Below are 55,462 nucleotides of genomic sequence, written 5' to 3'. Positions count from 1 at the left end.
AACACGCGTGCGCCAGAGCGTTTTCCAACATATGTTTCCAGCAAAACCTGTGCATTCTCGCGTTGCATGAACACTTCGTAAAAGCGTGCGATTACCGAAGAGCATTCGAATACAAGGCCCAGATTCTCGGTGGTGAACCCGTTGGGATGGTCACAGGTCAGGGTCAGAACGTTGGTCCGACCGTCAGAGAAGGGCAACGGCATCGCGACATAGTCGGTGGCACCCTTTGCCCGCAACTCCTCCATGATTGGGAAGCTGTAATGCGGGTTATCGTCGTTCAGTCTTTGCCGTACGCCGCCCAACCCGTTCGAGACATGGCGCAACGGGCTGTTGATGAAAGCCGGGTGATCATAGATTTCGTAGGTCGGGGCGCGGGTCAGAATCTCGTCCTGATCCTTTTCCCAGATATAGTGTTTGCCCGCGATCAGGGGGTGCAAGGACCATGCCAGAATGCTCAGCCGCTGGATGGCGATGCCGTGCTCCAGCATCTTCTCGGCCAATGCCTGGGTAAAGCTTTCGGGCGTGGTCGCGGCGGAAGCACCGCGCATCAGCCAGTCGATCAGTGGTCCGCTGATATTGCCGTCGTCAGGCTCGCGCAGGCGATTGTTGCCCAGGTCAATCCGGGTGTAGGCGCCGGACACAAACCCGATACAGCCCCGGATGTCCGCGCTTTCCGGCAGGGCTTGTTCATAAGCCCAGACGGAATTGGTCAGGGGCCCCGAGGCCAGTTGGATGTCGTGGTAAGTGGCGGTGCCTTTGAACGGGCAGAATGTTTGCAGGTCTGTTTCTTCGCTCAGATCCACACATACATCTGCGCGGGGAACGTAAATCGTTGGCGGCAAACGCGTTTCATACATCACCTTTGCGTTTGTGCTTTCAGCCAGAAGAATGTCGTTCCGGTAAATGGCAATCCTGCCTTCCAGCGGCTCAACTGAGATTCCATATCCATTCATCTGTGGCGCGGCGTGGACGTTCATAAGCGACCTCCTCTGCCTGGGGTTTGTTTAGAATGGGGCTTTCCACCTGACATTCCAAGAGGCTGCAACGGGAATTTACCGGGCGCGAGCGACGCGCCAAAACGTCAGACCATTTGAATGACGTCCTTCTCGATCGACAGCATATACCCCTTCTTGGCAATATTCTTGACCAGCAGTTCGCTGACCATCTGGTTGCCAAGCGCGTCGCGCAACCGCTTGATCCGTGTTGCGCCCGCGGCTTCGTCACAATCGGCGGCATCGCGACCGGAAATCATGGCCTCGATCTGGGCGCCGGACAATACCTCGTCATCCAACCGGGATTCCGCCAGAATCGACAAGGTTTCCATCGCGGCGGGCGTCAGTTTGAAATCCATGTTGTTAAGGTAGACAGTGTTTTCTTCGCGACTGATCAGCAGCGACGTTACCTGAATGCCGGTACGTTCGATCTGTGCCATGCGCCGGTTCAACAAGACCAGCATCACCAGAAAGACCAGTGCCGAGATCATCATCGCACTGGCAAAAACCAGCAGCACATAGATCACCATCCGGTAACTGGACAGGGTGTCAGCAAAGGCGGTGCCAGACTGGGCCAGAATTTCAAGCAGGCGAATCTCAGTCTGTGACGTCAGATCGGCCTCGACAAACAGCCGCTCGACACGTGCGTTGAACGCATTTGCGTCCGGCAAGGTCCAGAACAGGAAAACGGCAGCGGTGATCAGAATGACGACAATGGCCGCGATGCCCAGCACAACCAGACGGACACCCGACCGGCGTGCATCAGAAACGGAGATAGAATTGTCCGGCATTGCCTTTCCTCTGATCCAACCCTTCCGGCCCGAAAACGGACTGCACTTCAAGCAAGGTCCAACCCGACGCGTTCAGGCGCTGGGCGATTTCTGCCCGGGCCTGCCCCTTGTCGCAACTTGTGACCTGCATGACGCCGTAATGCAAACGCAGCGGGTTGTCCTTCTTGGCTTTGTAGTCCGCATAACAATCTGCCGCTGTCGCAGCAGAACCAAGCGATAACAGGGCCGCAAAGGTCAGAGAAGAGAGGATCTGTTTCATAGGCCGCATCCTGCGCATGAGTTGCCGCGATATTCAATAACCCAAGGGGTTTGCTGCCCCTGATATCCGATAACACCGGGCCGTTATTGCTTGTCTGGGGCAGGTGCCCCCACTTTCAGGGCAATCAGCACGCGGTCCGTCATACGGTCGCAAGAACATCCGAAAGGACAGGCATCATGCATAAGAAATTCATCGCTTTGATCATTGCGACCGCGGTTGCGATTACCGGTGTGTCGGCTTCTCAGGCGAAGGCGGCCGACGCAAAGGACATTCTTGGGGGGCTGGCGGCCATCGCTATTATTGGTGCCGGCGTTCATTACTATAACAAGGAAAAGAAAAAGGATCAGGCGACTCGTCAACAGACCTATACCCATACACCACATGTGACGCAGCCGGTGCGTCCGTTGCCGCCGCATGTGGCGCGTTACGACCTGCCCCAGCGCTGCCTGCGCACCTATGATGGGTATTCGCAGGACCATCCGCTGCTTGGGCCGAAATGCCTCGAGAAACATTACAAACATGCCAATAGCCTGCCGCAAGAGTGCAAGGTCGGTTTCTGGAATGGCAAAAAGGTCAGGCGGGCCTATGAACCTGCATGCCTGCGCCAAAAGGGATACCGCGTCGTTTATCAGTAGTTCGGGTTGAGCAGGAACGGTGCCAAAGAAGTGCCGTGAGAGAGAGGGTGGTGTGGGCCGCCCTCTCATTTCTTCTTGCGGTGCTGCGCGAAACGCGGTTTGCCAAGGGCATGACAATGCCAAACTTCGAACTTGAGCAGGCGCTGCTGGACATGGGCCACATCCGTATCGCCGGTGTGGATGAGGTCGGGCGCGGCCCATTGGCCGGGCCGGTTGTGGCTGCCGCCGTGATTCTGAACCCGAAGCACTTTCCCGAAGGGTTGAATGACTCAAAAAAGCTGACCGCAAAACGCCGGGCCGTGCTGGACGCCGAGATTCGGGACGTTGCTGAGTTCGCGGTGGCCGAAGCCTCTGTCGCCGAAATTGATGAGGTCAATATCCTGAGGGCGTCGCACTTGGCGATGATGCGCGCGGTGGAGGCGTTGACCCCGGCACCTGATTTCCTGTTGATCGACGGCAACCTGATTCCGCAGGGTCTGAGATTTCCGTCACAGGCCGTTGTGAAGGGCGATGCACGATCGGTGTCGATCGCGGCTGCTTCGATCTTGGCGAAAAACTGGCGCGATCAGGTGATGGTGGATTTAGCGCAACAGCACCCGGGTTATGGGTGGGAAACCAACGCAGGCTATCCGTCAAAACAACACAAGGAAGCGCTGCGAAATCTTGGCGTGACCCCACACCATAGGCGTTCATTCAAACCGGTGCACAACATCTTGTATCAAGAGTAAATCGTAAGCTGCTGATTCAAAAAAGAATTTGACGGCGAATCGACTTTGACTCATCCTTGTCTCAACCAAATGAGCGCAAAAGCGCCGTGGACACTTGAGGCAGTGATATGACAACAACCACCAAAAAGGGCGCAAGAGCGCTCCCTTTAAACACGATTCTATCCGGGGACTGCATCGATGTGATGAACAGTCTGCCCGAGGCGTCAGTGGATCTGATTTTTGCGGACCCGCCGTATAACCTGCAATTGAAAGGTCAGTTGCATCGTCCGGATAATTCGCAGGTCGATGCGGTGGATGATCACTGGGATCAGTTCGCAAGCTTCGGGGCGTATGACCAGTTTACGCGCGAATGGCTGAAGGCGGCGCATCGTCTGCTGAAACCCAATGGCGCGATCTGGGTGATCGGGTCTTATCACAACATTTTCCGCGTGGGGTCAGCGCTGCAGGATGCCGGATACTGGATCCTGAACGACGTTGTTTGGCGTAAGTCGAACCCGATGCCGAATTTCCGCGGCAAACGGTTCACCAATGCGCATGAGACGATGATCTGGGCGTCCAAGCGCGAAGGCGCGAAATACACCTTCAACTATGAGGCGCTGAAAGCCCTGAACGAGGGTGTGCAAATGCGCAGCGACTGGGTGCTGCCGATCTGCACCGGGCATGAGCGGCTCAAGGATGAAAACGGCGACAAGGCGCATCCGACGCAAAAACCGGAATCGCTGTTGCACCGCGTGCTGGTCGGCTCGACCAACCCTGGCGATGTGGTGCTGGATCCGTTCTTTGGCACCGGCACCACCGGGGCCGTCGCCAAGATGCTGGGGCGCGAGTTCATTGGTATCGAGCGAGAGGAAAGCTATCGCAAGGTGGCTGAAAAACGCATCGCCAAGGTCCGCAAGTTTGATCGCGAAGCTCTGGAAGTCAGTGCCAGCAAACGTGCCGAGCCACGCGTGCCATTCGGCCAGCTGGTCGAACGCGGGATGTTGCGCCCGGGTGAAGAGCTTTATTCCATGAACCAGCGCCACAAGGCAAAGGTGCGTGCGGATGGAACGCTGGTGGGTGACAATGTCAAAGGGTCAATCCATCAGGTCGGCGCGCATCTGGAAAACGCCCCGTCCTGCAACGGCTGGACATACTGGTGCTTCAAGCGGGACGGCAAGACCGTACCGATTGACATCTTGCGGCAACAGATCCGCGCAGAGATGCACAACTGAATTCACGAACACCGCCGGTGCCTGTGGCCTGACACATGGCACTATGCCTTGCCCCGCCGATCAACCGGCGGGGTCTTTTGTTTTGCCTTCAACAGTGATTGCATAAGGCTGCCAAGCCTCCGCAAGAAAGACCACGGCCATGACCGAGACGACCGCACAGCCCCGCCGAAGCCTGTTTTTCACCCAGCCCGATGCGTTTGATCTGGACAACAAATATACCGAGGCTGCGTTGGAACGGCACAAGCGCGAGGGTCTGGAACTGGCTGTGCGTGCGCGATGGGTGGCGATGGCGCTGACTGCGGTGCTGCTCATTTTTCTGAACCCGCAATGGGAGGTGCTTTGGTATCACTTCATTCTGCTGCTGATCTGCGCCAACGGATGGTTGATCCGCAGAGCAGGTCGTGTCGGGCAATCGCGGGGCGAGTTGTTTTTGATTTTCGTCGACCTGCTGATCATGACGCTCGGGATGATCGTACCCAATCCCTTCAGCGATGATGTCAGGCCATTGGCCATGCAATACCGGTTCGACAACTTTCAGTACTTCTTCATCATTCTGGCGGCAGGCACATTGGCCTATTCCTGGCGGACCGTGATCGCCATTGGAACCTGGACGGCGATGATGTGGACGATCGGGTGGATCGTTGCCTGGTGGGTCGCAACGCCTATTCCGGGGCTCAGCGAAAAAGTTACAGCCGCCTTGCAAGGCTACCCGGATGTTGCCGAGCTTCTGGATCCGAACAGTTTCATGGCGCCTCAGCGCATCCAGCAGGTGATCGTGTTTATGATGGTGGCCGTGACTTTGGGCCTTTCGATGCAGCGGCTGAACCGGCTATTGATGAGCAATGCAGGGCTGGAACGGGAACGGGCCAACCTGTCACGCTATTTTTCGCCCAACGTGGTAGAGGAGCTGAGCCAGAATGACGAGCCGCTGAAACAGGTCCGAAAAGAGAATGTGGCCGTTCTGTTCATCGACATCGTCGGGTTTACAAAATACGCCGCCGGGCGCGACGCCTATGACGTAATCGAAGTGCTGCGGGGCTTTCACGCCCGCATGGAAACCGAAGTTTTTCGCCACCACGGAACCCTGGACAAGTATCTGGGGGATGGTCTGATGGCGACCTTTGGCACCCCGGTGCCCACGCCGTTGGATGCAAGCAATGCGCTGGGATGTGCACGCGCGATGGTCAGCGTGATCGACCGATGGAATCTGGACCGTCGCCGGGCGGGAGAGCCTGAAATCCGCGTCGGGATCGGGGTGCACTATGGCTCGGTCGTGCTGGGCGACATTGGCGCGAACCGGCTTGAATTTGCTGTCATCGGGAATGCGGTCAATGTCGCGGCCAAGCTCGAGGCGCTGACGCGTGATTTGCAGGCGCGTATCGTGGTCAGCGATGCCGTGCGCGCGCGGATTGCAGAGGAGAACCAGTCTGCGTCTGTCGCCATGAATGGCTTTACAGAGCTTACCGATCAATCCGTGCGCGGTGTAGATACACCGATGGATATCTGGGTGATGAAAGGCTGAAGACGGTATGTCCTACCGTAACAGCACCCAAAGCGCCGAACCTGATGGGCCGGGCGGCGCATTGGTTACGCATCAGGTACCGGGTTCAGGGCCTTGTTATAGGCGTGCCAATCGGTGATCTCGGGGTAGTACTGGCGCCGCCATTCCCGGACCCGTGGGTTCATGACCCGCCGCCACAGCGGTGGGATCATCGCAGCCACAGTCATGACGGGATAGCCATAGGGCAGTTGCGGTGCCGTTTCGGGCGTGTGGTGTTGAAGCAGCGGGAACCGGCGGTTTGGTTTGTAGTGGTGATCCGAATGGCGTTGCAGATTGATCAACAACCAGTTTGAAGCTTTCTGCGAGGCATTCCAGGAATGTCTGGGTAGGACGTGCTCATACCGCCCGTCCCCCAGATGTTTCCGGGTCAGGCCGTAATGTTCCACGTAGTTGACCAGTTCCAGCTGCCAGATCGCGACCCCGGCCTGCAACAGAAACAGGGCCAGACCGGACCATCCTCCGATCAGCGCCGCCAGTGCCAGCATCCCCCCTTGCAACGCCCAGTACCGCCAGAACGGGTTGGAGCGGTCGGTCCAGGGGCGGTCCTTGCGGGCCAGTTTTCCGCGTTCGGCGTTGAAGGCCGAGACCAGACTTTGCCGCAACACCCTAGGGTAAAAGCGGTGAAACCCTTCGTTGTATCGCGCCGTCACCGGATCGCGTGGCGTTCCCACATGACGGTGATGGACCAGCAGATGCTCGGACCGGAAATGAGAATACAGCACCATGGCAAGAAGGATATCGCCAAGCCAGCGTTCCCAACGGCTTTTCTGATGCATCAGCTCGTGGCTGTAGTTGATACCGACCGTACCCGAGATAACACCCATACCAAAGAACAGGCCGATTTTCTCAGGCGTCGAAAGCTGACTGCCGTGGCTCGCGTACCAGATCAGGCCAAACAGGGTAAGGAACTGAAGGGGTGCCCAAAGCTTGGTCAGCAGGATGTACCGTTGTAGAGCATCGTCCGGCGTCTCGGGGTCCGCATTTTCCACGTTGAGCCCGGTGATCCGGTCCAGCACGGCAAAGACCCACCAGGTCGAGATCGGGATCAGCAGAACCCACCATCCGCCCGCGAAAGCAGTGAACCAGATCAGTGGGATCAACAGCAGGGACACCCAGAAGGGTGATGCCGATTGCCAGCGTGCCAACGAGACTGTTGCGCTCATCTCTGGTGCTCCTACTAGATGGGGACAGCCTAGCCGCGAGGCCAGGGAATGCACAGCGGTCTTATTGTCCTTTCCACAGATCATAGGCTTTGCGCATCACCGTGGGCAGGTCGCTGGGTTTGAAGCTGTGCTTTCCCACTGCGATCAGATGATCGGGAACATACTGACCGGTGGTTTCTGCGGTCCAGATTCTTAAAATCAGATGAAAATGCGTAAAAGTGTGGCGCACCTCGCCCGGCACCATCTTCCAATCTGCCGCAAGCGGGGGGTGCTCGCCCGGATCGTCAGCCCACTCCGATCCGGGCCAGCCCAGCATTCCGCCCAGCAAACCTTTGTCCGGTCGGCGCTCCAGCAGCAAGGCCCCATCTGGCATGCGCGCGATGTAAACGTGACCGTGACGGGTGGGTTTGGGCTTTTTCGGTGTTTTTCGGGGAAGATCAGCCTGTGTTCCCGCAAGCCGCGCTTGGCATGGATCGCGCAGCGGGCAAATGCCACATGCCGGGGATTTCGGTGTGCAGATCGTGGCCCCCAGATCCATGACTGCCTGTGCGTAGTCACCGGGCCGAGAAGAGGGTGTCAGCGCTGAAGCTTTTTCCTTCAGCAGGGGTTTCGAGCCGGGCAGCGGCGCATCAATGTCGTAAAATCGGGCCATGACGCGTTCGACATTGCCATCCAGAACCGTTTCAGGCTGATCAAAGGCGATGGCCGAGATTGCCGCAGCTGTATAAGGGCCGATTCCGGGTAATTTCAGCAGCGCATCATAAGTTTCGGGGAACTGACCATTGTGATCCCGCGTCACAACGCGGGCGCACTTCAAGAGGTTGCGCGCACGTGCGTAATACCCAAGGCCGGCCCATTCCCCCATGACCTGCTCATCCGGTGCGGCGGCCAGCGCCTGAACCGTAGGCCAACGTGTCACGAAGCGCAAAAAGTAATCCCGCACCGCTGCTACAGTCGTCTGTTGCAACATCACTTCGGATAACCAGACCCTGTAAGGGTCAGGGCGCACCCCGGCGGCGCGCTCTGCCGGTCCTGTGCGCCATGGCATGGCGCGAGCGTTGTGGTCATACCACTCCAGAAGCGCAGCGCTGACGGTGAATTCAAAGGAATCACGCAAGTTTTATTCGTCTCCCTGTCAGGTTTCGCTGGCACCCGGTGTTCTGCCTATTACAATAGCGGCGCAGGAGTTGGAAACCAGATGCAACGCAGACGTTCGTCAACCCGCGGGTTCAAGCGCACCGCGTCTTTGCTGAATGACCAGATCAGGCGCGCCGGGGAAAGCCGGGGCTTTGCTGTGTCACGTCTGTTGACCCATTGGGCCGAGATCGTGGGTCAGGATACCGCCGCTATCGCGCGCCCAGTCAGTGTCGGCTATGGCAAAGGCGGTTTTGGCGCGACCCTGACCGTTCTGACCACAGGCCCGCAGGCCCCGATGCTGGAAATGCAGAAGGAACAGCTGCGTGGTAAAGTGAACGCGGTTTACGGTTACAATGCCATTAGCCGTGTCCGCATTACTCAGACCGCTCCGACCGGATTTGCCGAGGGGCAGGCCAGTTTCGACCATAAACCGAAGCAAGCAAAACCCGAGATTGCACCTGAAATTGCAGCCGAGGCAGACAAAGTGTCACGCAGTGTAAATGATGAAGATTTGCGCGCGGCCCTTGAACGTCTTGGGCGCAACGTTTTATCCAAACAGAAACGCTGAGAAAGGGCTGAGAATGAGCCGTATTGCAACCGTAATCTGTGCGGCCGTCGCCGTGGCCGCAGGCGGCTATTGGGTGTCGCTGTCAAATTCCAACACAAGTTTTCCGCTGGTCAGCGCCGCCGAGGCGCAAGAGGCGGACCTGGATACATCCACCATCATTGACATGGTTCAGGGCGCCGAGGGCGCGCCTGTCGAAATCATCGAATACGCATCCTACACCTGCCCGCATTGCGCGAATTTCCACAAGAGCGCGTATAAACAGCTCAAGAAGGATTTCATTGATACTGGTAAGGTCAAGTTCACCTATCGTGAGGTCTATTTTGATCGCTATGGTCTGTGGGCGTCAATGGTGGCCCGCTGCGCCGGTCCCGAGAAATTCTTTGGCATCACTGATCTGATTTACGAAGGTCAGGCAGAATGGACGCGCGCAGGAGGCCCGGCCGAGATCGTCGATGAACTGCGCAAGATCGGTCGTCTGGCAGGTATCGATGGCGACCAGCTTGAGGCCTGTTTGCAGGATGGCACCAAAGCGCGGACATTGGCCGCGTGGTATCAGGAAAACGCCGAACGCGATGGAATTCAGGCAACCCCGTCCTTCATCGTGAACGGCAAGAAAGTCGACAATCAGTCCTACGCGGATTTCAAAAAGCTGATCGAAGCAGAGCTAGGCAGCTGACCCGACCCCAGCTGACCCCGCCGGGGGCCAGCCTGGTTTACTTTGGTGAAGGGGCGGCTTTCAAAAGCATGTCCCTGACCCTGTCGGCGTCTGAAACCTGAAGCCGAACCGGCAAAGTGATCACTTTGCTTCGGAACGCGGGCGGCAGGCGAACGGCATCTTTTTCGGTGGTGACCATCTGAGCGCCCAGCAAACGCGCCTCGTTTTCCAGTCGGGTCATCAGGGCCTGTGTCAACGGTTGGTGATCGTCCAACGCCTCGGCCCGTACCAGATCCACACCCAGCCGCCGCAGGGTTTGGAAGAACTTTTCGGGATAGCCGATGCCTGCAAACGCCAACGCACGCGTTTCCGACCAATCCATACCGGTTTGCAGGGGTTCGACCGCCCCGGTGACGTGGGGAACGGTCAACCGGCGTTTCCAGTTGTCGGCAAACACCTTTTGCGCCGCCTCTTCCCCCAAGGACAGTACAAGATCGGCCCGTTGCAGGCCGGTATCGACGGGCTCTCGCAGTGGACCGGCTGGCAGGCATAATCCGTTTCCAAATCCGCGCTGGGCGTCCACAACGATAATCGAGAAATCCTTGGCGACCGAAGGGTTCTGAAAGCCGTCATCCAGAACGATCACCGTAGCCCCCGCTGCGGCCGCTGCACGCGCGCCCGCCGCCCGATCCTTGGCGACCCAGACCTCGGCAAACATCGCCAGCAACAGCGGCTCGTCCCCCACCTCGGCGGCGGTGTGCCTGCCCGGATCGACCTGCACCGGGCCTTCCAGTGACCCGCCATGTCCTCGCGTCACGACATGCGGTTTGTGCCAGGCATTACCCAATTGTTCGAGGGTCCAGATCACGGTGGGCGTTTTCCCGGTTCCACCTGCATTGAGATTGCCGATGCAGATCACGGGCACACCGGGATTTTCCCCTGATTTCGAGGCAATCCTGCGGGCCGTCGCCGCGGCATAAAGGCGGCCCAGCGGGGCCAGCAGCCGCGCCCTCAGACCCGGCTGGTCCGGAGGAGTGTTCCAGAAATCAGGTGCCCGCATGATCTGCGCTCCGCTGGTCCAGAATATCCTGCACCATTTCGATAAGGGTGTCTGCCTGCGGCGCACCTTCGGTGATTATCTGCCATCCAGCCAAAGCCATGTCAGCGGCGCGGTCTGGTGCCAGAAGCTGTACGACTGCATCGCCCAACTCGGTTGCTGACTTGACCTCATTGGCTGCCCCTGCCTGTTGAAGGTGGGCGTAAAGCTCGTGATGGCGATGCACGAATGGTCCAGAAATTATGGCGGACCCCAGCGCGATTGCGTCGGACGGGTCCTGACCACCTGCGCCGCGTTCCATTGAACTGGCCATGAACGTCACTGCCGACACGCGGTGCCACAACCCCAGATTTTCGGGGTCTGCAGTCAGAACGACCTGCGTGCTGTCTTCGATCAAGTCACCATCGTCCCAGTTGACACAGCGTAAATCCATCGTCTCCAGCCGCCGTTTTAGGGGGGCAGCCTCGTGAACGTCGGCGACGTGAAGTACCAGAACCAGCCGGTGCAACAGGCGCAATGCCTGACGATGTGCTGTCAGAACCGAAATGAACTCTTTGTCCTGCACCCAGGCAGCCAGCCAAACGGGTCGCCCTGCCAGCGTGTGGTTGGTTTCGATCAGCTCGTCTTCTGGCCAAGGTCTTGGATTTGGGCTGATGCGCAAAGGTGGCGATTCTTCGACTGTTGAAAACGGGATGCCAAGTCTCCGGATGTGTCGGGCGGTTTCAGAATTTGCAGTCAGTATCTTGCGAAAGCAGCTAAAGGTCACTCTGGTTATGTCTGGCAGCCAGCGCGCGTTCCGGGACAGTGCAACGGTAAATTGGGCGTCGAACAACACCAAGGGTACGGCCTGTTCATCGGCTCGGGTTATGATGTTGGGCATCAGATCACCACCGACCCAAATCCCGATACCTGGGCGCCAGTATTCGATAAAGTCACGCGCGGCCCCGCTTTGCTCCTGAGGCAGGTTGATCAGGGGAAAACTGCATTCCGGCCAGGCTGACAGATCCGCGTCCGGCGGGGCGGTCAATAGAAAGTGCAGCTCGGATCGGGACTGAAGCAACCGGCGGCAAAAATCACTCACCGCCCGCAGGCGGTCTGGCGTGGCGACGTGCATCCACACGACCTCGCCTTCGGGGCGTGGCAGGTCGGTTTTTACACCAACGCCGTTCCGCATTCTCCAGGACAGCACCCGATAAGCGGCAAGGCTTAATGAGCGCGGTTTGCTCATGCGCCGATTCCGGGCCCGATCGGGTCCAGCTGAGCCCACAGTTGCCCGTGGATCGCGGTGCTGGCGGCGATTACGCCATTCAGCCTGGGGTGGGCATTGTTGAAGATCAGCGGTTGACCCAAACGGTCTGAACAGACGCCGCCTGCCTCTCGGATGATCAGATCGCCAGCGGCAATATCCCATTCCCAGCTGGGGCGAAGGGTCAGCATAGCATCGAACCGCCCCTGTGCGACCAGCGCCATGCGATAGGCAAGCGAGGGTCGATATGCGCGGTGGAAGGCTGGAACATTCTGATTGCGCCAGTGCTGTGTGTCCAGATTTGGTTTGGCGGCCAGAACCTGAGATTGCAATAGCTCAGGCGTTTTCGACGTCGTAATCCTTTGCCCGTTGAGAGTGGCGCCCTGACCCTGTGCCGCAGCATAAAGCAAGTCGCGCATCGGCAGGTAGATTACAGCGGCAGTCACAATGCCATCGACTGCAACGGCCAGCGAATGCGCCCAGGTGCGCGCGCCTTCGGTAAAGCTGCGGGTGCCGTCAATCGGATCAACGATAAAGGCGTTGCTGCGGTCCAAGCGCTCGGGCGAATCCTCGGATTCCTCGCTGAGCCAGCCATAGCCCGGCCGCGCAGCGCACAGCTTTTCTTCCAGCATCGCGTTGACGGCCAGATCGGCCTCGGTCACCGGACCGGCGCCACCAGGTTTGTCCCAACGCTGTGCTTGCGTTCCGGAATAGCGTGTAGCGATCTTGCCGGCCTCAATCGCGGCCTCAATCAGAAGGGGCAGATCAGTTGCCGGCAAGTGTCATTCCTTCAATCAACAGCGACGGGACCACGCGCGACAAATATGGGCGCGCGTCATTGGCGGGAATGATCCGCCGCAACATATCACGCAGATTACCTGCGATGGTGCATTCGTTGACAGGATGCGTGATCACACCGTTTTCGACCCAAAACCCTGATGCACCACGGGAATAGTCGCCTGTATTGGGGTTGATCGTCGATCCGATCATGGAAGTGACCAGCAAACCGGTGTCCATATCGCGCAGCAGATCTTCGCGACTGCGGGCCCCTTGCGTCAGGCTCAGGTTCCAGTTGCTGGGCGAGGGTGGGCCGGACACACCGCGCGCAGCGTTGCCCGTGGAGCCCATGCCCAGCTTGCGGCCACTCGACAGATCCAGCGTCCACCCCGTCAGGACACCGTTTTCCACAATCACCCGGCGCTGCGTCGGCAAGCCTTCAGCATCAAATGGGCGCGAGCCTGAGATGCGCGGGCGGTGCGGATCTTCGATCAGCGACAGATGCGCGGGCAGAACATCCTGCCCAAGACAATCCTTGAGCCAAGACGCGCCCCGCGCAATAGCGGCCCCATTGCTGGCGGCCAGCAGATGCCCGATCAGCGAAGACGAGATACGTTCATCAAACAACACCGGGAAACTGCCGGTCGCCGGTTTGCGCGCTCCAACCTGTTGCACAGCGCGTTCCCCAGCGGTGCGCCCAATCTCAGCCGCGTCGCGCAGGTCGGATTGAAACGTCCGGCTGTCACCGTCATAGTCGCGCTCCATCCCGGTGCCTTCACCCGAGATCGCAACGCATGAGATGGATCGGCTGCTGCGCTCATACCCACCGGAAAACCCGTTTGTAGCCGCCAGATGCACCCGGTGCGTTCCGTAGCTTGCAGCAGCATCCGACACCTGCGTGACGCCTTTTACCGCCAGTGCTGCGGCCTCGGCGGCCAGCGCATCCTGCATCAGGCTTTCCGCGGACGGGGCCGGGGCAGTGTCCAGCAATTCCAGTGACTGAATATCCCAGTCACTGGCCAGTTGGCTTTTGTCCGCCAGCCCGGAATAGGGGTCCTCGGGCGCCTCTTTTGCCATGGCCACGGCGCGTTCGGCCATCGCCGCAAGGGTTTCCGGGCGGCTGTCAGAGCTGGACACAATGGCTGAGTGTTTACCCAGAAACACGCGCAAACCCAGATCGGCGCCTTCAGAGCGTTCCGCATGTTCCAGTGCGCCGCCCCGCACATCGACCGAGACCGAGGACCCTTCGAGAACGATGGCATCTGCTGCCTCTGCGCCTGCCCGGCGAGCGACATCGAGCAATTGTTGGCTGATTTCTTCTGGCGTGCGGGTCATGAGGTCTCCGGGTTGATTGCCAAGGACCTAGCCTCGCACTGCCCGCCCCGCAAGACCTATGACCGGATTGGGCTGTGTGGATCGTGATTAATCCATGCCGCTACCAAGTTTTGCACAAGGTTCCCAGGAATGGAAAGGGCCGCACTTCGCGGCCCTTTCAGATAGGTATCACTTGATACGCTGGCCATTCGCCAAAATCTGGCCGTCTTCGGTGAATTCGATGGTCGAGTTCAGGGTGTCAGGCTCATCGCCGGGGACCGCCATCAGACCCATCATCATCCGCGCGCCCAGCGCATCGTCATCCGAAATGAGGCCCATGCCGATCAGCGTATCGATCAGCTGATTGGCGCCAACAAGTTTCAGGTTCGCCACGCCGCTTGGGCTGGGCATTCCCCCAAACTCTTCTGTGTTCGAATTGTCGAAGGCGAAATCGCCATCACCTGTCAGTTTGGCACCAACCAACGAAACCAGAAGCTGGCTGATTTTCAGCGAATGCAGCTCACCCGGAGCTTCGTCCGACTCGACGTCGATTTCTGGATCGAAGATGTTCATCAGAACTTTTGCCGTGCCGGTCGTGTCCAGCGCAATTGTCGCCGGATCGCGGGGCAGCGCGCCTGCCGGGTCAAAAATGCCCCACAGGACATCAGACATGGTGAATTCGGTCATGTTGAGGCCAAATGCAAAGGGCTGTATTTCGTCCGATTGCTGGATCGGGAATTCGAAATTCAACCCTGCGCTGGCCATGGACAACTCGATCGGGAATGGCAGGTCTGCTGTTGTAACCGCCAGTTTGGTGCTGTTCTGCGCGATGTCATAGGCGATACGCTCGGCGTCGATGCTGGCGGCAAAGCGTCCACCTTCCGAGGTGCTGTTCATCGAGAACGCCTGGCCTTCGCTGGTCCCGCTCAGATCGGTGCTGCCGGATGCATAGGTAAACGTGCCATCAAAGGCGAAACCCGCTTGGTAAAACGCCTGCGGATCAGACATGTCAAAATCCAGCGGGATCACGTTTTCGCCTTCAAAGGCCAGTTGGCCCAGTTGGCCATTGATCAGCCCGCTTTCACCGTTTTCCGGATCCTGAAAGTTCAGGTCATAGGTCAGTGTATCGCTGTTGAATGTCTGGGTGATGCTTCGGTGTTCGCCGATTTGCATCCGCGACCGACCGGCCAGATCACCTGCCTCGACCGCGATGCTGAAAACCTCGTTCGGCAGCGGTTCGCCATCGACTTCAATCGAATCCAGCGCAATGCCCAGTTTGTCAGCGGTGTAGTCATAAGTCATGTCTTCGGGTGTACCCGAAACGACCATGTTCAGCTGGCTGTGCGAATAAATCACTTTGGCTGCAAACTCTTCATCGTCGGCTGTTCCCGTGACATCCATGGGAAAGCTTTCGGGCAGTCCGATGGTAACGGTTCCGTCACCATTTTCGGTCAGCGTCATTTCAGGCATGACCATCTGGAACTGCCCGTCTTCTTCCGGAAAGGTCAAAGAAAGTGTCATGTTCGAAATAGTGGTGACGTCACCGGTGATGCTTTCGTCACCTGTAACGGTGTAGCCCATTGAAGTGAAATAGCTCTGCCAGTCGGACCAGACATCATTTGCAGTAAGGTCGGCGAATGCGCCCTGGGTCGCAACGGCGTAAGCCAGAACAGCACCGCAGCTGCGGTGGAGGAAAACGGACATAAGGTAACCCTTCTTGATCAATTTGCGGCGCATGGTCGGGGTTGTGGCACCTATCGTCAAGGGGGCAAGGGCTGGACCATTTCCCCGTTTCCGCGTTACGGCTGTTGCCGGGATCGATAACAATGCGTGAGGAGAGGCGAATGCAGGGGAAAACAGTTCTGATAACCGGGGCCAGTCGTGGCATAGGGGCCGAAGCGGGGCGCGTTTTTGCCGCAGCCGGGGCCAATATCGCATTAGTGGCCCGCGGCCGAAATCAGATTGATGCCTTGGCCGCTGAACTGGGTGATCAGGCCATTGCGCTGGCCTGCGATGTCAGCGATTTCGCGCAGGTCGAGCAGGCTGTGGCCACATGTGTGGATCGGTTCGGTGGGCTGGATGTTCTGATTGGCAATGCCGGTGTGATCGATCCAATCTTTCATCTTTCCAACGCCGATCCTGAGGCCTGGAGCAAAGCCATCGACATCAACCTCAAAGGTGTTTTCTACGGGATGCGTGCGGCATTGCCTGTGATGCGGGCCGCCGGGGGTGGAAGCATTCTGACCGTCTCGTCCGGCGCGGCGTCCAACCCGGTTGAGGCGTGGAGCCATTATTGCGCGTCAAAGGCCGGGGCAAAAATGTTGACGGAATGCCTGCATCTGGAAGAAGCCCAACACGGTATTCGCGCCATGGGGCTGTCGCCGGGGACGGTTGCCACGGATATGCAGCGGTCCATCAAGGCAAGCGGCATCAATCCGGTCAGTCAACTGGACTGGGACGCGCATATTCCCGCAGACTGGCCTGCGCGTGCCCTGTTGTGGATGTGTTCCAAGGACGCGGATGAGTATTTGGGAACGGAAATCTCGCTGCGTCTGGAAGACATCCGAAAAAGGGTCGGGTTGATATGATTGACCTGACGAAAGAGGATGGCCTGTGGGTCGTTACGATCAACAATCCCGAAAAGGCAAACGCCCTGACCGGAGCGATGCTAAATGAACTGGTCGGGATTGCCGAGGCCGCAACCAGCGCGCGGGCGCTGATCCTGACGGGCGCGGGCAAAGTGTTCAGCGCCGGGGCCGATCTGGATGAGGCGCGCGCCGGTCTGGCCACCTCTGACGTCTGGGAAAGACTGTCCGGTGCCATCGCCGCATTGCCTTGTCTGACCATTGCTGCGTTGAACGGAACTTTGGCTGGCGGGGCCAATGGCATGGCTTTGGCCTGTGACCTTCGCATTGCGGTGCCAACAGCCAAGTTCTTCTATCCGGTGATGAAGCTGGGGTTCCTGCCGCAACCGTCCGATCCGAAACGGCTAGCGGCTTTGGTGGGCCCGGCCAGAACCAAGTTGATCCTGATGGCAGGTCAGAAGATCACCGCGCAAGAGGCGTATGACTTTGGTCTGGTTGACCGGATCGTCGAGCCCGATCATCTGATGCAAACCGCGCGTGACTTTGTGGCAGACAGCGTGAACGCTGACCCCGTTGTCGCCAGGGATATCGCAAGGATGTGTTCATGAGGATTTCGGCCGTTCGGTTGCGGGTCGCTGACCCGGAAGGACTGGCCCTATTCTATCGCGACGTTCTGGGTATGCGGGTTGACCGGCAGGGGTCAGGTTGCCGCGTCGGCTACAACTCGGAAGATGCGGACCTTCTGCTGTTGCCGGGTGGTGGGGGATACACCCATGACCGGGGCCAAAGATATTGGAAGATCGGAATTACCGTTCCTGATGTCGATCTTGCGGCAACGCATCTGCGCGCGCTGGGTACTGCGGTAAGCACGCCGAGCCAGTTTTTGGATATCGGGTATATGTGCCATCTGGCTGATCCCGAAGGGTTTGTCGTCGAATTGCTGCAACATGATTTCGAAGGTAACAAACCGGTGCAGGTTGCAGATCCGGATGCTCCGTTTGCGCAGGCCCGGATCGGTCAGATAACCCTTCGAACCGGTGATATTGCGGGTGAGGACGCGTTTTGGCGCGCGCAAGGTATGTCCTTGCTGTCGATGCAGGAGGTGGCCCCCCATGGCTTTGATCTGCATTTCTACGCCTTTACCGACGAAACCCCTCCAAACCCCGATTTGTGGGCCGTCGAGAATCGCGAATGGTTGTGGAAGCGACCGTATACGACATTGGAGTTCCAGCATCTTGCGGGTGCGCAGTTTGCGCCCGTACCGGATTACCAGGGAATAGAAGTCGAGGGGTTGGCCGCACCTTTGAAAGACGCCTTTGGCGATCCGGTCCTGCCTGGCTGATCACCTGTTGCGTCGCTTGCCCGGAACTTTCGACCGAAATCCGGGTGGGCGTTTACGCACCCAGATCAGGAATTTCTCAAGCCTGGGATGCGCGCGCAAGGCTGCGACCGTGTTGTAACTGCGCGCCAGTTCGGCCTCGGTCAGAGTGGCATGCACTTCTTTGTGGCAAATCTGGTGCAGAAGGACGGTGGGTCCGCCCTTGCCTCCTTTGAGTTTTGGGATCAGATGATGCAGGCTGCCACCCCCGCTGGGGATTGGGCGGTCGCAGAGCGGGCAGATCGGATCGTTGTTCGCCATGATGGTTTGAAACTTGCGCCGATGGATGGCGAAGGCAAGAGGGTGCGAATGGCGCAGGCAGTGGTGATCGGAGCAGGCCCCGCAGGGTTGATGGCGGCCGAGCAACTGGCCGAGGCCGGGCATTCCGTACTGGTTGCCGAAGCCAAGCCCTCGGTTGCGCGCAAATTTCTGATGGCAGGTAAATCGGGGCTGAACCTGACAAAGGACGAACCGCCTGAGACACTGATGCGGTCGTATGCCAATGCGGCGGACTGGTTGTGCCCGATGATCACCGCCTTTGATGCGCAAGCCGTGCAGCACTGGGCGCGTGGATTGGGCCAGACATTATTCACGGGCTCCACCGGGCGGGTTTTTCCCGAGACCATGAAGGCGTCGCCCTTGTTGCGCGCATGGCTTGCGCGACTGGACGCAGCAGGGGTTGAGATCAAAACCCGTTGGCGATGGAAAGGTTGGGAAGCTGATGCGCTGGTATTTGAGACCCCGGACGGGCCGCAAAACCTGATTGCTTCTGTAACCGTTCTGGCGCTGGGCGGGGCAAGCTGGGCCCGCCTTGGGTCGGATGGTCAGTGGGCGCAAATCTTGTCCAGCAGGGGCGTGGAACTGGCACGGTTCGAACCTGCGAATTCAGCCCTGTCGGTGGACTGGAGCCCTCATATGCAGCCACATTTCGGGGCGGCGCTGAAATCGGTTCGGTGGATGGCCGGTGACCAGGATAGCCGCGGCGAGGCCGCAATCTCGGCAACCGGGCTGGAGGGAGGCGGGCTTTACACCCTCACCCCTGCTTTGCGCAATGGGCAGCCACTTTATGTCGATCTGGCACCTGATCTGGACCTGCAATCCTTGCGGGCGAGATGGTCGTCCAGAAAGTCGAAAACCACGTTTTCGCAATGGATGAGAAAATCGTTGAACCTGTCACCGCAGAAGATTGCCGTGTTTCACGAGATGGCAAAACGCAGTCAGTTGCCGCTGCCCGGCGAAGTGGAGGTTCTCAAGAAACTGCCAATCCTGCACGCGGGGCTGCGACCGATGGATGAGGCCATTTCGACGGCAGGCGGCGTGAAACGATCCGCGTTGGATGACGGGTTGATGCTGAAAACCATTCCGGGTGTATTCTGCGCAGGTGAGATGCTGGATTGGGAAGCGCCAACCGGGGGCTATCTTTTGACGGCCTGTCTTGCCACGGGTCGCTGGGCCGGTCGGGCCGCTGCCGATAGGCTGGATCAGGTCAGATAACTCAGCGCGACCGCGCAAGCATCGCCAGACGAATCATAGCACGCTCAACCAGAGCCATTGAGGGGGCTGTCTGTCCGGCGGATCGCAGGGAGAGGTCGGTATCCGTCAGAACGGTCAGCGCAGTTTGCAGCTTGGGCGCCCCCCAGCCCTGTGCCTGACGCAGAATACGGTCACGGCGTTTCCCGTATACTGGCGGACGCAACTTACCGATACCCTGCGCAGCACCACCGGGATCCGAGGCGCAGGCATAAAGTGTGCGGAAATGCCGGGTTGCCCCAATACACAGGGTTACCCCGTTGGTGCCTTGTGCCTGCAACCGCCGGATCAGCGGCCCGATCTCACCGGAGCGGCCTTCTGCAACCACGTTCAGCACGTCGTCAAGCGCCGCCTCGGTCGAACGCGGGGCGCAGGCTTCGATGTCTTCCATGGTCAACTCAGAGTTGTCACCGCGCTTGTAAAGCGACAGTTTCTCAATGGTTTGGGTGAAGTCACCAGGGCTGAGACTGTTGGCCAGTTCGTTGATGGCAGACATGACATCGCGGGGGATGTTATTCAGATGTGCTTCGGCCAGAACCCGTTCGACCTCTGCGCGCGATGGCGGGTCGTCATAAATACCTATCGCATAGGCCGCGGGATGCCCTTCGAACGCTTTGCGGATTTTCGAATTTGGTTTCAGCTGACCAGCCGTCACGATGATCTGAGCGTCGCCGGGGACCCAATCTTCAAGCGCGGCCAGAATCGCAGGCGCGGCGGTTTCGGTGGCGTCTTCCACAAACACCGCGCGCGGGCCGGGGAAAAACCCAACCGCCTTGACCGCGTCCAGCAGCGACGCCGGATCGCCGCGCAAGTCACCACCCGGCAGGCGGGTCAGGCGCATTTCCTCTTCCGCGCCGGGACCAAGCAGTGCGGCCAGAACCTGTTGCCGCTTAAGCGCCACCCGCATGGCATCCGCACCATAGATCAGCAGCCCGGTCTTGTCCGCATCCGGCTTGGCGAAATACCCGTCAGCCTCGCGCGGGCTCAACTTCATTTGGACAAGCCCGGTGTTGAATACAGGCGGTTCACGATATGCCCGGACAGGATCACCATCAGGCGTTCTTTCGCATCGCGTTCGTCAGCCAGCGTCGACACGGTGGAACCCGAAGCAGAATAGCCCACAAAATCGGTTACGGTGCCGGACGCAGTGACTTGCCCGGTTTGGTTGGATTTCAAAGCGTATTGCGCCCGTCCATCAATCGTGTACCGCGTTGTCTCGTTCGTCGTGGTTATGGCCGCGCCGCGGATTTCGGTCGAGACCTGAACATCCAGAGTGTAATCGCTGACAGAGCCCGCGCTGCGGCCCAGTTGCTGTTCAAGGTTCTGAACCAGAAGATAGCTTTCGACGGTATTTGGCGCAGACACCGCCACCCGGCCGAACAAGGCAGAACCCGACCCGCCCGGAGCATAAACCGGTTGAAAGCCGCAGGCAGCCAGTACCAGCGGCATCACAAGCAATGTTCTGCGATCAAACAACGACATTCACAATCCGGCCCGGAACAACGATAACTTTCTTCGGCGCGTTGCCATCCAGCGCCTTTTGGACAGCTTCGGTGCTAAGCGCGATATTTTCAACCTCGGCTTTGTCCATATTTTTCGGAACGCTGATTTCCGCGCGACGCTTCCCGTTGATCTGGATCGGCAGGGTGACGGTGTCATCAACCAGCATCGCCTCATCCGCGACGGGCCACGGGGCGACAGCCACTAGGCCCTCACCGCCCTGATGCGCCCAGATATCTTCCGCCAGATGTGGCGTCATCGGTGACATCAACTGGGCCAGTGTTTTGATCGCTTGTTTCTGAGCCGCCGCACCGGCCTTGGATTTTGCCAGCGTATTAGTGAAAGCGTAAAGCTTGGCGATGGCGGCGTTGAAGCCAAAGCTTTCAACACCCAATGTCACGTCACGGATGGTTTTATGCATCTCGCGCAACAGGTCCTCATCGCCTTCGCCCGCTGCATTGGCCTCCATGGCACCGATCCTGTCACACAGGTTCCAAACGCGATTCAGATGCTTATAGGCGGCTTCGGCCCCTGCCGCCGTCCATTCCACGTCTCTCTCGGGTGGCGAATCGGACAGCACGAACCAGCGGGCCGTGTCGGCCCCAAAGGCTGAAATGATGCTGACTGGATCGACCACGTTTTTCTTGGATTTCGACATCTTGGCCGAAGGGATGATTTCGACCTCAGTACCATCGGCCAGTTTGCCGTCGGTCACATCCTCGGGCAGGTGATAGACCGGCCGACCGTTGGCGTCGCGCGTCTGGTAAATCTCATGCGTCACCATGCCTTGCGTGAACAGCGCATCGAACGGCTCGATAGCCTTTTTTGGCAGGTGGCCGGTAAGGTTCATCGCCCGCGCAAAGAACCGGGAATAAAGCAGGTGCAGAATCGCGTGTTCAATGCCGCCGATATACTGGTCGACATTCATCCAATACTCGGCCTCAGCCAGATCGGTAGGCGTTTCCGCGCGCGGAGCGGTAAAGCGCGCGAAATACCACGACGAATCGACGAACGTGTCCATCGTGTCGGTCTCGCGCTTGGCCGGAGCACCGCAGTAGGGGCAGGAACAATCGCGCCAGGTCGGGTGGCGGTCCAGCGGGTTGCCGGGTTTGTCGAATGCCACATCGTCGGGCAGGCGGACCGGCAGGTTTTCTTTCTTCTCGGGCACCACACCGCAGCTTTCGCAATGCACGACGGGAATCGGACACCCCCAATAGCGCTGGCGGCTGAGTCCCCAGTCCCGCAAACGGTATTTTGTGACACCCTCGCCCCAACCGGCTTTTTCAGCAAAATCGACGGTGGCGTTGATGGCTTCCTCGCCTGTCGCCTCGGTCAAACCTGCAAAATGATTCACCCAGCGAACCTTCTCGGTTTTCGGCGGAACGAATGCAATTTTGTCGACCGGCGTGCCGTCATCCAGTGCAAAGAATGTGTCGACCACAGGCAGGCCGTATTTGCGGCAAAAGTCGAGGTCGCGCTGGTCATGCGCAGGGCAGGCAAAGATTGCGCCAGTGCCGTAATCCATCAGGATGAAATTGGCGATCCAGACCGGCAGTTCCCAGCTCGGGTCCAGCGGGTGCTTGACCTTGATGCCTGTGTCAAAACCTAGCTTTTCTGCGGTTTCTATGGCTTCTTCCGTGGTGCCGCCTTTGCGGCATTCGGCCACGAATTCAGCCACTTCGGGGTTTTCGGCCTCAAGCTGTTTTGCGATCGGGTGATCGGGCGAGATGCCAACGAAAGATGCGCCCAGCAGCGTGTCAGGGCGGGTTGTATAAACGGTGATCGGCTCTCCGCCATCAGTGCGTTCAAAGCCGAATTGCAGACCGCGCGACTTGCCGATCCAGTTCTCCTGCATCAGGCGCACCTTGGCGGGCCAGTTGTCCAAAGTGTCCAGCGCGTCCAGCAATTCTTCGGAATAGTCCGAGATCTTGAAGAACCACTGGGTCAGTTCGCGCCGCTCTACCAATGCGCCCGAACGCCAGCCACGACCATTTTCAACCTGCTCGTTGGCCAGAACGGTCATATCGACCGGGTCCCAGTTCACCACAGCGTTTTTGCGATAGACCAGCCCGGCATCAAGCATATCGAGGAACAGCGCCTGTTGTTGGCCGTAATACTCGGGGTCGCAGGTCGCGAACTCACGTGACCAGTCGATGGACAGGCCAAGTGGTTTCATCTGATCGCGCATGTCTGCGATGTTGCTGTAGGTCCAGTCCTTCGGATGACCCCCGATAGCCATCGCGGCATTTTCCGCAGGCATCCCGAATGCATCCCAGCCCATCGGGTGCAGCACGTTGTGACCCGTCGCCAATTTGTGCCGCGCGATGACGTCACCCATCGTGTAGTTGCGCACATGCCCCATATGGATTCGGCCAGACGGGTAGGGAAACATCTCAAGCACATAGTATTTCGGCTTGTCCGCCTTGTGGTTGGCGGTGAAGATCCCGGCCTTGTCCCAGGCCTCTTGCCATTTTGCTTCGATTTCGGTGGCCGAGTAGCGCGACATTTTGCGGTCCTTCGTGAATGAAAACGCCGGGTAGGAACCCGGCGTGGTAATATTGTGATTTTCGGCGGGTTGCTAGAACTTGTTGTCCGCTATGCGTAGCTGTCGGGCGCGCGACAGAATCGCATCCTCGACTGCGCGGGATGTTGCCGCACTCACCGGGGCCCCTCCGCTCGATTGAAGCGCTACCGACAACGAGCGCGCGGCAAGCGCCGGATCGCTGATATGAACAGTAGCCCGGTAGGATCGGCCACCGCCCGGAGGTGTGCCGTAACCCGTTACGATTACACCGGTAAACGGATCAACCTCCTGCACGGGCAGGAAGCTCAGTACATCCAGTGAAGCCGCCCACAGATACCGGTTTACGTTTGTGGTCTGCTCGGCGGTGCTGCGGTCAAAGATATCCCAGATAGTTGCCCGATCGGGGTCATTCAGCTCTTGTTCGTCCGAATTGCCGCCAGCGATGTTGGGGGAGTATGTTGTCGAAGCGTTTCGATTCTGCCCACATGCCGAAAGAGCAGCGGTCAGCAGGATCATTCCCAAAATCGTCGGCAGGCGCATTGCAAACAGGTCCTGTTTCACTTGTTCTACAGTATTCAGGGGATACTCCTAGCCAAGGACCCCCGCTGCAACAAGCCCATTCTTCTGAAATGTAAGTGTATCAGCTGCATCGGGGCGAAAACTGACTGTGGCATCCTTGCACCAATTTGACCTCAATGACGCCGACGTCTTTATGCCAAGCTTGCGCAAAGGGGGCAAAAAGAGCGAAACGGTGTCCGTGCTGAGACATGTGCCGAGGCATATGTCGAGTAGATAACTCTTTTGAAACCGAGGGAAACAAGATGAAAAAAGTTCTCTTCGCATCGACGGCGCTGATTGCGACCGCAGGCGTTGCAGCAGCTGAAGTTAACTTCAGCGGTTATGGCCGCTTTGGTATTGGTTACGTTGAAGATCGTAGCGGTACCGTTGTAAACGTCCAGACAACCGGTACCGCGCCAGGCGTTGGTACGGCTGTTGTTCAAACTGACGACGCGATCTTGGTTTCGCGCTTCCGTCTGAACATCGACGGTTCTGCAGAAACCGACGGTGGCGTTCGTTTCGAAGGCCGCGTTCGTCTGCAAGCTGACGAAAACAGCGGCAACGGCGAAGCAAACCGCGCTGGTCTGAACGGTGCACGCTTCTCGGTCATCTACGGTGGCCTGCGTGTTGACGCCGGTAACGTTGCAGGTGCCTTCGACAACCTGGCAAACTACTACGGCAACGAAGTTGGTCTTGAGCTGTTCGCAGGTCAGTACTCGGGTGTTAACTACAACTTCCTGGGCTACACTTCGACCGGTTCGGGTTCGAACGCCGTGTTCTTCCAGTACTCGGTTGGTGACTTCTCGTTTGGTGCATCGTACGACCAAGCGACTGTAGCTCTGAACGGCGTGCCTATGGACGCAGACCGTTGGGACATCAGCGCAACCTACACCTTCAACAACATCACAGCTGCTTTGGCCTACGGCCAGACCGACGCTGGTGTTGCTGGTGTAAGCGATCCGAGCCTGACCGTTCTGACCCTGGGTGGTGAATGGGGTGACTTCGGCGGTACTCTGTTTGTTGCAGACGACGCAACTCAGGTTGCAGCAACTGACGGCACCGCATGGGGTCTGTCGGCAACCTACAACGTTGGCGCCGCAACAACCCTGATCTTCGCTTACGGCGACGGTAACGCATCTGCTGATACTCAGCAGGTTGCTCTTGGCGCGATCTACGACCTGGGCGGCGGTGCATCGCTGCGCGGTGGTATCGGTGTCAACGACTGTGACAGCTGCACAGACTCGACCTTCGTTGCTGACTTCGGTGCTCAGTTCAACTTCTAAGCTGATCTGAACCGCAAGGTTTAAGGGCGGGTCTTCGGACTCGCCCTTTTCTTTTGTGTCGACTTGGTGTTTTTCTGCGCAAAACAGGATGAGGGTCCCATGTCGTTGCAAGACGTCACCGCACGTATCGCCAAAGCCGAAGCCAAGTCGAACCGACCGGCAGGTTCCGTCAAACTGATTGCTGTGTCCAAAGTGCAGCCGAATGACAGGGTGCAGGCAGTTCTAGAGCAAGGGCACAGATGTTTTGGCGAGAATCGCGTGCAGGAGGCGGCAAGCAAGTGGCCCGCTTTCAAAGAACAGTTCGAGGGTATTGATCTGCACCTCATTGGCCCGTTGCAGACCAACAAGGCTCGTCACGCAATGGAACTGTGCAATGCGATCCATTCGGTAGATCGACCCAAACTGGCCAACACACTGGCGCGTTTGGCACAGGAAATGGGAAACTGCCCGAACCTGTTCATTCAGGTCAACACCGGTGAGGAAGACCAAAAGGCCGGTATCCTTCCTGCGGACGCGGACAGTTTCATTGCCGAGTGCAGGTCGTTGGATCTGCCCGTGCGTGGATTGATGTGCATTCCTCCGGTCGATGAAGAGCCTGCTTTGCACTTTGCGCTATTGGCCAAAATCGCTGCACGTAACGGGCTTGATGGATTGTCTATGGGGATGAGTCACGATTTCGAACAGGCCATCGCTTTGGGCGCAACCCACGTCCGTGTTGGCTCGGCCATCTTTGGCGAACGGGTTAAACCTCAGGAATGATCAGCCATGATCCGGGGGCAATGCGCTGTGATATCCAGTGCAGATGGTCTCGGCGAAAGGCAACGCAGCCTTCTGTAGGATAACCGGGTCTGCGCCATTGGTGCAGAAAAATCGCTGACCCTCTGCCCGGAACGGCGTTTGGCCAGTTCCAGTCGGTTAACAGAATCAGGTCATATAACGGGTCGGCGCGGCGCAGCTTTTCATGGCTGAATGCATAGGGTGCGCTGACCATGTGGTTGTATCTGCTTTCAGACACGTCGTCAGACCACAAGTCTCGTGGGCCAATGGCACGGGCCCATTTGCTGGGGGCGGCCATTCGGTCGGCCCGGTATAGCATGCCGACGATTCGATGATATCCGGTGGGGGTCGCGCCATCGCCTTCGCGTTTTGCGTTGCTCAACCCGCCTTTGCCCACGGAACAGGGAAACACCCTGCCAAGAAACCGGATGCCTCGTGGGGTTAGAACAAGATCGTTTGGGGTCAAAGCAGATGCCCTGACTTCTTGGCCTTGGTCGCCAGGTATCCCCGGTTGTGGGAGGTTTCGCCAACCTTCAGAGGGACACGCTCGGTTACTGCGATACCTGTCCGTTCCATCATGGCGATTTTGGCCGGGTTGTTGGTCAGCAAGCGGACAGAGTTGAAACCCAGCGACTTCAATATGTCCGACCCAAGCCGAAAATCACGCTCATCATCCTCAAAACCCAGCCTGTGGTTCGCCTCAACGGTGTCAAAACCCTGATCCTGAAGGAAATAAGCGCGCATCTTGTTCGCCAGACCGATACCGCGCCCTTCCTGATTCAGATACAGAAGAACGCCTGCACCTTCTGCCCCCATCTGTGCCAGGGCACCGCGGAGTTGCGGGCCGCAGTCACATTTCAGGCTTCCCATCAGATCGCCGGTGAAACAGGCAGAATGCAATCGGGCTAGCACAGGCTTGTCGCGGTCCGGGCGCCCGATCTCGACGGCGTAGTGCTCTTCACCACCGTCTTCAGGTCGGAAGACGTGTAACCGACCGGCTTCGGACACCTCCATCGGAAGACGGGCCGCGACGACTTCGTGCAAAGTACTGCGATCCGCCAGATGAGGCGTGGCGCGCGTGTGATCAATGCAGGTCAAACCGAGCGAAGCGGCAAATGCCCTGCCGTCCTCGACAGGCACCACGACCACAGCGGGAAGGATGCGCGCGGATTTGGCCAATGCTATTGCGATACGGTGCAGATTGGCATTGCCGTGCCGCTCGGTCATCAACGGGCCCTTCATGGGCGCGTTCAGATCGTCGGAAGGATCAGCAACCGCCTGTACCCATGCGATATCTGCATCCGCCGGGATCGAAACCCGCGCCAGATCCCCGTCGTATGCCCGCGCTTTCAGGGTTTCAGCGCGTCGCCCAGTTATGGCCACCACCGGATTCCCTAGTTTTTTCAGGTCGGCCAGACGCTGCGGGCTGAGCGTTTCGGCAGAAACCGCAAGCACGCTGAAGCCACTGTCATCGGTCAGCGCAACGGGAACGCCCATGCGCAGATCGGCCCGGGCCCGGGCGAGAAGTTCCGTGATATCGGGGATGAGACTCATCAATGTTACCCTATAACGCTCAATCTTTCTCCTAGCCCTTTCGAAAGGAAATGTGAAACATTTCCGCGAACTCTGACACGAAGGCGTGAAACGGTTGCAGCAAATCTTGTTGATTGCATATTCCACGCGCAAGTGATGGAAAAGCGTTTGGAGGACCGGGAAATGGCTCAACTCAAGAAAATCCTGCTGGTGGACGATGACGAGGACCTGCGCGAGGCGCTCAGCGAGCAACTTGTCATGACCGAAGACTTTGACGTGTTTGAGGCGTCAGACGGTCACTCTGCCATGGAGCGCGCGCGCGAAGCGATCTATGACCTGGTCATTCTTGATGTGGGTCTGCCGGATACCGACGGGCGCGAACTGTGCCGCCTCATGCGCAAACAGGGTGTCAAAAGCCCGATCCTGATGCTGACCGGTCATGACAGCGATGCCGATACGATCCTGGGCCTGGATGCCGGCGCGAATGACTATGTTTCGAAACCATTCAAGTTCCCGGTGCTTCTGGCACGTATCCGTGCGCAGCTTCGCCAGCATGAACAATCCGAGGACGCAGTATTTGTACTTGGCCCCTATACGTTCAAACCGGCGATGAAGATGCTGATCACGGAAGAGGACAGAAAAATCCGCCTGACCGAGAAGGAAACCAACATCCTCAAATTCCTGTACCGCTCGACCGACGGCGTGGTGGCGCGGGATGTGCTGCTTCACGAAGTTTGGGGATATAATGCTGGTGTTACAACGCATACGCTGGAAACCCACATCTACCGCCTGCGTCAGAAGATTGAGCCCGATCCGTCAAATGCGCGCCTTTTGGTCACAGAATCCGGTGGATATAGGCTAGTGTCTTAACTGGGTGTGGATTGACTTGGATCAAAGTGATACCCTGTACTCATAATTAGGTTACTCCCAACCCGCGCATGTCCGGGTTATGACATGCACCTCCCTGTTGGACTGCCGGGCCGAATGGCCCGGCTTTTTTCTTTTCCGAAGGACGAAATCATGTGCCGCCTGTACCGTCACAGGCGTTGCGAAACCCTGAATGTTCCTGTAATGTTCTATTTCTCGCGAAAGGTTGGAGGAGCGCGTGATGATTGAAGGAAGCTGTTTGTGCGGGGCGGTGAAGTTTAACCTGAAGTCTCAACCATCCGTGATGGGAACCTGCCACTGCTCAAGATGCAGAAAAGCCGGGGCCAGCACAGTCGTATTTGTCAACAAAGAAGACTTGGTGTGGGTTCGGGGCAGGGAAAACGTAACACTGCACCAGCCCGATCCGCCCTACAAATACGGCAGGTGTTTCTGCACGAAATGCGGGACATCTTTGGGCGAAATCATTTCAGAAGCAGATAGTTTTCCAATCGCAGCAAATGCACTGGATACCGGGTTAGAGCAGAAAGTTCAGTTTCACGAATTTGTTTCGGAAAAACCGGACTGGTACGAGATTTGCGATGATGCCCCCCAAAATGAAAGCCACCCGTCCTAGATTTTCTTTTCTGATGGTACCCCATCCCCCACCGCGTTAACCTTCGCCAAATCGCGACAGAGGAATCCTCGCCATGCCCTTCACACTTGCCACCTGGAACATCAACTCGGTCCGACTGCGCGAACCTATCGTGCTGAAACTGTTGGAAGAAGAGGCACCGGATGTTCTGTGTTTGCAGGAATGCAAGTCTCCGGTTGAAAAGATCCCGACCGAAGGGTTCGCGGAGCTGGGCTATACCCACATGATTGCCCGTGGCCAGAAAGGATATAATGGCGTCGCCATCCTGTCCCGCCTGCCGATAGAGGAGGTGGGCGACATGGATTTCGCAGATCTCGGCCACGCACGCCACATAGCCGGGCGGTTGGAGAATGGTGTCACGATCCACAACTTTTATGTTCCCGCTGGCGGTGATGTGCCAGATCGTGAAGTGAATGAGAAATTTGGCCAAAAGCTCGACTATCTCACGGGCATGCGCGATTGGTTCCACGCGGAAAAGCCGGAAAAATCCATCCTCGTCGGCGATCTGAACATTGCTCCGCGAGAAGATGACGTCTGGTCGCACAAACAATTGCTCAAGATCGTCTCGCACACTCCGATTGAAGTGGAACATCTGGCCGAGACCCAGGACGCGGGTGGTTGGGTCGATATCACCCGGCAGGATATTCCCGAAGGGCAGCTTTTCAGCTGGTGGTCCTACCGGGCCCGCGACTGGGATGCGGCAGACAAGGGGCGGCGGCTGGATCATGTCTGGGCCACGCCCGATATTTCGAATGCGGGTCATTCCAGTCGCATTCTGCGGGATGCGCGTGGGTGGGAGAAGCCCAGCGATCATGCGCCGGTCTTTGCGACTTTCGACATCTGAACTGAAACTCTGCCCTTGGTTTCTGCGACAAGCGATTGCATATAGAGCGCAAGTTCGAACGAAAGAGTGATTGCCATGGACATCCTGAACGGCGCAGCCGCCCCAGCCACCGATTTGATCAAGGACGGGACCGAGGCCACTTTCATGGTCGATGTGATCGAAGCCTCGCAGGAAACGCCTGTTATCGTTGACTTCTGGGCACCCTGGTGCGGCCCGTGCAAGACGCTGGGCCCGATGCTGGAAGACGCGGTTACCGCCGCCAAAGGCGCGGTGAAGATGGTCAAGATCAACGTGGACGAGGCACAGATGATCGCCTCGCAGATGCGCATCCAGTCGATTCCAACGGTCTACGCGTTTTTTAAAGGGCAACCCGTCGACGGTTTTCAGGGCGCGCTGCCGGGGTCCGAGATCAAGGCTTTCGTGGATCGCGTGATCGAGGCGTCAGGTGGGGAAAGCCCGGGCGGCCAATTGGATGACGCCGTAATAGCCGCCGAAGAAATGCTGAGCGACGGCGCAGCGGCAGATGCTGCGCAGACTTTTGCCGCCATTCTTGGCGAAGACCCGAACCACGCGGCAGCATATGGCGGGCTGGTGCGGGCACATATCGCCACTGGCGATCTGGAACATGCCGAGGCCATCCTGAACGGTGCACCCGCCGAAATATCCAACTCGGCCGAGGTCGAGGCTGCGCATGCGCAATTGCAGCTGGCCAAGCAGGCGGCTGATGCAGGTCCGGTGGCGGATCTGACAGCTGCCGTTGATGCTGATCCCAATAATCATCAGGCCCGGTTTGATCTGGCGCAGGCATTGCACGCGAACGGCGAAGTGGAAGAAGCCGTAGCGCAATTGCTGGAGTTGTTCCGCCGGGATCGTGAGTGGGATGACGAGGCCGCCAAGGCCCAGCTTTTCACGATCTTTGACGCGCTCAAGCCCAATGACCCGATCGTTCTGAACGGTCGTCGCAAACTCAGCTCGATGATATTTGCCTAATTGCTGATCAGAGCTAGAATTGGGGCATGATGCATCCCGCTGATCTGCCGGACACCGTATCCGTTTTCCCCTTGCCCGGGGCGCTGTTGTTGCCCCGCTCGCGCTTGCCGCTTCACATCTTCGAGCCGCGCTATTTGCAGATGCTGGACGATGCGCTCAAGACCAAGGAACGGCTGATTGCGATGGTCCAGCCAAATCCTTCGGCCCATGATGAGAACAAACTGCACCGCATCGGATGCGTCGGGCGTGTGACCCAGTTTTCCGAAACGGAAGATGGTCGTTATCTGATCACGCTGACCGGTGTGTCCCGGTTCCGCGTGGTGTCAGAGTTGGACGCTTTCACGCCATACCGGCGATGCGAAGTCTCGTGGGACGGCTTTGACAGGGATCTGGGCAAGGCCGAAAACGACGACAGATTCAACCGCACCAAGTTCCTGGCTTTGCTGGAACGCTTCTTTTCGTCCCGGCAATTGTCCACCGATTGGGATTCGCTGAAAGATGCCGAGGATGAATTACTAGTGAACTCGCTGTCCATGTTGTTGGACTTCGATCCGGAAGATAAACAGGCCTTGTTAGAGGCCCCTTGCCTGCGCACACGGCGCGAGACGCTGATGACATTGATAGAATTCGCAATGCGAGGCGGATCGAATGAGGAAAAACTGCAATGACTGACCCTGAACACGCCTTTGATCGCCGTATGCTCGAAGCTCTGGTCTGCCCGCAGACGCAAACGACCCTGCGCTATGACGCCGAAAGGCAGGAACTTGTGTCACAGGCCGCAGGTCTGGCTTTTCCCATCCGCAACGGCATTCCGGTCATGTTGGTCGACGAGGCACGGCAGCTGAACTAAATTGGCTGCCCTTGCAACAGCTTGGGTAAATCTCCGGTCAAACCCGCGGCTTCGCGGACGAAACCGCGCCGCAACCCCGGCAGTGCGCCGACAATTCCCATACCAACGTCGCGCCCAATGCGCAGCAACGGGTTGTCGTTCGAGAACAGCTTGTTGAAGACATCCGTTGCCATCGCAAGGGCAGCGGTGTCGAACCTGCGCCATTCCTGATAGCCTTCCAGCACCATAAGCGATCCGATGTCTTCGCCGCGCCGTCCTGCCAAGGTCAGAACCTCTGCCAACGCGCCGACGTCACGCAAACCGGCGTTCAGGCCCTGACCGGCAATCGGGTGCATCCCGTGAGCAGCATCCCCGACCAGTGCCAGACGATCAGCGATAAACGAATTGGCGATGGTCAGGTTCAAAGGATAGGTGAAACGATCTCCGGCCAGGCGGATATTACCGAGGAAATCACCGAACCGCGGGCGTAGCACTTGCAGATACTCATCCTTGGGCAGGGCGTTGATCTGCTGCGCGGCCTCGGTGCGTTCGCTCCATACAATGGAACTGCGATTGCCGGTCAGCGGCAGAATCGCCAAGGGGCCCGGTGGCATAAAGAACTGATGGGCAATGCCGTGATGCGGCAACTCGTGTTCAATTGCGCAGACAAGTGCGGTCTGGCCATACTCCCAACCTGTGCGCTTGATACCTGCGCGGCGCGCGGTGCCGCTGTGGCGGCCGTCACACCCAACCAGCAGGCTGCTGTTCACAGTCGAACCATCGTCCAGCGTCACGGTCACTCCAGTGGTGTCGGCTTGTTGCGACACAACAGTCTTGCCACTCAGCTGAGTGATGCGGGGCTCTTCGGCCATAGCGTCCAGAAAGGCGCGGCGCAGGTGACGGTCTTCGACCATATACCCCATCGGGCCTTCTTCTATTTCGGCGTGGTCGAAATGCATGAAAAACGGTGACGGGCCTGTACCGGCGTGGCCGTCTGTGACCTTGATCTCCAGCATCGGTTGGGCGTGTTCCGCAACGCGGTCCCAGACACCGATGGCAGCCAGCAAGCGCTGTGATGCCAAGGCCAGCGCATAGGCTCGCCCGTCGAACGCCGCATTCTTGCGGACCTTCACATCAAGCGCATCAATCACTGTGACCGAATGTCCGGTTTGTGCCAGAGCCAAAGCCAAAGCCGGGCCGTTCAGCCCGCCGCCCACGATCAGAATGTCAGATGCCTTTGTCATGCCCTGCACTATGCGCGCCCTTTCGGGATTGTCCATGTGCAGTCCTGTCGCTACCGTTCTTTCAAGCCAAAAAGCAGGAGGGGGCGGGATGCAGGATTGGTTGACCATGACGGCGTGTGATTTGGGCCGTGGCATTGGGATGGGCCAGATCGATCCGGTTGAATTGACCGAAACCTACCTGTCCGCAATAGACGCCCATCCGCACCGCGACCGCATCTATGCCCGCGTCACCCATGACCGCGCCCGCGCCGAGGCTGAAGCCGCGCAGCAACGCGCGAAAATGGGATTGCGGCGATCGTTGCTGGATGGGGTTCCGATCAGCTGGAAAGACCTGTTCGACACCGCTGGTACCGCGACCGAGGCCGGGTCGGCGCTTCTGAAAGACCGTGTGCCGGATGCGGATGCGCTTGTGGTGCGCAACGCAACCCAGATGGGAACGGTCTGTCTGGGTAAGACGCATATGAGCGAGCTGGCCTTTTCCGGCCTTGGATTGAACCCGATCACCGAAACGCCCCCTTGTATCCATGATGAAACGGCGGTGCCGGGTGGGTCTTCATCTGGCGCGGGCGCGTCGGTTGCCTGGGGGCTGGCAGCCTGCGGGATCGGTTCCGATACCGGCGGTTCGGTGCGAATTCCAGCGGCATGGAATGATCTGGTGGGGTTGAAAACCACGGCCGGGCGGCTGAGCCTTGAAGGTGTGGTGCCGCTCTGTCTGCGGTTTGACACTGTTGGGCCACTGGCGCGATCTGTTGAAGATGCAGCACATATGCTGGCCTTGTTGGAAGGCGGGGCACCTGCGGACCTGAGGGGTGCTTCGCTGAAAGGCCGTCGCTTTGCCGATTTGCAGAACATTGCCAAGGACGACCTGCGCGATGCACCACGAGAAGCTTATGACGAGGCCATCGAGAAACTTGCAGATGCAGGCGCTGAGATTGTTCCCTTGGACGTGCCCGAGCTGAACGAGGCGATGCCACTGTCCAGCGTCGTCTACACGACCGAGGCCTATGGGTTGTGGCGCGATGTGATCGAGGCCAACCCAGGGGCAATGTATCCCGAAATCCTGGAACGGTTTCGCATTGGTAAGGGCTATTCCGGCCCCGATTATGTCGCGGCCTGGGCCAAGCTCAAGGCGTGCCGTAGTGCCTGGGATGCGGCAACTGCCGGGTTCGATGCGGTTCTGGCACCTACAGCACCGATTTTGCCGCCCAATCTGGACCGGTTGATGACCGATCACGACTATTACGTGACAGAAAACCTGCTGGCCCTTCGCAATACGCGGATCGGCAACCTGATGGGGCTTGCAGCGCTGACTCTGCCCACCGGAACGCCCAGTTGCGGGCTGATGATGATGGGGTATCCGAACTCGGAAGAGGCCCTGTTGCGGTTGGGGTCAGCGGCAGAATCGGCATTGGCCTGAATGCCACAATCCACTGATTCGGAACCTCTTTGTCTGGACGAAGAGGTATGCGGACTGTAATCTGCCAAAAAATCGGGGCGCAAATGACCCCGATATTGAGGCAGTAACATGGATTTTCCCGAGCGGTTTTCGAACCTACCGGAATATGCATTCCCGCGTTTGCGCGCCCTGTTGGATCACCATCAACCGGGCGGTGACGTCGTTCATATGACGATTGGCGCGCCGACGCATGATTTTCCGGCTTGGGTGACGGATGTCATCATGGAAAATGCTGCCGGGTTTCAGGGCTATCCGCCGAACGAAGGCTCGGAAGACCTGCGCGGCGCAATCACGGGCTGGATCAAGCGGCGCTACGGGGTCGAAATGGACCCTGACGTCAACGTCATGGCGCTGAACGGCACACGAGAGGGGCTTTATAATGCGGCCATGGCGCTGTGCCCGGAACAGAAGAATGGCAAACAACCGATCATCCTGTGCCCGAACCCGTTTTATCAGGTCTACATGGTCGCGTCGATTTCTGTGGGTGCGCAACCCTATTTTGTCCCTGCAACCGCCGCGACGGGTCATCTGCCGGATTATTCCGGCCTGTCTAAAGATGTGCTGAACCAAACAGCGGTGGCTTATATCTGTTCCCCGGCCAACCCGCAGGGCGCGGTTGCATCGCGCGACTATTGGGCTGACCTGATCCGTCTGGCCGAGGCTTATGATTTCCGCATCTTCGCCGACGAATGCTATTCCGAGATTTACCGTGACCAAGCCCCGACGGGGGTTCTGACTGTCGCGCAGGAACTAGGGGCTGATCCCGAACGGATCACGCTGTTTAACTCCCTGTCAAAACGCTCGAACCTGGCTGGTTTGCGCTCGGGCCTGATTGCAGGTGGACCAAAGTCCATCAGCCAGGTGAAAAAGCTGCGCACCTATGCCGGATCCCCACTGCCTTTGCCCTTGCAAGCCGCCGCCGCGCGCGTCTGGGCGGATGAGACACATGTCGAGCAAAACCGCGCGCTCTATCAGGAGAAATACGCCATTGCCGATAAGGTGTTTGCGGGCGTGCAAGGTTACATGTCGCCAGAGGCCGGGTTCTTTCTGTGGTTGCCGGTCGAGAACGGCGAGGACGCAGCATTGAAGGTTTGGAAGGATACCGGGGTTCGGGTTCTTCCGGGCGCATATCTTTCACAAGGTGATCCGGGAAATAACCCGGGCGAAAGCTTTATCCGGGTTGCATTGGTAGCCCCAAAAACAGAGTTGCAGCGTGGTTTGATCACACTCCGCGACTGCATCTATACGTGAGGTACGAGGGCAAAATGGCATCATATAACGCGCGAAACCGCGACCCATTGCTGGACAGCACAACACAGGCAGCCCTGGAGCGACGCAGTAAGGAACTGATCGGTATCGCGCTGATCCTGTTGGGCTTGGCCGCGGCTGCGATGATCTGGTCCTATACGCCCGATGATCCTAATTGGATGGTTTCGACCGACGCGCCGGTGCAAAACTGGATGGGACGGGTCGGCGCGTCTATTGCAGCCCCCTTGTTCATGATCGTGGGCTGGGGAAGCTGGGGCATCGCGCTTGTTCTGGTCGGATGGGGTCTGCGTTTTGCGGGCCATTTCGGTGAAGACCGGGCCATTGCCCGCCTGATCTTTGCCCCGATCTGGATCGCTGTAGCCTCGGTCTATGCCGCAACCCTTGTTCCCGGTGCCGAGTGGCGTGCAACGCATAGCTACGGTTTGGGCGGTTTGTTCGGCGACACGGTCATGGGCGCGTTGCTGACGCTAGTGCCGATCTCTTCGCATTTTCTGGTCAAAATGATGTCGCTGGCCATGGCCGTCGGCATGACCACGCTGGGTGTTTTTGTGCTGGGCTTCACCAAGGCTGACGTGAAACGCGGCTTCCGCGCCTTCATCCTGGGCCTTGTGATGTCTTATGACATGCTGATGACGCTGATGGGGCGTGGTGCGGCCTCGGCCGCGCAAGCGGCGCGGGATCGCCGGGCGCAGTGGGAAGAACGCAAGCTTGCCCGCGCTGAAGCGGCTGAGGCGATGTTTGACGACGAACTGGTGTATGCCGATCCTGTTTTTGAAGAACCTGAATTGGGGCGCCCTGAACCTCCGGTCAAATCAGGCCTGTTGGCGCGAATGCCGTCACTTATCCGGCGTCCTGATCCAATGCCCGAGCCTGAGTTGGTGGACCCGGAACCCATCGCGGGCTTTGACGACATGCCCGGCGAAGATCGCATCCGCTCCAAAATCTCGGCCGCCGTGCGAAATCGCAAGGTTGCCGTGGGCGAAATGACACCCGAGCCGGATCCCGACCTGCCGCTGACCAAGGGTCGTGGACGCCGTCCCGATCCGCTAATCCTGAACCAGCATACCTCGTCCGAACTGCCACCCGAACCGCCGATGACGGCGTATGGTCTGCGCCCCGAGCCGCAGGTGTCCGCTGGTGACACGCCAGAGGCGCAAGAACCCGCTGTGTTCGGTTATGAGGCCGGGACAGAACAATACGATTACGCATCCGAATTGGATATCGATGATGAGTCGGTTTTCGAGGATGTCACTGACGCCGCGCCGCAGCAGCGCCCCGCGATGAAAATCCCGGTAGCTGAACCGCGCAAGCCTGTGGTGGCGCAGCCCGTGCGTCGGACACCGTTGCCGTCTCGTCGTGCGCAGGCCGAAGCGCAACCGGCATTGTCCTTCGAGGAACGGCACTCTGACTTCGAACTGCCGCCTCTGGGCTTGTTGTCCAACCCCGCCAGTATCCAACGCCATCACCTGAGCGATGAAGCCTTGGAAGAAAATGCACGGATGCTGGAAAACGTTCTGGACGATTACGGCGTCAAGGGTGAGATCGTCAGCGTACGCCCCGGCCCGGTCGTGACCATGTACGAGCTGGAGCCCGCTCCGGGCCTCAAGGCGAGCCGTGTGATCGGTTTGGCAGACGATATTGCCCGCTCGATGTCGGCGCTGTCGGCGCGGGTTTCGACCCTGCCGGGGCGTTCGGTGATCGGTATCGAATTGCCCAACGAAAACCGCGAGATGGTCGTGCTGCGGGAAATCCTGGCCAGCCGCGATTTTGGCGATGGCAATCAGGCGCTGCCGCTGGCGCTGGGCAAAGATATCGGCGGTGAATCCGTTGTGGCGAACTTGGCCAAGATGCCTCACCTGCTTATCGCCGGGACCACGGGTTCGGGTAAATCGGTGGCGATCAACACGATGATCCTGTCGCTGCTTTACAAGCTTACGCCGGATGAATGCCGTCTGATCATGATCGACCCCAAGATGCTGGAACTTTCGGTTTACGATGGCATCCCGCATCTGCTGTCACCCGTTGTGACCGATCCAAAGAAGGCGGTCGTCGCCCTGAAATGGGTCGTGGGCGAAATGGAAGACCGCTATCGCAAGATGTCCAAGATGGGCGTGCGCAACATTGCGGGCTACAACGGCCGGGTGAAGGACGCGCTGGCCAAGGGCGAGTTGTTCAGCCGCACGGTGCAGACCGGGTTTGACGATGAAACCGGTGAACCAACGTTCGAGACGGAACAATTCGCGCCCGAAGCGATGCCCTATATCGTCGTCATCGTCGATGAGATGGCCGATCTGATGATGGTCGCGGGCAAGGAAATCGAAGCCTGTATCCAGCGTCTGGCGCAAATGGCACGGGCCTCGGGCATTCACCTGATCATGGCCACACAGCGCCCCTCGGTTGACGTGATTACCGGCACAATCAAGGCCAACTTCCCTACGCGGATTTCGTTCCAAGTGACGTCGAAAGTCGACAGCCGCACCATTCTGGGCGAGATGGGCGCCGAACAACTGCTGGGGCAGGGCGACATGCTTTACATGGCCGGTGGCGCCAAAATCACCCGTTGCCACGGACCGTTTGTGTCGGATGAAGAGGTAGAGGAGATCGTCAACCACCTCAAACAATACGGTCCGCCCGATTACGTGGGCAGCGTTCTGGATGGCCCGGCCGAGGACAAGGTCGACAACATTGACGCCGTTCTGGGGCTGAATACTGGCGGCAACACGAACGGAGAGGACGCGCTGTACGATCAGGCGGTGGCAATTGTGATCAAGGATCGCAAATGCTCGACCTCTTATATTCAGCGAAAACTCGCCATCGGGTACAACAAGGCGGCGCGTCTTGTTGAACAAATGGAAGACGAAGGTGTTGTTTCGTCAGCAAATCATGTCGGGAAACGCGAAATCCTCGTTCCCGAGCAATAGGATATTTAATAACAAGGGCAGACAGCCTATCTGTACAGCATGAAACAGATTGCTTTTGCCCTTGCTTTGACACTGGCCGCACCCGCCGCATGGGCGGCGGAAAAACTGCCGCTTTCGCAGATTTCCAATTACCTGAACGGATTGAAAACGGTTCAGACAACGTTCACGCAGGTGAACGATGATGGCTCGTTGAGCACCGGACAGCTGTGGATGCAGCGCCCGGGCAAGATGCGGTTCGAATATGACCCGCCCAACAGCGCTGTGGTGCTGGCGCGATCAGGCAGTGTTCAGATCTTCGATCCGAAATCGAACCAGCCACCCGAGCAATACCCGCTGAAGCGCACGCCTCTATCCATTGTGCTGGCACGCAACGTGAATCTTGATCAGGCCAATATGGTTGTCGGCCACAGCTTTGACGGCACGGCCACAGTGGTCACCGCGCAAGACCCCAAGAACCCTGAAGCAGGCCGGATTGAACTGATGTTCACCGATAATCCGGTTGAGCTGCGCAAATGGGTGATCCATGACAACGCCGGCAGCCAGACCACCGTTCTTTTGGGTGCGTTGACCGAAAGCAATGGTCTTGATCAGGGTCTTTTCTCGAACAAGGAAAGACGCGGGTCAGTCAATCGCTGACCCGCTTTTTGCTGGTCAATACCGGCAGTTCGCCAACTGTGCCTGATACAGTTGCGCGCGCGCGTCCACGTCATTGGCCACGCTCAACAACCACGACTTGCTGTTGTGGGTGCCGCGAGCGTACCCCGTGTGACCTTCGTGATAGGCCAGGTATTGATTGCGTGTGTCGCCGGGGTGGATGCCGTTGCGCTCATAGCTTTTGTTCATATACCAGCCGATGAAGTCCGAGGCATCGCGGATGCGATCCCGCTTGGCCCGGCGCTTGCCGGTTTCGCGCTGATATTGATCCCAGGTGCCGTCCAGTGCCTGGCTGAACCCATAGGCGCTGCTTTGCCGCCCCATCGGGATCACGCCCAGCACGTAACGGTGCGGGGTACGCGCGTCGTGGCGATATCGGCTTTCCTGATAAATCGTGGCCATCTGAACGTGAACCGGAACACCCCATTTCTGCTCGGTGCTTTTGAAAGCCTTGATAAAATCCGGTCGTTCGTGCGCAATGCTGCACGCGTCGTTCAGCTTGCTGGGCGGTTGTTTTGACCCGCCGCCACAGGATGCCAAAAGCAGCACCCCGAAGAGTACGATAAGAATTCTGCTCATGTGCCTCATGCCTTTTTTGTTTATTCTAGCGCAGATTGAGCTCTGAGGAAATCACAATCGCTATAAAACAATGGCAAGAATTACCGGTAACGCCGCCACGGACAGCACAGTGGACACCATGACCATGCCGGCAACGGCATCGGAATCGGCTTCAAATCGTTCTGCCAACAAATATGAGGTCACAGCGACCGGTGTACAAATTTGCAATACCAGAACGCCAAAGGCGACAGTGTCCAGATCAAACAACACCCCAATCCCCCAGCCCAACGCAAAGCAGACGATAAGTTTCAGGACTGACAGCCAGAGCGCTTGCCCCAGACTACGCGAGGTCAGGCGGGCGATTGCAACACCCACCGTGACTAACATCAGCGGAACAGCCATTTGCCCCAAAAGCTCTAACGTGTTGGTTAGAAATGTCGGAGTTTGCCACCCCTGCCACAAAAACACCGCACCCAGAATGGTCGCCCATGCCATCGGCTGGCGTAAGACCTGTCCCCATGCGCCTTTTCCGGCGACTAGGTAGATCCCATAGGTGAAAGAAAACAGCGCGGTTACAGACAGAAAGATGACCGCGTAACCCAAACCAATCTGCCCGAACGCAAAGATACATAGCGGCAGGCCAAGATTGCCGGTATTGCCGAAAATCAGCGGTGACAGGTACGTGCGCTGATCCAGTTTCAATCCGCGAACAATCAACCAGAACACCCCAGCCAGCAGAAGATTTGCGACCAGAGTTGCCGACGTGAAACGCGACAAATCTCCGCCCGGAATGTCGGTTTGCATGAGTGCAACAAAGATCAGACTGGGCATTGCCAGCGTCGTTGCAAAGCGTGTCACAAATTGCAGCCGGTATTCGAACCCCAGTTTGACCCACGTAAAGCCAATGGCCGCCAAGAGAAAAACCGGGGCCACGATTTCGAACACTGTCAGTATTAGGTTCACAGACTGTTTCCCTGAATTTCACATCAATGATTGGCATTTCGGGCCAAAAACCGTTAGTAAATGCGGTGGGGGCCGAAACAATGTTAAAGACACGCGCGAAATACGGATTGGGCCAGGTGGTCCGTCACAAGAAACACCCTTTTCGAGGGGTGATTTTTGACGTGGACCCGGAATTTTCGAACACAGAAGAATGGTACCAGGCCATTCCGGAAGACAGCCGTCCACGGAAAGAACAGCCGTTCTACCACCTGCTGGCAGAGAACGACCAATCCTTCTATGTTGCTTATGTTTCAGAACAAAATCTGGTTGCAGACTATTCTGGAGAGCCGGTCGAGCACCCGGATATCTCCAACATGTTCGGCCCGTTTGAAGACGGTGCTTACCCTCTGCATTTCCACCTGAACTAGGTTTGGCGAACCGGTCGGCATTGCACTGCCGCTGATCAGTATCCAAGGGCGCACCCATCTTTGCGCGGGTCGCTGGCACCTTCCAAAACACCGTCTTTTCGGATTCGGATCGCTTGCGCTCCTCCAAGCGGCGTTTCTGGAATTTCAATATTGTGTCCAATTTCAGACAATTGTTTCGCTACCTCTTCGGAATAGCCCCGCTCCAGCTTCAGGACATTCCCATCGAAAAAGGCACGCGGCGCGTTGATGCTTTCCTGTAGCTCCAGCCCAAAGTCCCTAAGGTTCGAAACGAAACGCGCGTGCCCGGTCGGTTGATAAGCACCGCCCATGACGCCGAATGGCATCGTGACACGGTCATTCTCGGTCAACATCCCCGGTATGATCGTGTGCATCGGGCGCTTGCCGCCAGCCAGTTCATTGGGGTGACCCGGCTGAAGCGTGAACCCCGCGCCCCTGTTCTGAAGCAAGATACCGTATTTCTCGGATGCGATCCCTGATCCAAAGCTATGAAAGATCGAATAGATCAGCGACACAGCCATAAGGTCGCGATCGACCACCGTGATATAGACCGTGTCCCTGTGAATGGCTTCCGTCAAAGGTGCTGCTGCGGGCATTGCGCCTTTTGGGTCAATCAATGCAGCCAGCCGGACCGCAACATCCAAATCAAGAAACCGCTCGGCCCGTGCGACATGATCGGGATCCGCAATGAACCGGTTGCGCGCGTCATAAGCCAGCTTGGTGGCTTCAGCCTCGATATGAACCCGTTCTGCTCCAAATGGATCCATACTGGCCAGATCGAATTGTTTTAGAATGTTCAGCAACAGGATCGCGGTCGCGCCTTGGCCGTTTGGCGGGTGTTCGACCAGATCAACACCCTTGTAGGCTCCGCGCATGGGCTGCGTTTCAGTGCACTTGGTGCAGTGAAAGTCTTCGGCGGTGTGGACACCTCCGCGTGCAGACAGGGCCCGGATCATATCCTCGGCAATGTCTCCTGAATAAAATGCGTCGCGTCCCTGACTGGCGATCCTGCGCAAGACCTCAGCCTGACCGGGGGCGCGAAAGATCTGACCGATAGCTGGTATCTGCCCTTTGATCAGATAATGGTCACGCGCAGCACCCTGTAATGTGGCCGCCCCGGTTTTCCAGTCAAACGCAACCCGGGGGGCCACCGGAACGCCAGCCTCGGCATAGTGGATTGCGGGTTCCAGAATCGCGTCCAGCCCCAATCGCCCTTCGGTTTCTGCAAGGTGACAGAAGGCGTCCACGGCACCGGGAACAGTCACCGCATCCGGACCGCTCAACGGTACAGACGACAGGCCTTTGTCCCGCAAGGGCTGCGCCCGCGCGGCGGCCGGTGCGCGACCCGATCCGTTCAATGCGCGTATCCGGTTTTCGCCCGCACGGCTGAACAAAACGAAACAATCGCCCCCCAACCCGGTCATCTGCGGTTCGCAGATGCCAAGCAGAACCGCACCTGCTATCGCGGCGTCCATGGCGTTGCCGCCGCGCTCAAGAATATCGATTGCCACTTTGGCGGCTAGCGGGTGCGACGTTGCGCACATCCCCCGCGTTGCAAAAACTTCCGACCGGCCAGGTTTGTGCAGATCACGCATGGTGGGTTCTTTCTCCTTCAAACAGGGGAAAGCTATTCTCTGATTGCCGGTTGTCCAGTCAATTCAAGTTTGGGGGGAGATCCTCGGCGCCGTTCACTGGGTGGGGGCTGTGATAATTGGCGCCGAGGGAAGCTATCTGAGCTACGAGTCACTGTATGGCGGCGATTTGCGGCGCGACAATGTTTCGAAAATGGCGTTATTGTGGCCAATTGCGGCTGATTACCCGTTCTTGTCAAAGTTAAATCGCAGGGATAGCCGATTGCACCCGTCGCGACGCTCATAACAGATGTCGCTGGTCAGTTGATGAATCAGGAACCAGCCGAACCCGCCTTCGGGCAAATCCTGAATGCGGGTTCCCAGTGGTGCCGGCGTTCCGTCTGGTGGTTCGTAGCCGGGCAATGGATGGCCCGTGTCCGAAATCAGAATGTCCAGCCGGTTTCTGTCCAATCGGCATGTCACCTGAACCCCGGCCGGGGCCACGTCCATATAGGCATGTTCCACAACGTTGTTGATTGCTTCTGCCAGTGCGATCTTGACATCGTCCGCCTTGTGCGGCGGCAACCCTCGTTTCGCCAGTCCGGCGCTGAGTTTCGCAATCCCCGCACTGGCTTCTGTTTCCGTTGCGGGAAAGCTCAATTCCAGGCAGGTCGCGTTACAAATGGGCTCCACGTTGTCGCACTCCTGCTGTTGTCACCTGTCTGGTTCCGACAGGGCGTCATCCAGTGTTGCAAACAACCTGAACACGGTATCCATGCGCGTCAGGCGAAAGACCTTTTCCACCACGGGCTGCGGGCCTGCCAGATCAAGCCTTCGGTTCAGCCCCAGTTGTTTCATGGACGCTACGATTGCGCCCAGTCCGCTTGAATCGATGAACTCGACGCCTGAAAGGTCCAGGACAACCCGATCGGCGCAGGCCTCGGTCTCTGCGCGCATGTCTTCTTTGAACTGAATGGCCATCGCAGCGTCGATCCGGTCAGAGTGAACCGTGATAATCTGTGTCGTTCCGTCTGATGTGCTGGTCAGCCCCATGGTCCGGCTGCCTCCAATCTGAAAATGAGTCGTAGAAATACGCTAGACGCGAATTCTTACCATTCGGTATTCAAGGGCCGGACGACAGGAGGATTATCCGGATGAGAGATGTTGTTATTGCAGGTGCTGCCAGAACACCAATGGGTGGTTTTCAGGGCATGTTCGACGGTGTCGCAGCATCCGAGCTTGGCGGCGCAGCGATTCGTGCCGCGTTAAAGCAGGCAGGGGCGCAGACGGTTGACGAGGTGTTGATGGGATGTGTCCTGCCCGCAGGTCAGGGGCAGGCACCGGCGCGCCAGGCGGGTTTCGCGGCGGGTTTAGGCGAGGAGGTTCCTGCCACCACGCTGAACAAGATGTGTGGTTCCGGGATGAAGGCGGCGATGATGGCCTTCGACCAGATCGCATTGGGTCTTGCGGACACAATGGTCGCCGGAGGGATGGAGAGCATGACCAACGCGCCCTACCTGCTGCCGAAAATGCGGGGCGGTGCGCGCATCGGTCATGGTCAGGTGATCGACCACATGTTCCTTGACGGGCTGGAAGACGCCTATGACAAGGGCCGCCTGATGGGAACCTTTGCCGAAGACTGCGCCGAGGCGTATCAGTTCACCCGCGAAGCGCAGGATGAATATGCCTTGAAATCCTTGTCCAACGCACTTTCCGCGCAAGAAAGCGGTGCTTTCGAGGGCGAGATCGTCCCCGTCACAGTGCGCACGCGTAAGGGTGAGGTCGTACAGGTCACTGATGAGCAACCCAAATCCGCCCGTCCCGAGAAAATTCCGACACTGAAACCGGCTTTCCGCAAGGACGGGACAGTGACCGCCGCCAATTCCTCGTCAATATCCGACGGCGCGGCGGCGCTTGTTCTGGCATCGGCTGAGGTGGCAGAAGCGCAAGGATTGACAATTCGGGCCCGGATTCTGGGACATGCCAGCCATGCTCAAGCGCCCGGACTTTTCACGACTGCACCGGTTCCGGCGGCGCAAAAGCTTCTGTCCCGCATCGGTTGGAACAAGGATGATGTCGACCTGTGGGAGGTCAACGAAGCCTTCGCAGTTGTGCCGATGGCTTTCATGCACGAAATGGGATTGCCGCGCGACAAGGTAAACGTAAATGGCGGGGCCTGCGCCTTAGGCCATCCTATTGGCGCATCTGGCGCCCGTATTATGGTCACTTTGTTGAACGCGCTCGAGAAACGAAATCTCAAGCGGGGGGTTGCTGCAATCTGTATCGGCGGCGGTGAAGGAACAGCTATCGCGATCGAACGCATTTGACCCTTCATCTTTTTCGAAATACTCCGGGGGTTCGGGGGCGGCGCCCCCGAGTTTTCCAAGGGGTTCGGGACCTATGACCGTCGATTACAGCGCGCTGGCAAGTACAATTGCAGCATTGACCGAAGGCGAAACCGATCAGGTTGCCCTGATGGCTACCGTTGCTTGCGAGGTCCACTATTCCGACGACCGTTTCGACTGGACCGGGTTTTACCGGGTGACAGAACCGGGCTTGCTTAAAATTGGCCCGTATCAAGGTGGCCATGGCTGCCTCGTCATCCCGTTCGAACGCGGCGTCTGCGGGGCGGCAGCGCGCACCGGCGAAGTGCAACTGGTGCCCGACGTGGACGCGTTTCCGGGTCACATCGCCTGCGCCTCGTCCACCCGATCCGAACTGGTTCTGCCGGTCCGGAACGCATCGGGCGAGCTGATTGCAGTTTTCGACATCGACAGCAATCAACCCGACGCGTTCTCAACCGAAGACGCGGATAACCTGTCCGCGATCCTGTCAAAGACCTTCGCGCAAGCCTGATTGATTTTCGGTCTGTACAAGGTGCGTCTACCGGTTTCCTCTTTTCGATTTCGCTCGGGGTTTGATAAAACAGGAAAGCCCGAACCGTATTGGATTAACCATGGTCCCAGGCCATTTCCGAACTCCGCGCCTCTCGGTTCGCAACTGGAAGGTTGAACTCGCCGATCCGCGATTGCGGGTTCGGCTTGAAGATGATCTTGTCACGCTTCTGACCCCTGAGGTCCTGAAACACCTGCCGCCCCCGATGCAGTTGCAGGGCCGGGAGATTTCGAACTGGATTGATGAAAGACGTGCTGAAAGCGATATTCTGCTTGCGCGCCAAAGCCGCGGTAACCACCTGATCGGCCTCATGGTGTTGGCCATGAGTTCTGACACCGAGGCAATTCCAAGCCTTCACATCGGCTATTTGATTGCTCAAACCGCTTGGGGGAATGGTTACGCCCCCGAGTTGCTGCAAGGCTTGCAGGACGCATTGACGCCTGGGCCTGCCGTGCGTCTCATTGCCGGGGTCGGGCGTGACAATCCAGGTTCAGCCCGCGTTCTGGAAAAAACAGGCTTTACGCTTTGGCCGGAGCGCGCCTCGGACACCGCCGATATTTATGTTTACCATATTAGCTGAGTGACCGAGCCGTCAGGGCATAGCCAATCCGGAATATGGATCCACGTGAAAAAATGCTTGGAAATTTCATGGAATCGAGTCATCGTGAAAAAAGAGGTGAAATTTTCACGAGCGTTGGAGCTATCCTTGAACAGTCAGGCCCCGCAAAGTGCGACACTCGGTGCTGATATCCGCGCGCTGCGCAAGGCGCGAGGATTGACGCTGAGTGATATCGCGATCCGGTTGGACAGGTCTGTGGGCTGGCTCAGCCAGGTTGAGCGTGACATGTCCGAGCCGTCGATCTCGGACCTGAGGCAGATCGCCGAATGCCTTGGCGTCCCCATGTCGATGTTGTTTGCGCATTCGGCGGCACCGGCGGACGAGCAGGGATATGTCGTGCGTGCCGGCTCGCGCCGCCCCATGGGGTCGGGCGAGGAAGGGTTGATCGAAGAGCTGCTCTCGCCGGATCTGACCGATGATTTTGAAATGGTGCATTCCACCTTCAAACCCAACTCGCAGATGCAGACACCGGCCAATCGCCCGACACAGGAAGTCGGATACATGATCTCGGGCAAGCTGGACCTGACAATCGGGGGACGCGCGTTCACGGTTGGGCCGGGTGACAGCTTTCGATTCCGACATGAACCCTATCAATGGGCCAACCCTTATGATGAGCCCGCTGTAGCCATCTGGGTTATCGCCCCGCCGGTTTATTGATGTCGTTCGAGGCCTGGACCATATTCGCGTTGTTCTGGGTGGTTTTCGTGACCACCCCGGGTCCGAACGCGGTCAATTGCATCTCGAACGGGATGAGCCTTCCGTTTCCAAGGGCAATGCTAGGCGTATTGGCTATTCTCACGCAGGCCAGCGCCTTTCTGATCCTGTCTGCGCTGGGTGTGACCGCCCTGATCGCTGCATCGCCGACCGGGTTCTTTGTCGCCAAGTTGATTGGCGCGGGATTTTTAATCTGGTTGGGGATTCGCGGCTGGATGAATGCGACAAGACCCGCACCAGCCTCCGAGCGTCCGGCGCGACATGTCTATCTGCACGCGCTTGCGGTGGCCACGATCAATCCCAAAAGCGTCGCCGGATACCTGGCCGCGTTTTCGCAGTTCGTTCAGCCCGAGGTTCCGATCTGGCAGCAGATGGGGGTTATCATGCCGACCGCGCTGGTCATCACCACACTCAGCTACACCGGCTTTACGGCGCTGGGTGCCTTGATGGGCAAGGCAGCGTTGGGCGCGGTGTTCAATATCTGGGTGCGCCGGATCACGGCGGCCTGTTTTGTCATCTACGGTGTGTTGTTGGGAACCAGCACCACACCCGCAACAAAGGGGTAGTCAGATGCATAAGGGATCCTGCCTTTGCGGCTCGGTCGCGTTCACGATCGACGGAGACCTGTCGCCGCCGTCGGTCTGCCATTGCGGACAGTGCCGCAGACAGTCGGGCCATGTCTGGGCTTCGACTTCGACCCATAAGGACAACCTGAGTTTCTCGGCCAGTGACACACTCAGCTGGTATTGCGCGTCTGACATCGCCCGGCGCGGATTTTGCAGCAAATGTGGCTCGTTCCTCTTCTGGCATCACAACCAGGAAGACACGATTTCGATTTCCATGGGCGCGCTGGACGCACCCACAGGTCTTTCGCTCTCGAAGCACATCTTTGTGGCTGACAAGGGCGACTACTACGACATCACGGACGATCTGCCTCAAGAGGCACAGTAACAAGGATCAAAAACGCATGAGTGATTTTCCAACAAAAGCCCGCGTGGTCATAATCGGTGGCGGTGTGGTGGGGGCTTCCTCGCTGTATCACCTTGCCAAGAAAGGCTGGACCGATTGTGTTCTGCTGGAAAAGAACGAACTGACTGCCGGGTCGACCTGGCATGCGGCAGGGAACGTTCCGACCTTTTCGACCTCATGGGCGATCATGAACATGCAGCGCTATTCGACCGAGCTGTATGCGCGTCTGGGCGAGGAAGTCGATTACCCGATGAACTACCACCAGACCGGTTCGATCCGACTGGCGCATTCGAAAGAACGTGTGCAGGAGTTCGAGCGCGCCATGGCGATGGGCCGCTATCAGGGTATCCCGATGGAAATGTGGACCCCGGAAGAGGCGAAAGAGCGCTATCCCTTCCTGGAAACGCACGATCTTGAAGGTGTTCTCTACGACCCGACGGATGGTGATATCGATCCGGCGCAGCTGACCCAGGCGCTGGCCAAGGGCGCACGCGATATGGGGCAGAAGATCATCCGTTTCTGCCCGGCGACTGGCGTGACGCAGCATGGCGACGGCACCTGGACCGTGCACACGGACAAAGGCGATATAGCCTGTGACTATGTTGTGAACGCAGCCGGGTATTATGCGCAGCGTGTGGGTGAATGGTTCAAGCCCTTCGGTGGCCGCACCGTTCCGGCAATGGTCATGAGTCACCAGTACCTGCTGACCGATGAAATCCCCGAGATCGAAGCATGGACCAAGCAAAGCGGTGCCAAGCTGCCGCTGCTGCGTGATGTGGATGTCTCTTACTACCTGCGGCAGGAAAAGAACGGCTTCAACCTTGGTCCTTACGAGCCCAACTGCAAGGGCCACTGGATGACCGAAGACGATCCGATGCCGGATGATTTCAGCTTTCAGCTGTGGAATGACGATCTGGACCGCATCGAAGATATCGTCACCGATGCGATGGAGCGGGTGCCGCTGATGGCAACCTCGGGCGTTGGACGCGTCATCAACGGGCCGATCCCTTATGCGCCGGACGGGCTGCCGCTGATCGGCCCGATGCCGGGTGTGAAAAACGCGTTCGAGGCGCATACTTTCACCTTCGGCATCGCGCAGGGCGGTGGCGCAGGCAAGGTTCTGGCCGAGTGGGTCGTTGATGGCGCGACCGAATGGGATATGTGGGCCGTCGATCCGCGCCGCTATACCGATTACACCGATCAGGATTATTGCAACCAGAAAGGCATGGAAGTTTATGGCAACGAATATGCCATGCACTTCCCGCACCATGAATGGCCTGCCGCACGAAACAAGAAGCTGTCGCCCGTGCATGACAAGGTGATCGCGCACGGCGGTGTCATGGGGGCCTATAACGGCTGGGAACGCGCCAACTGGTTTGCACAGCCCGGTGATGACACCTCGCTCGACGCGACCCACACCTGGGGACGGTCCGGTCCGTGGGAACAGCGGATCAAGGAAGAATGTGAGGCCGTGCGCGATCATTGTGGCGTGTTGGACCTGCCGGGCTTCTCGCGGTTCAAAATACAGGGGCCGGGTGCTGATGAATGGCTGCGCGGTCTGGTTGCCGGGGCATTGCCCAAGATTGGTCGGGTTGGGCTGGTTTACTTCGCAGATGACCGCGGGCGTATCCTGACCGAAATGTCGGTCACGCGCGAGGCCGAAGACCTGTTCGTTCTGGTCACTGCAGCGACCGCGCAATGGCATGACCGTGAATGGCTTGAGCGTCACATACCTGCCGATGCCGAGTTCACGCTGGAAGACTGGACAACGCGGATGAGCACGCTGATCGTTACCGGGCCTCGATCTCGGGACATTCTCAGCAAAGTTACCGAGGCCGATCTGACCTTGCCGTGGCTCAGCTTTCAGGAAAGCGAAATCAAAGGCGGATGGGTCGCTCTGCTGCGTGTCTCATTCGCTGGTGAGCTGGGCTGGGAAGTTCACGCTGAAAATGCGGATATGCCTGCGATCTACGACGCGATCATCGATGCCGGTGCCAAGCCGTTCGGGATGTATTCGCTGAACTCGCTGCGGATCGAAAAGGGGTACCGCGCCTGGAAGGGCGATCTGTCGACCGACTATTCCCTGCTTGAAGGCGGGTTGGAGCGTTTCGTCAAGCTGGACAAACCGCAGGACTTCCCGGGCAAGGCCGCAATCCTGAACGAAAAGCAGCAAGGCGTGAAAAAGTCCTTCGTCACCCTGACTGTTGATGCGGGCGATTGCGACGCGCCGTATATGTCCTGCATCTGGCATGGCGATGAGATCGTGGGCGAAACCACATCCGGCGCATGGGGCTACCGTGTTGGTAAATCCATCGCGCTGGGCATGATCCGAGCCGAGCTTGCCAATCCGGGAACTGAGCTTGAGGTCGAAATCTACGGCCAGAAATGCCGCGCCGTGGTAGAGCTGGATCAACCGCTCTGGGATCCCGAGAACGAGCGGTTGCGCGCGTGACGCTTCCGGCGACCATGTCTGGCGTCTATCTGACCGGCCATGGCGGGCCAGAGGCGCTGGAATGGCGCGACGATATCCCTGTCCCGGCCCCTGGGCCGGGGCAGGTGCTTGTTCGGGTCGCTGCAGCAGGCGTGAATAACACGGACATCAACACGCGGGTCGGCTGGTATTCATCGGATGTCACCGGTGCGACGGATGCCGTCGATCAGGATATTGAAGCCGGCGGATGGGGTGGCGCACTGAACTTTCCCCGCATTCAGGGGGGCGATCTGTGCGGGATCGTTGAAAAGGTTGGGCCAAACTCGGGGTTCAAAAAGGGCCAGCGCGTGACTTGCCCGATCAACCTGCCGCGTCCGCGCCCAAGAAACCCTCAGGGCTTTATTGCGCTCGGGTCTGAGATTGATGGCGCTTTTGCCCAATATTGTCTGGTTGAAGCAAATGATCTTTACGACGTAAGTGCATCGCCCCTGTCTGATGTTGAAATTGCGGCCATTCCCTGCGCCTTTGGTACTGCCGAAAACCTGCTGACGCGCGCGGGCGTGACGTCTGGGCAAAAAGTTCTGATCACTGGCGCGTCAGGCGGCGTCGGTCTGGCGGCGGTGCAGCTTGCGGCGCTGCGCGGAGCATCGGTTTGGGGTGTGACGGCTGCAGAGAAGGCAGAGGTCGTCAGATCCCAAGGGGCGTTGGGCACATTCGGCCGGGATGAACTGCCGCCGCAGGATATGTTCGACGCGGTTATAGATGTTGTTGGCGGGCCCGCATGGGCATCGCTGATCCTTGCCCTGAAACCCGGCGGGCACTACGCCGTTTCTGGGGCAATCGCCGGCCCGATTGTCGAGGCTGATCTGCGGGACATCTATTTGCGCGACATCACCATTCACGGCTGCACGCATCAGGCACCCGAAGTCTTTGGCCGCCTAGTGGAGTTGATGAATACCGGACGGATCAAGCCACTGGTTTCCCGAACCTACCCGTTGAAGGATATCGTCCGCGCACAGGCTGATTTTCAGGCAAAGACCCTTCCGGGTAAACTCGTGCTGCTGCCTTAAGGAGCAACGACATGACAAAGATCACTCTGTTGGACGGTTCAATCGGACAGGAATTGGTCAAACGCAGCGGAGACCGGGCGACGCCACTATGGTCCACACGTGTGATGATCGACCACCCTGATCTGGTCGGCGCGGTGCATGGCGACTACTTCCGTCGTGGTGCCACGGTTGCCACCACCAATACCTATGCCGTCCACCGTTCACGCCTAGTGCGAGTGGGGATGGAGGACCAGATGCCCGCCCTTATCGACACTGCCCTGACACAGGCCGAACGTGCTCGTACTTCGACCGGGGGGCGGATTGCCGGGTCTCTGGGGCCGCTTCTTGCATCTTACCGACCCGACCTGAATCCCGACCCGGCAGATGCGGCGGGAAAGTTTGCTGAACTTGTGGCCTTGATGGCTGCGCGCGTCGATCTGTTTCTGATCGAGACAGTATCTTCGGTGCAGGAGGCCGAGGGTGCGCTGCGTGGAACGACCGGATGTGGCAAACCAGTCTGGCTGTCATTCACGGTCAATGACGAAGATGGCAGCCGCCTCAGGTCCGGCGAACCGCTCAGGTATGTCACGCCCTTGGTTGCAGAGTTTTCACCTGATGCGCTGCTGATCAATTGTTCGCGCCCCGAAGCGATCCCAGCTGCTCTGGACATTCTGTCCGGCATGAACAAGCCTTATGGTGCCTATGCCAACGGCTTTACACATATTTCGGATGAGTTTCTAAAGGACGCGCCGACAGTGGATGCGTTGGATCAACGCCATGATCTTGGTCCCGATGCCTATGCGGATCACGTCATGCGTTGGGTCGATCAGGGGGCCACGATTGTCGGTGGATGCTGCGAGATCGGCCCGGACCACATCGAAGCGCTGGCCAAGCGGTTGCGTACTGCCGGGCATGAGATCGTCTAAGGTGACAGCGATGAGGAAATTTGCTTCTGAATCACCGCAGGCGATACAGCAACATTTCGATATTTTGGTCGCACCCGGATTTGTGCTGCTTGAACTGGCCTCATTGGTCGAGGTTCTCAGGCTGGCAAATCGTGTGTGTCCGAAGCCGCCGTTCACTTTTGCCTATCGGTCGCTCAGAGGTGGCCCGATCTCCAGCAGCAGCGACGCGGTGGTGCAAACGGAACGCGTGCAGGCGCAGCCCAAGGCGAATTATCTTTTTGTGATCGGCAATTCTGACCCGGATCACCCTGACTTGTCTTTGGGGCGGGTGGTGTCGGATTACACCTTCCGGGATGCCAAGGTGTTTCTGCTGGCGGAAGCCGCCAGCCGGTATATCGACGAACAGGGTACAGACGACTTGGCAACCCACTGGGAGAATGCCTCGTTCCTGCGGGAACGCGGGGCCCGGTTTGAAGCCAAACTGTCGATTGCAACCGAACAGGGCGCCGTTGTGACCTGTGCCGGAATGGAGGCGACAACAGATATCGCGCTGGCAGTGATCGGTCGCCATATCTCAGGGCCCGCAAAAATGACCGTGGCGGACATCATGTTGCATGAAAATATCCGGGATTTCGCCTCGATGCAGCCATTCTCTGGGGTAAAGTTGACGGCGACCGGAGATGTGAAGCTGGATCAATGCATCAAACTCATGCAGGCCAATATCGAAGACCCTCTGCCGATCAATCAGATCGTCGATTCGCTGCAACTGTCGAACCGCTCGCTTGAGCGTAAGTTCAAAACCTTCTTTGGCACCACGCCCAACGGATTCTATCGTGAAATGCGGCTCGCCAAGGCCAATAACCTGCTTCTGAACACCACTATGAGCGTTCGCGAAATCGGATTGGCCTGTGGTTTTCCGAACGGGTTTTCCTCTGTTTACAAAAGCTTCTTCGGGGTCACGCCTTTTGTCGTTCGGCGGGAAAAGCGGGCCGCGACACATCGGTGAAAAATGCTGATCTTGTGACGTTTTTGGTGCATTTGTTGTCGATCTTCCGTGGCAGTTTACGCCAAACCTGACACAGCGGAGATTTCAGGATGGTTGATCTTCCCAGCAAGGCCCGAGTGGTCATCATCGGTGGCGGCGTCATCGGATGTTCGGTCGCCTATCATCTGACCAAGAAGGGCTGGACCGATGTTGTTCTGCTAGAACGCAAGCAACTGACCAGCGGCACCACCTGGCACGCGGCGGGCCTGATCGGGCAACTGCGCGCGTCTTCCAACATGACCAAACTGGCGCGCTATTCCGCAGAGCTCTATCTGGGCCTTGAGGAAGAGACCGGTGTCGCCACCGGCCTGCGTCAGGTCGGGTCCGTTTCGGTCGCCCTGACCAGTGAGCGGTTGGAGGAGCTTCACCGAAATGCGGCAATGGCCCGCGCCTTTGGCGTGCCGGTCGAAGAGCTTTCTCCGACTGAAGTCAAAGAGCGATATGAGCATATCAACCTCGACGGCGTGGCAGGTGGCGTTTGGTTGCCAACCGATGGCCAGGCGGATCCTGCTAATATTGCCTTGGCGTTGGCCAAGGGTGCGCGTCAACGCGGTGGGGTGATCAAGGAACGGGTGAAGGTGACCGGGATTTCCCGGCACGGACGGCGCGCGACCGGTGTCGACTGGGTCAGTGATGATGGGCAAACCCAAGGGCATATCGCCTGCGATATGGTTGTTAACTGCGCGGGAATGTGGGGACACGAGGTAGGCAAGATGGCTGGCGTGAATGTGCCGCTGCATGCCTGCGAACATTTCTACATCGTCTCTGAACCCATTGAAGGGTTGAGCCAGATGCCGGTTCTGCGGGTGCCAGATGAATGCGCCTACTACAAGGAAGATGCAGGCAAAATGATGCTGGGCGCATTCGAGCCCAATGCCAAACCCTGGGCCATGAACGGTATTCCCGACAGCTTCGAGTTCGACCAATTGCCCGAAGATTTCGACCACTTCGAGCCGATCCTCGAAGCGGCCTGCAACCGGATGCCTATGCTGTCCGAGGCGGGTATTCACACCTTCTTCAACGGCCCTGAATCCTTTACTCCCGACGACGCCTATCACCTGGGTCTGGCGCCTGAGATGGACAATGTCTGGGTCGCGGCCGGGTTCAACTCGATCGGTATCCAGTCCGCCGGTGGCGCGGGCATGTCCCTGGCCGAGTGGATGGATACCGGTGAAAAGCCCTTTGATCTGGGCGATGTTGATATCGGACGGATGCAGCCGTTTCAGGGCAATAAGAAATACCTTTATGAACGCTCAAAAGAAACGTTGGGGCTGCTCTACGCCGACCACTACCCCTATCGCCAAAAAGCTACGGCACGCGGTGTGCGCCGAACCCCGTTCCACCATCACCTGAAAGAACAGGGCGCCGTTTTTGGTGAAATCGCTGGTTGGGAACGGGCCAATTGGTACGCGAATGAAGGGCAGGAGCGCGAATACCAGTACAGCTGGAAGCGCCAGAACTGGTTCGAGAATTCCGCAGCCGAGCACAGAGCCGTGCGCGAGAATGTGGGCATGTACGACATGTCTTCCTTCGGCAAGATTCGCGTGGAAGGCCCTGATGCCGAAAAGTTCATGAACTACATCGGCGGGGGTGACTACTCAGTCCCTATCGGCAAGATCGTTTATACGCAGTTTTTGAACCGCACAGGCGGGATCGAAGCAGACGTCACCGTGACCCGCCTGACCGAAACCGGCTATCTGGTCGTGACCCCCGCAGCAACACGCTTGGCGGATCAGACATGGATGATGCGCCATGTCGGCGATTTCAGTGTGGTCATTACAGATGTCACAGCGGGTGAAGGCGTTCTCGCTGTCATGGGGCCAAACGCCC

Annotated in this window: 58 protein-coding genes (2 of these 58 cut by a window edge); 34 read left to right on the top strand and 24 right to left on the bottom strand. The window is 58.2% G+C overall.

What is annotated here, in order from left to right; genetic code table 11:
- The 3 genes from ACR3E2_RS11400 to ACR3E2_RS11390 all read right to left on the bottom strand — a co-directional run.
- Positions 1-977, bottom strand: the 5' portion of a protein-coding gene (locus ACR3E2_RS11400) for a DUF427 domain-containing protein (RefSeq protein ID WP_480484132.1). Its footprint begins 598 nt before the window's first position; 977 of the gene's 1,575 nt are visible here — the first part of the coding sequence; the start codon lies at positions 975-977; its stop codon lies beyond the left edge, outside the window.
- Between the two features lie 104 nt (positions 978-1,081).
- Positions 1,082-1,783, bottom strand: a complete 702-nt coding sequence (locus ACR3E2_RS11395; RefSeq protein ID WP_267365085.1) for a winged helix-turn-helix domain-containing protein — start codon at positions 1,781-1,783, stop codon at positions 1,082-1,084.
- A complete protein-coding gene (locus ACR3E2_RS11390) occupies positions 1,755-2,042 on the bottom strand; it encodes a hypothetical protein (protein WP_480484131.1) in 288 nt (95 codons plus the stop codon). Before ACR3E2_RS11390 ends, ACR3E2_RS11395 begins: the two co-directional genes overlap by 29 nt.
- A gap of 176 nt (positions 2,043-2,218) precedes the next feature.
- Between ACR3E2_RS11390 and ACR3E2_RS11385 the strand changes: the two genes are divergently transcribed.
- The 4 genes from ACR3E2_RS11385 (at position 2,219) to ACR3E2_RS11370 (ending at position 6,138) form a co-directional block, all read left to right on the top strand.
- Entirely contained in the window at positions 2,219-2,677 is a 459-nt protein-coding gene (locus tag ACR3E2_RS11385; RefSeq protein WP_480484130.1) for a hypothetical protein, read from the top strand.
- A 110-nt stretch (positions 2,678-2,787) separates the two neighbouring features.
- The gene (locus ACR3E2_RS11380; RefSeq protein WP_480484185.1) at positions 2,788-3,405 is read left to right on the top strand and encodes a ribonuclease HII; all 618 of its coding nucleotides are present in this window, start codon (positions 2,788-2,790) and stop codon (positions 3,403-3,405) included.
- A 107-nt stretch (positions 3,406-3,512) separates the two neighbouring features.
- The gene (locus tag ACR3E2_RS11375) at positions 3,513-4,616 is read left to right on the top strand and encodes a DNA methyltransferase (protein WP_480484129.1); all 1,104 of its coding nucleotides are present in this window, start codon (positions 3,513-3,515) and stop codon (positions 4,614-4,616) included.
- Positions 4,617-4,755: 139 nt separating this feature from the next.
- Positions 4,756-6,138 (top strand): adenylate/guanylate cyclase domain-containing protein, encoded by a 1,383-nt coding sequence (locus ACR3E2_RS11370; protein ID WP_480484128.1) that lies wholly within the window; start codon positions 4,756-4,758, stop codon positions 6,136-6,138.
- A 65-nt stretch (positions 6,139-6,203) separates the two neighbouring features.
- On the opposite strand, the gene ACR3E2_RS11365 is transcribed toward ACR3E2_RS11370, so the two are convergent.
- Both ACR3E2_RS11365 and mutY read right to left on the bottom strand, forming a co-directional pair.
- Positions 6,204-7,340: an alkane 1-monooxygenase gene (locus ACR3E2_RS11365; RefSeq protein ID WP_480484127.1), complete on the bottom strand. Its 1,137-nt coding sequence runs from the start codon at positions 7,338-7,340 to the stop codon at positions 6,204-6,206.
- A 61-nt stretch (positions 7,341-7,401) separates the two neighbouring features.
- Positions 7,402-8,457: an A/G-specific adenine glycosylase gene (mutY, locus tag ACR3E2_RS11360; protein ID WP_480484126.1), complete on the bottom strand. Its 1,056-nt coding sequence runs from the start codon at positions 8,455-8,457 to the stop codon at positions 7,402-7,404.
- An 81-nt stretch (positions 8,458-8,538) separates the two neighbouring features.
- On the opposite strand from mutY, the gene ACR3E2_RS11355 reads away from it, so the two are divergent.
- Both ACR3E2_RS11355 and ACR3E2_RS11350 read left to right on the top strand, forming a co-directional pair.
- Positions 8,539-9,045 (top strand): DUF721 domain-containing protein, encoded by a 507-nt coding sequence (locus ACR3E2_RS11355; protein WP_480484125.1) that lies wholly within the window; start codon positions 8,539-8,541, stop codon positions 9,043-9,045.
- A 13-nt stretch (positions 9,046-9,058) separates the two neighbouring features.
- Positions 9,059-9,721 (top strand): DsbA family protein, encoded by a 663-nt coding sequence (locus ACR3E2_RS11350; protein ID WP_267365070.1) that lies wholly within the window; start codon positions 9,059-9,061, stop codon positions 9,719-9,721.
- Between the two features lie 37 nt (positions 9,722-9,758).
- Here the strand turns inward: ACR3E2_RS11350 and lpxK are convergent, their stop codons facing one another.
- The 5 genes from lpxK to ACR3E2_RS11325 all read right to left on the bottom strand — a co-directional run bounded on the left by lpxK (position 9,759) and on the right by ACR3E2_RS11325 (position 15,798).
- Complete coding sequence (lpxK, locus tag ACR3E2_RS11345) at positions 9,759-10,760, bottom strand: tetraacyldisaccharide 4'-kinase (protein ID WP_480484124.1); 1,002 nt, start codon at positions 10,758-10,760, stop codon at positions 9,759-9,761.
- The gene (locus ACR3E2_RS11340; protein ID WP_480484123.1) at positions 10,747-11,985 is read right to left on the bottom strand and encodes a 3-deoxy-D-manno-octulosonic acid transferase; all 1,239 of its coding nucleotides are present in this window, start codon (positions 11,983-11,985) and stop codon (positions 10,747-10,749) included. The genes lpxK and ACR3E2_RS11340 overlap by 14 nt, the downstream gene beginning before the upstream one ends.
- Complete coding sequence (locus tag ACR3E2_RS11335; protein WP_480484122.1) at positions 11,982-12,782, bottom strand: inositol monophosphatase family protein; 801 nt, start codon at positions 12,780-12,782, stop codon at positions 11,982-11,984. Before ACR3E2_RS11335 ends, ACR3E2_RS11340 begins: the two co-directional genes overlap by 4 nt.
- Positions 12,769-14,115, bottom strand: coding sequence for a TldD/PmbA family protein (locus tag ACR3E2_RS11330; RefSeq protein WP_480484121.1), 1,347 nt, complete (start codon positions 14,113-14,115; stop codon positions 12,769-12,771). The genes ACR3E2_RS11335 and ACR3E2_RS11330 overlap by 14 nt, the downstream gene beginning before the upstream one ends.
- 168 nt (positions 14,116-14,283) lie before the next feature.
- On the bottom strand, positions 14,284-15,798 hold the full coding sequence (locus ACR3E2_RS11325) for a DUF2125 domain-containing protein (protein WP_480484120.1): 1,515 nt from the start codon (positions 15,796-15,798) through the stop codon (positions 14,284-14,286).
- Between the two features lie 140 nt (positions 15,799-15,938).
- Between ACR3E2_RS11325 and ACR3E2_RS11320 the strand changes: the two genes are divergently transcribed.
- Genes ACR3E2_RS11320 through ACR3E2_RS11310 form a run of 3 tightly spaced genes read left to right on the top strand, consistent with a single transcriptional unit; the run spans position 15,939 to position 18,021 of the window.
- Positions 15,939-16,682 (top strand): SDR family oxidoreductase, encoded by a 744-nt coding sequence (locus ACR3E2_RS11320; RefSeq protein WP_480484119.1) that lies wholly within the window; start codon positions 15,939-15,941, stop codon positions 16,680-16,682.
- Positions 16,679-17,287, top strand: a complete 609-nt coding sequence (locus tag ACR3E2_RS11315; protein ID WP_480484118.1) for an enoyl-CoA hydratase/isomerase family protein — start codon at positions 16,679-16,681, stop codon at positions 17,285-17,287. The genes ACR3E2_RS11320 and ACR3E2_RS11315 overlap by 4 nt, the downstream gene beginning before the upstream one ends.
- A complete protein-coding gene (locus ACR3E2_RS11310; protein ID WP_480484117.1) occupies positions 17,284-18,021 on the top strand; it encodes a VOC family protein in 738 nt (245 codons plus the stop codon). The genes ACR3E2_RS11315 and ACR3E2_RS11310 overlap by 4 nt, the downstream gene beginning before the upstream one ends.
- On the opposite strand, the gene ACR3E2_RS11305 is transcribed toward ACR3E2_RS11310, so the two are convergent.
- A complete protein-coding gene (locus ACR3E2_RS11305) occupies positions 18,022-18,318 on the bottom strand; it encodes an HNH endonuclease (protein WP_209599595.1) in 297 nt (98 codons plus the stop codon).
- Positions 18,319-18,366: 48 nt separating this feature from the next.
- Between ACR3E2_RS11305 and ACR3E2_RS11300 the strand changes: the two genes are divergently transcribed.
- The gene (locus ACR3E2_RS11300) at positions 18,367-19,551 is read left to right on the top strand and encodes a TIGR03862 family flavoprotein (RefSeq protein WP_480484116.1); all 1,185 of its coding nucleotides are present in this window, start codon (positions 18,367-18,369) and stop codon (positions 19,549-19,551) included.
- 1 nt (position 19,552) lies between these two features.
- Here ACR3E2_RS11300 and holA read toward each other — a convergent pair whose 3' ends face one another.
- From holA to ACR3E2_RS11280, 4 genes are all read right to left on the bottom strand, one after another.
- On the bottom strand, positions 19,553-20,581 hold the full coding sequence (holA, locus tag ACR3E2_RS11295) for a DNA polymerase III subunit delta (RefSeq protein ID WP_480484115.1): 1,029 nt from the start codon (positions 20,579-20,581) through the stop codon (positions 19,553-19,555).
- Positions 20,578-21,069 (bottom strand): LPS assembly lipoprotein LptE, encoded by a 492-nt coding sequence (gene lptE / locus ACR3E2_RS11290; RefSeq protein WP_480484114.1) that lies wholly within the window; start codon positions 21,067-21,069, stop codon positions 20,578-20,580. Before lptE ends, holA begins: the two co-directional genes overlap by 4 nt.
- Positions 21,056-23,593: a leucine--tRNA ligase gene (gene leuS, locus ACR3E2_RS11285; protein WP_480484113.1), complete on the bottom strand. Its 2,538-nt coding sequence runs from the start codon at positions 23,591-23,593 to the stop codon at positions 21,056-21,058. Before leuS ends, lptE begins: the two co-directional genes overlap by 14 nt.
- A 72-nt stretch (positions 23,594-23,665) precedes the next feature.
- Entirely contained in the window at positions 23,666-24,151 is a 486-nt protein-coding gene (locus ACR3E2_RS11280) for a DUF3576 domain-containing protein (protein WP_480484184.1), read from the bottom strand.
- 281 nt (positions 24,152-24,432) lie between these two features.
- On the opposite strand from ACR3E2_RS11280, the gene ACR3E2_RS11275 reads away from it, so the two are divergent.
- Both ACR3E2_RS11275 and ACR3E2_RS11270 read left to right on the top strand, forming a co-directional pair.
- On the top strand, positions 24,433-25,452 hold the full coding sequence (locus ACR3E2_RS11275; RefSeq protein ID WP_480484112.1) for a porin: 1,020 nt from the start codon (positions 24,433-24,435) through the stop codon (positions 25,450-25,452).
- Positions 25,453-25,551: 99 nt separating this feature from the next.
- On the top strand, positions 25,552-26,211 hold the full coding sequence (locus ACR3E2_RS11270; RefSeq protein WP_480484111.1) for a YggS family pyridoxal phosphate-dependent enzyme: 660 nt from the start codon (positions 25,552-25,554) through the stop codon (positions 26,209-26,211).
- Here ACR3E2_RS11270 and ACR3E2_RS11265 read toward each other — a convergent pair.
- A complete protein-coding gene (locus ACR3E2_RS11265; RefSeq protein WP_480484110.1) occupies positions 26,195-26,695 on the bottom strand; it encodes a L,D-transpeptidase family protein in 501 nt (166 codons plus the stop codon). The two genes, ACR3E2_RS11270 and ACR3E2_RS11265, sit on opposite strands and share 17 nt — an antisense overlap.
- The gene (gene ribA, locus ACR3E2_RS11260) at positions 26,692-27,783 is read right to left on the bottom strand and encodes a GTP cyclohydrolase II (protein WP_480484109.1); all 1,092 of its coding nucleotides are present in this window, start codon (positions 27,781-27,783) and stop codon (positions 26,692-26,694) included. The genes ACR3E2_RS11265 and ribA overlap by 4 nt, the downstream gene beginning before the upstream one ends.
- 162 nt (positions 27,784-27,945) lie before the next feature.
- Between ribA and ACR3E2_RS11255 the strand changes: the two genes are divergently transcribed.
- The 6 genes from ACR3E2_RS11255 to ACR3E2_RS11230 all read left to right on the top strand — a co-directional run bounded on the left by ACR3E2_RS11255 (position 27,946) and on the right by ACR3E2_RS11230 (position 31,965).
- Complete coding sequence (locus ACR3E2_RS11255; protein WP_171724917.1) at positions 27,946-28,632, top strand: response regulator transcription factor; 687 nt, start codon at positions 27,946-27,948, stop codon at positions 28,630-28,632.
- A gap of 238 nt (positions 28,633-28,870) precedes the next feature.
- Positions 28,871-29,263 (top strand): GFA family protein, encoded by a 393-nt coding sequence (locus tag ACR3E2_RS11250; RefSeq protein ID WP_267364337.1) that lies wholly within the window; start codon positions 28,871-28,873, stop codon positions 29,261-29,263.
- A gap of 73 nt (positions 29,264-29,336) precedes the next feature.
- The gene (locus ACR3E2_RS11245) at positions 29,337-30,125 is read left to right on the top strand and encodes an exodeoxyribonuclease III (RefSeq protein WP_480474141.1); all 789 of its coding nucleotides are present in this window, start codon (positions 29,337-29,339) and stop codon (positions 30,123-30,125) included.
- Between the two features lie 75 nt (positions 30,126-30,200).
- Positions 30,201-31,115, top strand: a complete 915-nt coding sequence (gene trxA, locus ACR3E2_RS11240; protein ID WP_480484108.1) for a thioredoxin — start codon at positions 30,201-30,203, stop codon at positions 31,113-31,115.
- Between the two features lie 26 nt (positions 31,116-31,141).
- The gene (locus ACR3E2_RS11235; protein ID WP_480484107.1) at positions 31,142-31,783 is read left to right on the top strand and encodes an LON peptidase substrate-binding domain-containing protein; all 642 of its coding nucleotides are present in this window, start codon (positions 31,142-31,144) and stop codon (positions 31,781-31,783) included.
- On the top strand, positions 31,780-31,965 hold the full coding sequence (locus ACR3E2_RS11230; protein WP_480484106.1) for a Trm112 family protein: 186 nt from the start codon (positions 31,780-31,782) through the stop codon (positions 31,963-31,965). The genes ACR3E2_RS11235 and ACR3E2_RS11230 overlap by 4 nt, the downstream gene beginning before the upstream one ends.
- Here ACR3E2_RS11230 and ACR3E2_RS11225 read toward each other — a convergent pair.
- A complete protein-coding gene (locus ACR3E2_RS11225; protein WP_480484105.1) occupies positions 31,962-33,224 on the bottom strand; it encodes an FAD-dependent monooxygenase in 1,263 nt (420 codons plus the stop codon). The two genes, ACR3E2_RS11230 and ACR3E2_RS11225, sit on opposite strands and share 4 nt — an antisense overlap.
- A 52-nt stretch (positions 33,225-33,276) precedes the next feature.
- Here ACR3E2_RS11225 and ACR3E2_RS11220 point away from each other — a divergent pair, with 52 nt between their 5' ends.
- The 4 genes from ACR3E2_RS11220 (at position 33,277) to ACR3E2_RS11205 (ending at position 39,470) form a co-directional block, all read left to right on the top strand.
- Entirely contained in the window at positions 33,277-34,605 is a 1,329-nt protein-coding gene (locus tag ACR3E2_RS11220; protein WP_480484104.1) for an amidase, read from the top strand.
- 108 nt (positions 34,606-34,713) lie between these two features.
- Positions 34,714-35,895, top strand: a complete 1,182-nt coding sequence (locus ACR3E2_RS11215) for an aminotransferase class I/II-fold pyridoxal phosphate-dependent enzyme (RefSeq protein WP_480484103.1) — start codon at positions 34,714-34,716, stop codon at positions 35,893-35,895.
- A 14-nt stretch (positions 35,896-35,909) separates the two neighbouring features.
- Entirely contained in the window at positions 35,910-38,834 is a 2,925-nt protein-coding gene (locus ACR3E2_RS11210; RefSeq protein WP_480484102.1) for a DNA translocase FtsK, read from the top strand.
- Positions 38,835-38,873: 39 nt separating this feature from the next.
- Complete coding sequence (locus ACR3E2_RS11205; RefSeq protein ID WP_209504969.1) at positions 38,874-39,470, top strand: LolA family protein; 597 nt, start codon at positions 38,874-38,876, stop codon at positions 39,468-39,470.
- Positions 39,471-39,485: 15 nt separating this feature from the next.
- On the opposite strand, the gene ACR3E2_RS11200 is transcribed toward ACR3E2_RS11205, so the two are convergent.
- Both ACR3E2_RS11200 and ACR3E2_RS11195 read right to left on the bottom strand, forming a co-directional pair.
- A complete protein-coding gene (locus ACR3E2_RS11200) occupies positions 39,486-40,067 on the bottom strand; it encodes a transglycosylase SLT domain-containing protein (RefSeq protein WP_209504968.1) in 582 nt (193 codons plus the stop codon).
- A gap of 60 nt (positions 40,068-40,127) precedes the next feature.
- Positions 40,128-41,009, bottom strand: a complete 882-nt coding sequence (locus ACR3E2_RS11195) for an AEC family transporter (protein ID WP_480484101.1) — start codon at positions 41,007-41,009, stop codon at positions 40,128-40,130.
- A gap of 80 nt (positions 41,010-41,089) precedes the next feature.
- Here ACR3E2_RS11195 and hspQ point away from each other — a divergent pair, with 80 nt between their 5' ends.
- On the top strand, positions 41,090-41,416 hold the full coding sequence (hspQ, locus tag ACR3E2_RS11190; protein ID WP_209504966.1) for a heat shock protein HspQ: 327 nt from the start codon (positions 41,090-41,092) through the stop codon (positions 41,414-41,416).
- Positions 41,417-41,451: 35 nt separating this feature from the next.
- On the opposite strand, the gene ACR3E2_RS11185 is transcribed toward hspQ, so the two are convergent.
- From ACR3E2_RS11185 to ACR3E2_RS11175, 3 genes are all read right to left on the bottom strand, one after another.
- Positions 41,452-43,029, bottom strand: a complete 1,578-nt coding sequence (locus ACR3E2_RS11185; protein ID WP_480484100.1) for a gamma-glutamyltransferase family protein — start codon at positions 43,027-43,029, stop codon at positions 41,452-41,454.
- A gap of 219 nt (positions 43,030-43,248) precedes the next feature.
- Entirely contained in the window at positions 43,249-43,665 is a 417-nt protein-coding gene (locus tag ACR3E2_RS11180) for an ATP-binding protein (protein ID WP_480492741.1), read from the bottom strand.
- 54 nt (positions 43,666-43,719) lie between these two features.
- Positions 43,720-44,058 carry an STAS domain-containing protein gene (locus ACR3E2_RS11175; RefSeq protein ID WP_480484099.1) on the bottom strand — a complete coding sequence of 113 codons (339 nt, stop codon included), beginning with the start codon at positions 44,056-44,058 and terminating at the stop codon, positions 43,720-43,722.
- A 101-nt stretch (positions 44,059-44,159) separates the two neighbouring features.
- Here ACR3E2_RS11175 and ACR3E2_RS11170 point away from each other — a divergent pair, with 101 nt between their 5' ends.
- Together ACR3E2_RS11170 and ACR3E2_RS11165 are read left to right on the top strand one after the other, a co-directional pair.
- A complete protein-coding gene (locus ACR3E2_RS11170) occupies positions 44,160-45,332 on the top strand; it encodes a thiolase family protein (RefSeq protein ID WP_480484098.1) in 1,173 nt (390 codons plus the stop codon).
- A 73-nt stretch (positions 45,333-45,405) separates the two neighbouring features.
- Positions 45,406-45,861 carry a GAF domain-containing protein gene (locus ACR3E2_RS11165; protein WP_267365668.1) on the top strand — a complete coding sequence of 152 codons (456 nt, stop codon included), beginning with the start codon at positions 45,406-45,408 and terminating at the stop codon, positions 45,859-45,861.
- Positions 45,862-45,955: 94 nt separating this feature from the next.
- Here the strand turns inward: ACR3E2_RS11165 and ACR3E2_RS11160 are convergent, their stop codons facing one another.
- On the bottom strand, positions 45,956-46,093 hold the full coding sequence (locus ACR3E2_RS11160) for a hypothetical protein (protein WP_480492740.1): 138 nt from the start codon (positions 46,091-46,093) through the stop codon (positions 45,956-45,958).
- Positions 46,094-46,105: 12 nt separating this feature from the next.
- On the opposite strand from ACR3E2_RS11160, the gene ACR3E2_RS11155 reads away from it, so the two are divergent.
- The 9 genes from ACR3E2_RS11155 to ACR3E2_RS11115 all read left to right on the top strand — a co-directional run.
- A complete protein-coding gene (locus tag ACR3E2_RS11155) occupies positions 46,106-46,480 on the top strand; it encodes a GNAT family N-acetyltransferase (RefSeq protein WP_480492739.1) in 375 nt (124 codons plus the stop codon).
- Between the two features lie 126 nt (positions 46,481-46,606).
- A complete protein-coding gene (locus ACR3E2_RS11150) occupies positions 46,607-47,176 on the top strand; it encodes a helix-turn-helix domain-containing protein (RefSeq protein WP_267365885.1) in 570 nt (189 codons plus the stop codon).
- Positions 47,176-47,799 (top strand): LysE family translocator, encoded by a 624-nt coding sequence (locus ACR3E2_RS11145; protein WP_480484096.1) that lies wholly within the window; start codon positions 47,176-47,178, stop codon positions 47,797-47,799. Before ACR3E2_RS11150 ends, ACR3E2_RS11145 begins: the two co-directional genes overlap by 1 nt.
- A 4-nt stretch (positions 47,800-47,803) precedes the next feature.
- Positions 47,804-48,184, top strand: a complete 381-nt coding sequence (locus tag ACR3E2_RS11140) for a GFA family protein (RefSeq protein WP_480484095.1) — start codon at positions 47,804-47,806, stop codon at positions 48,182-48,184.
- A 16-nt stretch (positions 48,185-48,200) separates the two neighbouring features.
- Complete coding sequence (locus ACR3E2_RS11135) at positions 48,201-50,654, top strand: GcvT family protein (protein ID WP_480484094.1); 2,454 nt, start codon at positions 48,201-48,203, stop codon at positions 50,652-50,654.
- Between the two features lie 14 nt (positions 50,655-50,668).
- Complete coding sequence (locus tag ACR3E2_RS11130) at positions 50,669-51,703, top strand: alcohol dehydrogenase family protein (protein ID WP_480484183.1); 1,035 nt, start codon at positions 50,669-50,671, stop codon at positions 51,701-51,703.
- An 11-nt stretch (positions 51,704-51,714) separates the two neighbouring features.
- Positions 51,715-52,608: a homocysteine S-methyltransferase family protein gene (locus ACR3E2_RS11125; RefSeq protein ID WP_480484093.1), complete on the top strand. Its 894-nt coding sequence runs from the start codon at positions 51,715-51,717 to the stop codon at positions 52,606-52,608.
- A gap of 10 nt (positions 52,609-52,618) precedes the next feature.
- Positions 52,619-53,593: a GlxA family transcriptional regulator gene (locus tag ACR3E2_RS11120; RefSeq protein ID WP_480484092.1), complete on the top strand. Its 975-nt coding sequence runs from the start codon at positions 52,619-52,621 to the stop codon at positions 53,591-53,593.
- An 89-nt stretch (positions 53,594-53,682) separates the two neighbouring features.
- Positions 53,683-55,462, top strand: the 5' portion of a protein-coding gene (locus ACR3E2_RS11115) for a GcvT family protein (protein WP_480484091.1). It continues 674 nt past the right edge of the window; the window shows 1,780 of its 2,454 coding nt (coding positions 1-1,780); its start codon is at positions 53,683-53,685; its stop codon lies beyond the right edge, outside the window.

This window comes from Ruegeria sp. AL7 (genome assembly GCF_056536105.1).
The sequence above is the reverse complement of the archived record's forward strand: the minus strand, read 5'-3'. Positions and strand labels throughout refer to the sequence as shown.

Excerpts from the sequence above, each read along its gene's own strand:
- ACR3E2_RS11395 (WP_267365085.1), bottom strand. The coding sequence starts at position 1,783 with ATGCCGGACAATTCTATCTCCGTTTCTGATGCACGCCGGTCGGGTGTC.
- ACR3E2_RS11390 (WP_480484131.1), bottom strand. The coding sequence starts at position 2,042 with ATGAAACAGATCCTCTCTTCTCTGACCTTTGCGGCCCTGTTATCGCTT.
- ACR3E2_RS11385 (WP_480484130.1), top strand. The coding sequence starts at position 2,219 with ATGCATAAGAAATTCATCGCTTTGATCATTGCGACCGCGGTTGCGATT.
- ACR3E2_RS11380 (WP_480484185.1), top strand. The coding sequence starts at position 2,788 with ATGACAATGCCAAACTTCGAACTTGAGCAGGCGCTGCTGGACATGGGC.
- ACR3E2_RS11375 (WP_480484129.1), top strand. The coding sequence starts at position 3,513 with ATGACAACAACCACCAAAAAGGGCGCAAGAGCGCTCCCTTTAAACACG.
- ACR3E2_RS11370 (WP_480484128.1), top strand. The coding sequence starts at position 4,756 with ATGACCGAGACGACCGCACAGCCCCGCCGAAGCCTGTTTTTCACCCAG.
- ACR3E2_RS11365 (WP_480484127.1), bottom strand. The coding sequence starts at position 7,340 with ATGAGCGCAACAGTCTCGTTGGCACGCTGGCAATCGGCATCACCCTTC.
- ACR3E2_RS11355 (WP_480484125.1), top strand. The coding sequence starts at position 8,539 with ATGCAACGCAGACGTTCGTCAACCCGCGGGTTCAAGCGCACCGCGTCT.
- ACR3E2_RS11350 (WP_267365070.1), top strand. The coding sequence starts at position 9,059 with ATGAGCCGTATTGCAACCGTAATCTGTGCGGCCGTCGCCGTGGCCGCA.
- lpxK (WP_480484124.1), bottom strand. The coding sequence starts at position 10,760 with ATGCGGGCACCTGATTTCTGGAACACTCCTCCGGACCAGCCGGGTCTG.
- ACR3E2_RS11340 (WP_480484123.1), bottom strand. The coding sequence starts at position 11,985 with ATGAGCAAACCGCGCTCATTAAGCCTTGCCGCTTATCGGGTGCTGTCC.
- ACR3E2_RS11330 (WP_480484121.1), bottom strand. The coding sequence starts at position 14,115 with ATGACCCGCACGCCAGAAGAAATCAGCCAACAATTGCTCGATGTCGCT.
- ACR3E2_RS11325 (WP_480484120.1), bottom strand. The coding sequence starts at position 15,798 with ATGTCCGTTTTCCTCCACCGCAGCTGCGGTGCTGTTCTGGCTTACGCC.
- ACR3E2_RS11320 (WP_480484119.1), top strand. The coding sequence starts at position 15,939 with ATGCAGGGGAAAACAGTTCTGATAACCGGGGCCAGTCGTGGCATAGGG.
- ACR3E2_RS11315 (WP_480484118.1), top strand. The coding sequence starts at position 16,679 with ATGATTGACCTGACGAAAGAGGATGGCCTGTGGGTCGTTACGATCAAC.
- ACR3E2_RS11310 (WP_480484117.1), top strand. The coding sequence starts at position 17,284 with ATGAGGATTTCGGCCGTTCGGTTGCGGGTCGCTGACCCGGAAGGACTG.
- ACR3E2_RS11305 (WP_209599595.1), bottom strand. The coding sequence starts at position 18,318 with ATGGCGAACAACGATCCGATCTGCCCGCTCTGCGACCGCCCAATCCCC.
- ACR3E2_RS11300 (WP_480484116.1), top strand. The coding sequence starts at position 18,367 with ATGGCGCAGGCAGTGGTGATCGGAGCAGGCCCCGCAGGGTTGATGGCG.
- holA (WP_480484115.1), bottom strand. The coding sequence starts at position 20,581 with ATGAAGTTGAGCCCGCGCGAGGCTGACGGGTATTTCGCCAAGCCGGAT.
- lptE (WP_480484114.1), bottom strand. The coding sequence starts at position 21,069 with ATGTCGTTGTTTGATCGCAGAACATTGCTTGTGATGCCGCTGGTACTG.
- leuS (WP_480484113.1), bottom strand. The coding sequence starts at position 23,593 with ATGTCGCGCTACTCGGCCACCGAAATCGAAGCAAAATGGCAAGAGGCC.
- ACR3E2_RS11280 (WP_480484184.1), bottom strand. The coding sequence starts at position 24,151 with ATGCGCCTGCCGACGATTTTGGGAATGATCCTGCTGACCGCTGCTCTT.
- ACR3E2_RS11275 (WP_480484112.1), top strand. The coding sequence starts at position 24,433 with ATGAAAAAAGTTCTCTTCGCATCGACGGCGCTGATTGCGACCGCAGGC.
- ACR3E2_RS11270 (WP_480484111.1), top strand. The coding sequence starts at position 25,552 with ATGTCGTTGCAAGACGTCACCGCACGTATCGCCAAAGCCGAAGCCAAG.
- ribA (WP_480484109.1), bottom strand. The coding sequence starts at position 27,783 with ATGAGTCTCATCCCCGATATCACGGAACTTCTCGCCCGGGCCCGGGCC.
- ACR3E2_RS11255 (WP_171724917.1), top strand. The coding sequence starts at position 27,946 with ATGGCTCAACTCAAGAAAATCCTGCTGGTGGACGATGACGAGGACCTG.
- ACR3E2_RS11250 (WP_267364337.1), top strand. The coding sequence starts at position 28,871 with ATGATTGAAGGAAGCTGTTTGTGCGGGGCGGTGAAGTTTAACCTGAAG.
- ACR3E2_RS11245 (WP_480474141.1), top strand. The coding sequence starts at position 29,337 with ATGCCCTTCACACTTGCCACCTGGAACATCAACTCGGTCCGACTGCGC.
- trxA (WP_480484108.1), top strand. The coding sequence starts at position 30,201 with ATGGACATCCTGAACGGCGCAGCCGCCCCAGCCACCGATTTGATCAAG.
- ACR3E2_RS11235 (WP_480484107.1), top strand. The coding sequence starts at position 31,142 with ATGATGCATCCCGCTGATCTGCCGGACACCGTATCCGTTTTCCCCTTG.
- ACR3E2_RS11230 (WP_480484106.1), top strand. The coding sequence starts at position 31,780 with ATGACTGACCCTGAACACGCCTTTGATCGCCGTATGCTCGAAGCTCTG.
- ACR3E2_RS11225 (WP_480484105.1), bottom strand. The coding sequence starts at position 33,224 with ATGGACAATCCCGAAAGGGCGCGCATAGTGCAGGGCATGACAAAGGCA.
- ACR3E2_RS11220 (WP_480484104.1), top strand. The coding sequence starts at position 33,277 with ATGCAGGATTGGTTGACCATGACGGCGTGTGATTTGGGCCGTGGCATT.
- ACR3E2_RS11215 (WP_480484103.1), top strand. The coding sequence starts at position 34,714 with ATGGATTTTCCCGAGCGGTTTTCGAACCTACCGGAATATGCATTCCCG.
- ACR3E2_RS11210 (WP_480484102.1), top strand. The coding sequence starts at position 35,910 with ATGGCATCATATAACGCGCGAAACCGCGACCCATTGCTGGACAGCACA.
- ACR3E2_RS11205 (WP_209504969.1), top strand. The coding sequence starts at position 38,874 with ATGAAACAGATTGCTTTTGCCCTTGCTTTGACACTGGCCGCACCCGCC.
- ACR3E2_RS11200 (WP_209504968.1), bottom strand. The coding sequence starts at position 40,067 with ATGAGCAGAATTCTTATCGTACTCTTCGGGGTGCTGCTTTTGGCATCC.
- hspQ (WP_209504966.1), top strand. The coding sequence starts at position 41,090 with ATGTTAAAGACACGCGCGAAATACGGATTGGGCCAGGTGGTCCGTCAC.
- ACR3E2_RS11185 (WP_480484100.1), bottom strand. The coding sequence starts at position 43,029 with ATGCGTGATCTGCACAAACCTGGCCGGTCGGAAGTTTTTGCAACGCGG.
- ACR3E2_RS11175 (WP_480484099.1), bottom strand. The coding sequence starts at position 44,058 with ATGGGGCTGACCAGCACATCAGACGGAACGACACAGATTATCACGGTT.
- ACR3E2_RS11170 (WP_480484098.1), top strand. The coding sequence starts at position 44,160 with ATGAGAGATGTTGTTATTGCAGGTGCTGCCAGAACACCAATGGGTGGT.
- ACR3E2_RS11165 (WP_267365668.1), top strand. The coding sequence starts at position 45,406 with ATGACCGTCGATTACAGCGCGCTGGCAAGTACAATTGCAGCATTGACC.
- ACR3E2_RS11155 (WP_480492739.1), top strand. The coding sequence starts at position 46,106 with ATGCAGTTGCAGGGCCGGGAGATTTCGAACTGGATTGATGAAAGACGT.
- ACR3E2_RS11145 (WP_480484096.1), top strand. The coding sequence starts at position 47,176 with ATGTCGTTCGAGGCCTGGACCATATTCGCGTTGTTCTGGGTGGTTTTC.
- ACR3E2_RS11140 (WP_480484095.1), top strand. The coding sequence starts at position 47,804 with ATGCATAAGGGATCCTGCCTTTGCGGCTCGGTCGCGTTCACGATCGAC.
- ACR3E2_RS11135 (WP_480484094.1), top strand. The coding sequence starts at position 48,201 with ATGAGTGATTTTCCAACAAAAGCCCGCGTGGTCATAATCGGTGGCGGT.
- ACR3E2_RS11130 (WP_480484183.1), top strand. The coding sequence starts at position 50,669 with ATGTCTGGCGTCTATCTGACCGGCCATGGCGGGCCAGAGGCGCTGGAA.
- ACR3E2_RS11125 (WP_480484093.1), top strand. The coding sequence starts at position 51,715 with ATGACAAAGATCACTCTGTTGGACGGTTCAATCGGACAGGAATTGGTC.
- ACR3E2_RS11120 (WP_480484092.1), top strand. The coding sequence starts at position 52,619 with ATGAGGAAATTTGCTTCTGAATCACCGCAGGCGATACAGCAACATTTC.